General features: G+C 43.4%; 34 protein-coding genes and 1 pseudogene (1 of these 35 running past the window's edge). 9 read left to right on the forward strand and 26 right to left on the reverse strand.

The window, feature by feature from the left end:
* Positions 1-572, reverse strand: partial view of a ribosome biogenesis GTP-binding protein YihA/YsxC gene (yihA, locus tag BLU80_RS11005; RefSeq protein WP_091398048.1) — the 5' portion only. It extends 73 nt beyond the left edge of the window; only the first 572 of its 645 coding nucleotides appear in the window; it begins with the start codon at positions 570-572; its stop codon lies off the left edge, out of view.
* A gap of 248 nt (positions 573-820) precedes the next feature.
* Between yihA and BLU80_RS11010 the strand changes: the two genes are divergently transcribed.
* The 3 genes from BLU80_RS11010 (at position 821) to BLU80_RS11020 (ending at position 2698) form a co-directional block, all read left to right on the forward strand.
* Entirely contained in the window at positions 821-1858 is a 1038-nt protein-coding gene (locus BLU80_RS11010) for a WD40/YVTN/BNR-like repeat-containing protein (protein ID WP_091398051.1), read from the forward strand.
* 78 nt (positions 1859-1936) lie between these two features.
* A complete protein-coding gene (locus BLU80_RS11015; RefSeq protein WP_091398054.1) occupies positions 1937-2209 on the forward strand; it encodes a hypothetical protein in 273 nt (90 codons plus the stop codon).
* A gap of 48 nt (positions 2210-2257) precedes the next feature.
* On the forward strand, positions 2258-2698 hold the full coding sequence (locus tag BLU80_RS11020; protein WP_091398057.1) for a hypothetical protein: 441 nt from the start codon (positions 2258-2260) through the stop codon (positions 2696-2698).
* Positions 2699-2837: 139 nt separating this feature from the next.
* On the opposite strand, the gene BLU80_RS11025 is transcribed toward BLU80_RS11020, so the two are convergent.
* The 15 genes from BLU80_RS11025 to BLU80_RS11095 form a co-directional block, all read right to left on the reverse strand.
* Positions 2838-3413 carry a hypothetical protein gene (locus BLU80_RS11025; protein WP_091398060.1) on the reverse strand — a complete coding sequence of 192 codons (576 nt, stop codon included), beginning with the start codon at positions 3411-3413 and terminating at the stop codon, positions 2838-2840.
* Positions 3414-3796: 383 nt separating this feature from the next.
* A complete protein-coding gene (locus BLU80_RS11030) occupies positions 3797-4303 on the reverse strand; it encodes a hypothetical protein (protein WP_091398063.1) in 507 nt (168 codons plus the stop codon).
* Positions 4304-4549: 246 nt separating this feature from the next.
* Positions 4550-5716, reverse strand: a complete 1167-nt coding sequence (locus BLU80_RS11035; protein ID WP_091398157.1) for an alpha/beta hydrolase — start codon at positions 5714-5716, stop codon at positions 4550-4552.
* A gap of 129 nt (positions 5717-5845) precedes the next feature.
* Entirely contained in the window at positions 5846-7243 is a 1398-nt protein-coding gene (locus BLU80_RS11040) for an MFS transporter (RefSeq protein WP_244518877.1), read from the reverse strand.
* A gap of 76 nt (positions 7244-7319) precedes the next feature.
* Positions 7320-9131 carry an alpha-amylase family protein gene (locus BLU80_RS11045; protein WP_211481818.1) on the reverse strand — a complete coding sequence of 604 codons (1812 nt, stop codon included), beginning with the start codon at positions 9129-9131 and terminating at the stop codon, positions 7320-7322.
* On the reverse strand, positions 9131-10999 hold the full coding sequence (locus BLU80_RS11050) for a glycoside hydrolase family 13 protein (RefSeq protein ID WP_091398066.1): 1869 nt from the start codon (positions 10997-10999) through the stop codon (positions 9131-9133). Before BLU80_RS11050 ends, BLU80_RS11045 begins: the two co-directional genes overlap by 1 nt.
* A 29-nt stretch (positions 11000-11028) precedes the next feature.
* Entirely contained in the window at positions 11029-13509 is a 2481-nt protein-coding gene (locus BLU80_RS11055; RefSeq protein ID WP_244518879.1) for a glycoside hydrolase family 31 protein, read from the reverse strand.
* Positions 13510-13634: 125 nt separating this feature from the next.
* On the reverse strand, positions 13635-14669 hold the full coding sequence (locus tag BLU80_RS11060) for a SusE domain-containing protein (protein WP_170831212.1): 1035 nt from the start codon (positions 14667-14669) through the stop codon (positions 13635-13637).
* Positions 14670-14700: 31 nt separating this feature from the next.
* Positions 14701-16296 (reverse strand): RagB/SusD family nutrient uptake outer membrane protein, encoded by a 1596-nt coding sequence (locus BLU80_RS11065; protein WP_091398074.1) that lies wholly within the window; start codon positions 16294-16296, stop codon positions 14701-14703.
* Between the two features lie 56 nt (positions 16297-16352).
* A complete protein-coding gene (locus tag BLU80_RS11070; protein WP_211481819.1) occupies positions 16353-19316 on the reverse strand; it encodes a SusC/RagA family TonB-linked outer membrane protein in 2964 nt (987 codons plus the stop codon).
* A 302-nt stretch (positions 19317-19618) separates the two neighbouring features.
* Positions 19619-20632, reverse strand: coding sequence for a LacI family DNA-binding transcriptional regulator (locus tag BLU80_RS11075; protein ID WP_091398078.1), 1014 nt, complete (start codon positions 20630-20632; stop codon positions 19619-19621).
* A 407-nt stretch (positions 20633-21039) separates the two neighbouring features.
* Entirely contained in the window at positions 21040-21681 is a 642-nt protein-coding gene (locus BLU80_RS11080; protein WP_091398082.1) for a hypothetical protein, read from the reverse strand.
* A gap of 28 nt (positions 21682-21709) precedes the next feature.
* Complete coding sequence (locus BLU80_RS11085; RefSeq protein ID WP_091398085.1) at positions 21710-23953, reverse strand: TonB-dependent receptor; 2244 nt, start codon at positions 23951-23953, stop codon at positions 21710-21712.
* Positions 23954-24063: 110 nt separating this feature from the next.
* Positions 24064-24354, reverse strand: a complete 291-nt coding sequence (locus BLU80_RS11090) for a winged helix-turn-helix domain-containing protein (protein WP_091398088.1) — start codon at positions 24352-24354, stop codon at positions 24064-24066.
* The gene (locus BLU80_RS11095) at positions 24347-24937 is read right to left on the reverse strand and encodes a hypothetical protein (RefSeq protein WP_091398091.1); all 591 of its coding nucleotides are present in this window, start codon (positions 24935-24937) and stop codon (positions 24347-24349) included. The genes BLU80_RS11090 and BLU80_RS11095 overlap by 8 nt, the downstream gene beginning before the upstream one ends.
* A 360-nt stretch (positions 24938-25297) precedes the next feature.
* Here BLU80_RS11095 and BLU80_RS11100 point away from each other — a divergent pair, with 360 nt between their 5' ends.
* Positions 25298-26401, forward strand: a complete 1104-nt coding sequence (locus tag BLU80_RS11100; RefSeq protein WP_091398095.1) for a PD-(D/E)XK nuclease family transposase — start codon at positions 25298-25300, stop codon at positions 26399-26401.
* Positions 26402-26492: 91 nt separating this feature from the next.
* Here the strand turns inward: BLU80_RS11100 and BLU80_RS11105 are convergent, their stop codons facing one another.
* From BLU80_RS11105 to BLU80_RS11145, 9 genes are all read right to left on the reverse strand, one after another.
* Positions 26493-27158, reverse strand: coding sequence for an ABC transporter ATP-binding protein (locus BLU80_RS11105; RefSeq protein ID WP_091398097.1), 666 nt, complete (start codon positions 27156-27158; stop codon positions 26493-26495).
* A 61-nt stretch (positions 27159-27219) separates the two neighbouring features.
* Positions 27220-29610, reverse strand: coding sequence for an ABC transporter permease (locus BLU80_RS11110; protein ID WP_091398100.1), 2391 nt, complete (start codon positions 29608-29610; stop codon positions 27220-27222).
* Between the two features lie 40 nt (positions 29611-29650).
* Positions 29651-32023 (reverse strand): ABC transporter permease, encoded by a 2373-nt coding sequence (locus tag BLU80_RS11115; protein ID WP_091398103.1) that lies wholly within the window; start codon positions 32021-32023, stop codon positions 29651-29653.
* Between the two features lie 22 nt (positions 32024-32045).
* The gene (locus tag BLU80_RS11120) at positions 32046-34406 is read right to left on the reverse strand and encodes an ABC transporter permease (protein ID WP_091398106.1); all 2361 of its coding nucleotides are present in this window, start codon (positions 34404-34406) and stop codon (positions 32046-32048) included.
* A gap of 52 nt (positions 34407-34458) precedes the next feature.
* Entirely contained in the window at positions 34459-35178 is a 720-nt protein-coding gene (locus tag BLU80_RS11125; protein WP_091398109.1) for an ABC transporter ATP-binding protein, read from the reverse strand.
* Positions 35179-35225: 47 nt separating this feature from the next.
* Positions 35226-36158 (reverse strand): DUF4097 family beta strand repeat-containing protein, encoded by a 933-nt coding sequence (locus tag BLU80_RS11130; RefSeq protein WP_091398112.1) that lies wholly within the window; start codon positions 36156-36158, stop codon positions 35226-35228.
* Between the two features lie 58 nt (positions 36159-36216).
* Entirely contained in the window at positions 36217-38583 is a 2367-nt protein-coding gene (locus BLU80_RS11135; protein ID WP_091398115.1) for an ABC transporter permease, read from the reverse strand.
* Positions 38584-38636: 53 nt separating this feature from the next.
* Complete coding sequence (locus BLU80_RS11140; protein ID WP_091398118.1) at positions 38637-39887, reverse strand: efflux RND transporter periplasmic adaptor subunit; 1251 nt, start codon at positions 39885-39887, stop codon at positions 38637-38639.
* Between the two features lie 38 nt (positions 39888-39925).
* On the reverse strand, positions 39926-41404 hold the full coding sequence (locus BLU80_RS11145) for a TolC family protein (RefSeq protein WP_091398121.1): 1479 nt from the start codon (positions 41402-41404) through the stop codon (positions 39926-39928).
* 251 nt (positions 41405-41655) lie between these two features.
* Here BLU80_RS11145 and BLU80_RS11150 point away from each other — a divergent pair, with 251 nt between their 5' ends.
* Together BLU80_RS11150 and BLU80_RS11155 are read left to right on the forward strand one after the other, a co-directional pair.
* The gene (locus BLU80_RS11150; RefSeq protein ID WP_091398124.1) at positions 41656-42996 is read left to right on the forward strand and encodes a sigma-54-dependent transcriptional regulator; all 1341 of its coding nucleotides are present in this window, start codon (positions 41656-41658) and stop codon (positions 42994-42996) included.
* A 157-nt stretch (positions 42997-43153) separates the two neighbouring features.
* Positions 43154-44395, forward strand: a complete 1242-nt coding sequence (locus tag BLU80_RS11155; RefSeq protein ID WP_170831213.1) for a sensor histidine kinase — start codon at positions 43154-43156, stop codon at positions 44393-44395.
* A gap of 42 nt (positions 44396-44437) precedes the next feature.
* Here BLU80_RS11155 and BLU80_RS11160 read toward each other — a convergent pair whose 3' ends face one another.
* Complete coding sequence (locus BLU80_RS11160; protein WP_091398130.1) at positions 44438-45058, reverse strand: DUF502 domain-containing protein; 621 nt, start codon at positions 45056-45058, stop codon at positions 44438-44440.
* A gap of 111 nt (positions 45059-45169) precedes the next feature.
* Here BLU80_RS11160 and BLU80_RS11165 point away from each other — a divergent pair, with 111 nt between their 5' ends.
* The 3 genes and pseudogenes from BLU80_RS11165 to BLU80_RS11175 form a co-directional block, all read left to right on the forward strand.
* Complete coding sequence (locus tag BLU80_RS11165) at positions 45170-45883, forward strand: SDR family NAD(P)-dependent oxidoreductase (protein ID WP_091398132.1); 714 nt, start codon at positions 45170-45172, stop codon at positions 45881-45883.
* A gap of 95 nt (positions 45884-45978) precedes the next feature.
* Positions 45979-46962 (forward strand): 2-hydroxyacid dehydrogenase, encoded by a 984-nt coding sequence (locus BLU80_RS11170; protein WP_091398134.1) that lies wholly within the window; start codon positions 45979-45981, stop codon positions 46960-46962.
* 85 nt (positions 46963-47047) lie between these two features.
* Positions 47048-47310 (forward strand): annotated as a pseudogene (locus BLU80_RS11175) (hypothetical protein); the annotation flags it as partial.

The following is a 47310-nucleotide window of genomic DNA, read 5'->3' on the forward strand; positions in this document are numbered from 1 at the left end:
GCTTTTTTAGTAGCACTGGTTACGATCACCTGAGGCAGGAACTGCCAGCTGGTCTTTAACTCTTCCAAAAAGAGCTCAACGTTGCGTTTCACCACACCGGGTTTTTCTTTATCCGATTTGGTATACACCAGGGTAAAAGGAATCTGCCAGTGTCCTAACGCCATAACGAACTCCAGATCAATAGCCTGGGGCTTATGTCTTGCATCAATCAACACAAACAGATGCATCAGGTTTTGCCGGCCCGAGATATACTCTTCAATCATTTTAGACCAGGCCTTTCTGGACTTTTGAGCCACTTTAGCATAACCGTAACCCGGCAAATCCACCAGATACCAGTTAAACTTAGGTCCTTTTTCCTTTTGGCTGCTCTCAATGGCAAAATGATTGATCATCTGCGTTTTGCCAGGTGTGGCAGAAGTCTTGGCCAGGGACTGCCGCTGACAAAGCATATTGATTAATGAGGACTTGCCTACATTGCTTCTGCCTATAAAGGCGTATTCCGGACGATCCGGTGCCGGACATTTTTGCCAGGTCGGGCTGGAAATCAGATAGGACGCGTTTTTTATTACCATGGGGCAAAGATAACATATCCGGCCCAAAGGGCAGAAAAACAGCGGGCACCCCTGTCAACTTCTCTGTGATTTATTATCCCGTTTTTAAGGTGGGAAAGCAGGCTGCATTGTTTATACCGCACTACGCGTCCCTTGGTAAGCCTTTGACTCCCTTAGTATCCTCTGAAAAAACCAATCCCCTATCTGATAATTTTGCTAATTTTATTGTTTATCCGGTTATTTAGTGCAGCACGTACAGCAATTTAAAAATGAAAAGACCACCCGATATGCGACCTTTTTTCTTACTTACCCTCCTTTCGCTACTGAGCCTGGAGATTACCGCGGCCCAAAGCGCGGAGGTAGCCCATATACACATTCTTGACAGTGGCCGGTCCACCAATTTAAGGGGACTCAGTTCCCGGGACGGATCAGAAATATGGGTAAGCGGTTCCAACGGCTGGGTAGGACATACTAAGGACGGCGGGAGCTCCTGGAACTGGCTGCAACCTCAAGGTTATCAGCAACGGGATTTTAGAGACGTCCAGGCCCTTGGCAATGGCTCGGCAGTTATTATGGGTATCGACACACCGGCTGTGCTACTCAAAACTACCAGTGGCGGCACTGCCTGGAAGCAGGTATATTTTAATAATACGCCCGGTATGTTTTTAGATGCCATGGATTTTTCAGACAATCAAAACGGGATTGTGGTGGGTGACCCGGTTGGCGGACAGATATTTTTAGCGCGAACCCAGGACGGGGCTGAAAGCTGGCAGGCATTTACGCCTGTTTTTAAAGATTCTGTTCTCAGTGGGGAAGCTTTTTTTGCTGCCAGCGGCAGCAATATCCACCTGGAGGACGGCGGTTATTTTCTACTGCCCAGCGGAGGAGCCGTCTCCAGATTCTGGAATAGCAGCCGTCAGCGCGCACCCGTATTACTGCCGCTGCAACAGGGTATTTTATCCGCCGGCCCCAACGGCATGGATGTGCAGGGTAACATCATCGCTATTGCAGGAGGAGATTATACAAAGCCAGGACAGGGTGACAGTTGTTTTGCGCTGTCTTTTAACGGTGGTAGAACCTGGGAGCCGCAGCATGCCTTACCGGGTTATGGAAGTGCGGTTGCGATTATTAATAAGCATACGCTGATTGCCTGCGGACTCACCGGCGTATGGATCAGCTATACGAGCGGTAAATCCTGGCAGACCCTGGATAACACGCCTTTTAATGCGCTGCTTTATATTAAAAAACAAAACCGGTTGTTACTGGCAGGCCCTCATGGCAAAATCGGTGTCCTGGAGAACTTTTAAGTGCTAATAAGCCCGGGATGTTTCAGATGTCAGGAATTTATGTAATTTCGGAGTAGTCAAACCCAAACGCTTAAGGTTATGCAATCCTTTATCATTAATATTCCGGATGAAAAAGTAGACTTTTTTCTGGAACTGGCTGAAATGCTGGATTTTGAAGTCCTGGAAATCGAAGAGGACGAATTTACCGTGGAAGACGATACGCCGGCCGAGGAGCCTCAGCCTAAACGTCCGGATACTACATTCCGTAAAAATGCCAAAAAGGATAAAAACAATCAGGAGGATTCCTTCAGTGACGATCCGTTTTTGGACTGGGACGCAGAAAGGCAAAATGCCAAAAAGAATAAATACTGAAAATCATTACCTTTCCAGTTTTCAACTATTGATTTAAACGCAGCACCCATGATCAACCATTCGAAAAATAAAAGACCGGCATTTTTGATAGCCGGCATGACTTTGTTTGCAGGCCTCACCTTTTACAGTTGCACGAAGGATGACACATCTACAGCGGACAATTATCAACTGGAAGGCACCTGGCAGCTATACAAGACACAATCAGGGGCGCTGCCCGACTCTACCTACGAACTCAGTTCGGATAACGAAATTATTTTTGCACCTAAATATTATTGGCGTTACCATAACGGAGCACTTCTTGATTCGGGCACCTACTTTCTGACCAGCAGCGAACTCAGTGACTCAGGTTTTTATGCCCAGATCAATGACGAAAATCAAACTTTCAGCACGCTGATTTTAAAGGGAGACACCCTGTTTTTAAGTGGCCGGGGTATTATTATGAATACGGAAACTTTTATAAAAACATCCGACAACAGCACCCAGCCTTAAAATAGACGACACTTGCGGTAACGCTGTTTTACACATTCATAAAATCAAATCGCCACCATTTTAATACTTAAATGATGGCGATTTTTTTAATTCTAAACACTAAACTCTAAACTCTATTTCAAATTTCGGTATCCTGAACTTACCGGCTGCGCTGGGTTCTGCTGGTGGTAGTTCTGCTTGCGCCCCTGCTGTCCTGTTTAATGGTACGATTGGTTTGCTTAATCGCCTTTTTTTCCTCTTTTTTAACGATCGTAGTATTACGGCGGTCGTTATTATTACCATTACCAGGTCTGTTATTACCATAATGGTTACCATTATTACGCATGGCTTTATAGGCATTATTATCTCTTAACATAGGCTGAGGACTATGCCCTTTATACTTACCATAATGTTCAATATCATATTTGTTATTCTGATAAGGATTTTTACGGTTTACAACCACCTTATAGGAATTATAGATATTGTAGTTACGATAGTAACCTGGTAAGGTACTGGCAAAATGCCATCTGTTGTTCAACAGGTAGATGTATTGCGCAGTCACCACATTGTAGTAGGCATTGATATCAGGAAGATAATAATAATCTACATAATCATATCCGGCAGGTCCCCACTCTGGCTGGCTTCCTATATTAATGCTGATATTGATCTGTGCTTTAGACTGACCGGTAAAAAATACACCGGCAAGAACACTCATTATAACGATAATCTTTTTCATAACTTAAAATTTAACGGGTTAAATAATTTAAATACCCTATGCTAATTTTATCCTTTTGTGCTTTTGCTTCAAATCTTTTTACTGAACCGTCGCACATATATAAGATGGCCAATTGTATTTGAAGTTAATTCTGAAAGGTTAGTTTTAGGTAAAATCGACCAATCTTTCGGTAATCTGGTTAAATCAACCTGTCTGGCCCCTTATCAAAATAAAATTTAATTGATTATCAATAAATTAAGAACTTTCACCTGTGGATCGGTCTGGCGCTCACATAAAAACCATCACCCTTGTTTTTATCTTTAGAACAGACCTTGCTGATAATTTACGGGAAGGTGATGGTTTTTAAAATTTCTGTTTAAAATGCATCCCCATACGGGCAGACATTAATGGCCGGCTTTGTCAGACTTATTCTGCCCCTGCCTGCTATTTGTTTTTTTCTCAGATGGCTCCTTGGTTTTCTTGTTGCTTTTGCCGCTTTTAGAATTTCCCTGGTTTTTTATATTCTTATAGTCCTGATTATCCCTTAGCATTTGCTGACCGGTCTGCCCTTTATATTTACCATAATTTTGAATATCCTGTTTATTGTTCTGGTAAGGCTTTTCCCGGTTAACGACTACCTTATAGGCGTTATACACATTGTAGTTTTTATACCGGCTGGGTAATTTTTTTGCAAAATGCCATTTATTATTGAGTAAATAAATATACTGCGCCGTAGAAATATTGTAATACGCATTGATGTCCGGCAGGTAATAATAATCCACATGATTATAGCCTGAAGGCCCCCACTCCGGCTGACTACCGATATTTACGTTTACATTCACCTGCGCCTTCACATGACCGGCTAAAAGTACTGCAGCAAAAAGGCTGAGCATTACCAAAACTTTTTTCATAATTTTAATTTTAAGGGTGTTTTATATCCCTGTTGTCGTTGTTTAATCCCACAAAGATAGATGGGTTATCCGTGTCAAAGGAACAAGCAGCGTGCTAGGTTTGGCAAAAATCGACCAGGCCTTTAGTTTTAAAGACCAATGCGTTTTATTTGTCTATTGCCAGGCAGCATTAATAGACAACCATACATCAAATGTTTAATGGCGGCAGGATTTAACCGGTATAGAGAGCAGCACTTCCTGCAAAATTTATTGAAACAGCAAAGGGGCAAACCGGGTCAGATAAATACGCCAGTTTGACCACATGTGCCACCGGTCGCTCTCAAAATAGGTATATTTAATATGCAGGCTATCCAGTCTATTTCTGTAGTCGGACACTTCTTTATACAAAAAATCGTCTTTGCCGATTCCTATCCAATAGTTTTTAAAGCCGGATTTTTGCAGTGTCAGTAACTTCTGGTTCAAATGGCCATAGATATCTCCAGCCGTGTCCGTTCTTGGCAGAATTGCCGGAGAGAAAAGACCGATGTAATCAAACGTTCCTGGATTATTGGCAGATATATACAGGCTGTGAAAACCACCCATGGATAGTCCGGCAATGGCCCGGTGTGCTTGATCATTGATCGTTCTGTAATGTGCCTGGACATATTTTTGAATATCTGAGAAGGAGGCCTCAAAAACGCCGTCCATAGTATGTGGGAGCGCAAAGTCGATGGGCTCTAAGTTATCTGGGGTAAAGCCCGGTGCCGCCTTTTTTGCGGCATTCCCATTGGGCATCACCACAATCATCGGTTTTGCCTTGCCGGCGGCAATCAGATTATCCAAAATCTCGGCTGCCCTGCCAAGGGTCAGCCAGGCCGTTTCGTCTCCGCCCATTCCGTGCAATAAATATAGCACCGGATAGCGCTGCCTGCTATCCGCATAACCGGCAGGCGTGTAGACGGCCATCCTTCTTTCAGCATTTAACCCTGGAGATGGATACCAGGGGTACTCTACTGTTCCGTGGGGTACGTTTTGTACCTTATACCCCTCGGCGCGGTCTCCATCGATATAAAAAACGCTAAACTGTGCCCCTACATCGCGCAACACATACACATTTGCCGGATCTACCATCGTTACGCCGTCCACCGTTAACTGATACATATATAAATCTGATGGAATATTGTCTGACGTATACTGCCATACGCCGTCCGCTCCCTTTGTCAAAGCAGCAGACTTGCCCTGGGCCAGCCAGTCGCCTTTCACCAGCACTTCCTTAGCGCCGGGCGCTTTAATGCGGATGGTCACCTGATGACCTTTAATGACAGGGGAGACTACCGGTAAAGTCTGATTACCGAGGTTTTGTTGCGCTTTGGCTGTAAATTGCAGGCAAATGCATACACATAATAATAAGGCTGAAAAACGGCTGGTTTTCATAATAATCATTTAGAGAAACAATCCGGTTACTTTTAAAGGCTGCCATAAAATCCTATCGAACACCCTTTTCAAAGTTAATCATTTGTTGTTAACTTCTCTAAATTTACAACCCCGGACATGGCAAAATCACTAACGCTTTTCAGTTGTTAGGGGTGCGGGGTGCTCACGAACTTTCACTTTCATCATAGCCACCGCACCGAATACCATAAAGGCACCGGCCATCACCAGGGAATAAATAGCATTGCTATGGTAAAAGTATTTAAGGATGAGGCCGCCCAGCAGTCCATTCACAATTTGCGGAATGGTAATAAAGAAATTAAAAATCCCCATATATACGCCCATTTTTCTGGCAGGCAGAGAAGAGGCCAAAATAGCATAAGGCATAGCCAGGATACTTCCCCATGCCATCCCGATGCCAACCATCGGGGCTAATAACCAGTATTTGCTCTGAATAAAATATATGGATATCAGACTGATACCTCCGATTAATAATGAACCGGCATGCGTCGCTTTTTTGCCCAGCTTTTTGGCAATGGAGGGCAACAGCAAAGCATACACAGCCGATACACCGTTATAAACGCCAAATAGCACTCCGACCCAGTTTCCGGCATCTGCATAGGCCGCAGAAGCGGTATCAGCGGATGGAAGATGATAAATATGTTCCGCTACGGCGGGGGTCGTAAAAACCCACATGGAAAATAAGGCAAACCAGGAAAAAAACTGCACCCATCCCAGCTGGCGCATGGTCAGCGGCATTTTTCGGATATCCCTGATGATTGTTTTTATGCTGCCTTCACTTTTAATCACTTCATCCACGACGTCCAGCTCTTTGATTTCATTTTGCTCATACAGCTTTGCCTGCTCGGGACTATATTCCTTGGTGGTAAATATGGTCCATAGGATGGCTGCCACCAGCACCGCCGCCCCGATATAAAAGGTAATGATGACGTTTAAGGGCACTTCGCCCGCAGCCGCCGTAGCCTGTACATGAAACACTTCAGCCAGTAAATAAGGCATGACGGAGCCAAGAATCGCTCCTGCCCCGATCAGAAAAGTCTGAATGGAAAAGCCAAGGCTCGCCTGACTATCCGGCAACTTGTCTGCGACAAGCGCCCTGAAAGGCTCCATGGCCACATTAATGGAAGCGTCGGTAAGCATCAGCATACTTGCGCCCACAATGATCGGCGGTAATAAATAAGCCAGAAAAGAGGCATTGGGCATCACCATCAAGGCAAGGGCCGTGAGTAAAGCACCGACCAGGAAGTATGGCTTTCTTCTACCGAACCTGGTCCAGGTTTTATCACTGAAATGACCGATTAAGGGCTGTATAATCATGCCCGTTAAAGGAGCCGCTAACCAGAACAAAGACAAATGATCCACTTCCGCCCCAAAAGTCTGTAAAATCCTGGAAGCATTTCCATTTTGTAAAGCAAACGCAAACTGAATCCCGAAAAAGCCGACACTCATGTTGAAGATGCTCTTAATGGATAACTTTGGCTTTGTCATTTGTATCTTTGATGTAGTCATGTCCTGTTGTTTTCTGAACCAAATTACTATAAACCCTTTAAATAAATGTATCATCCGGCCTTAAACAATGGCGCGCTTAACGAATTCGCCAAACCTGAAACCCGCCGGCCGGAAGTTCAATCTCAATGGTGTTCCCATCTAAGGCAAAGCTATCGTCATTTGTATTGGAGAGCAGCGGCCTTAAGGCCTTCGCAGCACCCAAAGACACAGAGTCCGGCAAGTTGAGTGCTGCATGCAAACTTGATTTATGGTTGAAATTTGCCGCAAAAAACAGGGTCTCCTGTTGATTATAGCGCAGATAGGCAAAACCTAGTTTACCCAGACCGGGGCTCTTAATTACTGAGAGTTTTCCATCATGCATGACGGAGTGGCGGGAGATCATCCTGAATAAACTCTGATAAAAAGCCCTTAGACTGCGCTGCCTGTCATCTAAATGCCCCCCGTCAAATTTTCCTTCATTCACCCAATGCTGATAAACAGGAATTCCCCAGTAATCAAAAAGAGTGGTTCTGCCATCGGCTCCGCCGAAGCCCTCAGCCTCATTGGCGCTGACGCCTAACTCCTGTCCGAAATATAACAGAACCGGCCCCGGGCCGACGGTTGCAGCCACACCCATGGCCGCTTCACCCCAGAAAGCATCTCCTGCAAAACTATTTGAGGCGATACGTTCTTCATCATGATTTTCAAGAAAGTTGAGCATATGGCCGGCAAATGGACGCTGTTGATTCAGCACCTGCGTTATTTGCGCCGTATTTGCGCCGCTGTCATTTTTTATGATGGGTTTTAGTGCATCATATAAACCTACTTTATTATACAGATAATCAAAGGTACCCGGTTTGGTAAAGGCGGCATATTTTTGAGGATCATACGCTTCAGCAATAAAAATAACATCCGGGTATTTGGCTTTCACCTGTGCTATAACAAAAGACCAGAATGGCAAAGGAACCATTTCTGCCATATCACATCTAAACCCATCCACTCGCTGTCCGGCCCAATAGAAAAGAATATCTCTCATCTTTGTCCATACGGGAGGCATCGGATTAAAATGAGAGGAATCCCCGTGGAATAAGTCAATACCATAGTTCAGTTTAACTGTCTCATACCAGTCATCAATAGAAGGGTCCGGCCTGAGCACGTTATTACCCGTCACCTTTGCAGGCACCTCAGCAAACCTTCCGTCCTTTAGGGCAGAAGTAAACTCCGGCCCTCCGGCGTCCACACCGGCAGGCACTTTAAAGGCCGTACCGGGCAAATAGTAAAAATCATTATTAGCACTGAAATTCAGTGATTTATCATCTTTTGCTCCAAAATCAACGATGCCAGCCGGTTTTTTATCGGAATGGTAACTCCGGGCCACATGATTGGGAATAAAGTCCATAATGACTTTTAAACCATGCTTATGTGTTCTGGCAATAAGGGAATCAAACTCCAGGAGGCGGTGATCAACATTTGATGCCAGATCCGGATCTACATCATAATAATCCTTTACCGCATAGGGGGAACCGGCTCTTCCTTTGACCACGTCAGGATCATCGGGCTGAATACCATACCTGCTGTAATCAGTCATGGTAGCGTGTTCCAGCACACCCGTATACCAGATATGCGTTACCCCCAACGCTTTGATACTATCCAGTGCCCTGCCGGTAATATCATTAAACTTACCTACGCCATTTTGTTCAATAGATCCGTAAAAATGATTGGTCAGGTTCTGGTTACCAAATAATCGTACGAATACCTGATATATAACAGGTTTAGTGGTACTGATCGCGGCTGCGGCCCGCTCACTATTTTGTTGCTTCCCCTTGTTTTGACAGCTACCTAACATCAAAACGGCCATTGCCGCCAAACAAGCCTTTTTAAGCCCTTTACAGACAAGAGATTTATTCATTATTTCTTTAATTGCAAGATAGTTATGCCATTTGCAGGAAGTGTAATTTCCTTAATATCTGACAACTCTTGCCCTGTCAATACATTTATTGCACTATGATAGCCTGCTACACTTTCCTTGTACCGGTCGGTAGTCAGCTTCTTCTCACTGTCATTTTTATTAATAATAACCATTACACTTTCTGCAGCCATATACCGAAAGTACACATAGATTTTATCTTCCGGTACATATTGCATTAATTTTCCTGTCTGCAGTGCATGACTGGTCTTTCTGAATTGAGCCAACGTCCGGACAAAGTTAAAGGCCTTATTCTCCATCACAGTCCGGCCGGCCGCATGAAACTTGTCAGTGGTATCTTTATTCCAGCCGCCCGGAAAGTCTTCTCTGACCAGCCCGTCCGGATTTGAAAAGTTCTTCATCAGGATTTCCGTTCCGTAATAGATCTGAGGCACACCCCGCATGGTCAGCAAAATCCCCATTCCTTGCTGAAATTTATTAAAATCCTCTCCTACCATGGAGTAAAAACGGCTCATGTCATGATTATCCAGGAAAACTTCATTTTGTTCAGGATGTTTGTATAAAAAATCCAGGGACAAAACGGCATACAACTTATTGGATCCATCGACCCAGCCTTCCTTATCATTCAAAAATCCGTAAATCGCATCTTTTAAGGCCGCATCCGTTACGCCAGGCAAATGGGTATCGAGTCCTCTGTTCACGGTATTGCCGCCGGTAAAAAAAGCCTGTTCAGCAGGTGTCGTCACCAGCGTTTCCCCAAATATGGATAGATGCGGAAATTGTCTTAAAACCGCCTTCGCCCAGTCCGCCATAAATTCCGGGTCGTTGTAAGGGTACGTATCCAGGCGCAGGCCATCAATTCCCGCATATTCTATCCACCAAATATGATTCTGTGTCAGATATTTATCGACAAAAGGATTATTCTGGTTTAAATCCGGCATGGTTGGAACAAACCAACCGTCCAGCATTACTTTTTTATCCGTTTCTGACCGGTGTACATCCATCAACGGCTGATCACGGTAACTGCTGTTGGTATAGGAAGGCCACTGATGCACCCAGTCCTTCATGGGCAGGTCCTGCATGATCCAGCCTTCAGAACCGATATGATTGTGTACCACATCCTTAATCACCTTAAGCCCCATGCTGTGTGCTTTTTCCACATAAGCTTTATAAAGTTCATTGGTGCCGAACCGTGGATCAATTTTATAGATATCCGTAGCGGCATACCCGTGATAGGAGGCGCTGGACATATCATTTTCGATCATGGGGGTTGCCCAGACAGCAGTGGCGCCCAAATCCTTAATATAATCCAGATGATTCATCAGCCCCTGTATATCTCCACCATGACGCTCATACATGGAATCTCTGTTTAGGGACTGATCCTTCATACCAGCTACTTTGTCGTTGGAAGGATCTGCGTTGGAAAAACGGTCCGGCATCACCAGATAAATTAAATCCTTATTTGTTACGCCTTGGTTGCGGCCCGGATCTGAACTCGGCTCAGCCAACTCATACGCATAAACCAGGTCTTTGGCCCCTTTTTTTGTAAAACGTAAATCAAACTTTCCAGGCCTGGTTCCTTTGTCAATGATCAGGTCAATAAACAGATAATTCGGGTTTTCCACCTGATGCACCTTTATTAAATGCACCCCGGGATAACTGAAATTTACGGTTCTTGCGGCAATATCCTTTCCATGCACCAGTAATTGCAAGGAAGAGTCTGCCATATCCACCCACCAGGACATAGGCCTTACACGTTCCAGCGGCTTTAACTGCGCTCTTGCAACATTCATCTTACAAACGCAAGTACCTATTATAAATACCAGTAAAATCTTAAAAGAACCCCTCATCTGATTACGATTTGAATAATAATGTATACTTATTGAATGCTGATTACAATTTCGTCGTCACTGTTTTTAATAACATGACTCAGCACATCCTCCCCTTCCAGCGGATTGGCCACCCCCTGAGGATCGAATTTTGAAATGGGCGTTAACAGCGCTACAAAATCTTTTTTAAAGCTTACCTCGTGCCCGCCGATGGAGAAATGTTCCTGTTGTCCAAAACCATGCATGACCAGTTTAATATTTTTAAATAGGGAAGCCCTGTTTCCGGTTTTCTTTTTAAGTATAATCCGGTTATTTGCGGGATCATACACAAAGTCTCTTTGATAATAATCGCCTGACTGATAGTTATATGATTTTCCGTCATCCTCATAATAACTGTAGGTATTATCTGTATGGCCCTTATAAATATTTAATACCAGGGTATCTTTGGGCAATTGCTGCGTAGACTGTACCAGCGACTGCATGGGTATAAAGCTACTGCCTTTTACATAGACAGGCAATTTATTATAAGCCAGTTTGATAATTTTCTCCTCATTGCCATTTTGCACAGCTCCGGTATACAGGTCATACCAGATCCCCTTGGGGAAATAGGCTTCACCGAACTGCTCTTTACTCTCAAAAGGCAGCACCAGCATATCAGGCCCGAATAAATATTCATTTTGATAACGGGTATCATAGATCTTGTTATCAAAGCTATAATCGATAGCCAGGCTACGCATCACCGGCAGCCCGTTTTGCGTGGCATTATAAAAATTTGAATAGATATAAGGCATTAACCGGTATCTCAGGCCGATAAAATTGCGGGCGATTTCAGTAACTTCTTCTCCAAAGGTCCAGGGTTCCGCTGATTTCGTATTGACCGCGGTGTGCCCTCTGAAATACGGCGTAAATGCACCAATCTGTATCCATCTGGCATATAAAGGTATACTTGGGTTGCCGGTAAAGCCGCCGATATCCATTCCGGTAAAGGCAACTCCACTCAGGCCCAGGCTATTTAATAAGCGAACCCCGGCAATCATATGATCATCCTCGGCACGGTTATCCCCCGTCCAGATAGCCGTATATCTTTGCAGCCCGGCATATCCTGCACGTGTCAGAATAAAGGGCCTTTCATTAAAACTCTTTTTAGCACCTTCATAGCTGGCTCTGGCCATCTGAAGAGCATACACATTATGGGCACCAATGGTCGTAGCCCCCTGACCGTCATAATCAAATAATACATTAAATGGCATCTTATTGCCCCAGCTGGCAATCTCATTCATGTCATTCCAGATACCGTCCACTCCGGTGTTAGCCAGGAATTTCACCTTTTCTTCCCACCAGTCTCTGCCTTTCTCACTGGTAAAATCAGGGAAATTACACCAGCCCGGCCATACCTCAGCTGTAAAAGGCTGACCATCGGGGTATTTAATGAAGACATCCTTTTGTGTACCGTCCTCATAGGCAGGATATCCGTTTTCAACTTTAATACCCGGATCAACAATAACCGTTGTTTTAAAGCCCATGGCTTCCAGTTCCTTATTCATTTCTGCGGGTTGAGGAAATCTTTTCTTATCCCAGGTAAACAGCTTATATTTTTCCATATAATGGATATCCAGCGTAATACCGTCGGCCGGAATTTTCTTTTCTCTGAGGGTTTTGGCAATCCTGATAACCTCTGTATCGGGATAATAACTGTAACGATTTTGCTGATACCCTAAACTCCAAAGCGGCGGTAAAGCCATGCGTCCGGTAAGCGCCGTATAATCCGTAATAATATCCGCTACTGTTTTACGGTAAATGAAATAATAATTCATCTCACCGCCGTCAGCGCCGAAAGAGGAAAAGCGGTTATTGCTGGCCCCAAAATTAAAATCAGACTTAAAAGTATTATCCATGAATATTCCATAGCAAAGCTGATCATGTAAACCGATATAAAATGGAATGCTGGAATAGATCGGATCTTCATTTGCACCGTATCCGTAAGAATCATTGTTCCAGTTCACATAACCGGTGCCCTTTCTATCCAGATTACCCGTCTTCTCACCCAGGCCAATAAATCTTTCTTCCGGCTGTAATTTTTTATAGGTAGTCACCTGTTCTCCAATCCAGCTGGTACCCATGCTGGCAATATCTTCATTAATCAATTTGCCATCCTTGCTGTAAAATGCTACGGCAAAAGGGTCTTTATTAATCTTTACCTCTACGCTATCCGTGGAAAACACGATCTGATCACCGGACTGCTCCCAGGCGGTTTTCACCGACTGCGGCTTTTCTACAACCGCATAGGAAAAGTCCTTACCTAACACTTTTTTGTCCATCCTTACACGAATCACCGTTGGAGAATAGGCCAGGATCTCAACATAACTGTTTGTTGTTTTAATGGCAATCCCATGCTCCACTTGTTTCACTTTTTCCACTTTCCCGGGCGTCAACAGCCCATAAGGCGCGGGTATAGCATGTGGTACTTGTTCTTTTTTCAAGGATGAGATGTTTTGTGCTTCGGTAGTGACTACCATACTGTTTTGGCCCATAGCGGACGAGATTAAACTTAATGAAATTATAGCTGTACTTAAAATACGCATGAATGAAAAATAAATATAAACCCCTGGCATGGCACTAGATATAGGCATCAGACCAGGCCAGGGGAGATTTTAAATTATTGTAAGGTCATTGTAACAACAGGCTCATCAGGCACTCTTAAATCCAAGGTAATCAGATAGGTTCCTGCTGTGGTAATCGTATAATTATCGCCGCCATATTTGGCTCCTGCACCCAGGTTCAGGGTCCAATCGTGATTGGCTCTGAATTTAAGGCCGCCTGCAACCAGATTAACGGTCTTAGTTAACACCTGATTTTCTTTATCAAAATCAAACATCACTTCATCGGCATCATCCCAGCCGCCTATGGCGTCACCAATCATACCCCAGTTTTCTCGGGTATAAGACCAACTCAGCGCTTTTGTGTCAGCGGTAACCAAATAGTATCCGGCTGTATCAATCATCAGGTTGTCCCCCGTGGTGGAGAGTAACCCTTTACCTCCGGTTCCATAGTTGGTACCATCCCAGTTAGGAGCTGCAGTAATTTTAAAATAATTGGTATCAGCCTCTACATTAATATACCCTTTGTAAGAGGTATTACTGTTGATTGAATATAATTTGGCAATCGTCTCACTGGTCGGATCCCACCCCTGATAGTCTCCGGGCATATACAGATTCGGATAAGTAATTACCCGTTTGGCCAGATAAGGCGTCACATTTACCGTCAACACATTGGAATAAACAAACAGACTGTCTGCCACTTGTGCCAGGACTCTTATTTGTACATCATTTGCCTCATCAGAAGGATATTTAGCCCCCAGCAGCAGGGTGTTTAAATCTTCTACTGTATAAGAGATACTGGTTGCGGTGCCAATCCCGATTGAAGATATTTTACTGAAGGCGGAATCTTTAAAGCTCACCTGTAAATAATAATCAATGGCGGCAGCATAACCAAAATCCGGTTTTGACCAGCTAAGTGTTACTGCCTGGTCTGCCGCATTTTCTTCATTTAACACAAGAGTCTGTGCACTGGCCGTCAGTTCAGTAGCCGCGTCGGAACTAGCAATTACCATGGTCTGATCCTTCTTACAGGAAGCGACCGACAGCATCAGCACAGCTGCCAAAATGTATAAAAAATTTAATCGAATTTTCATTGTTGTAATTTTATCTAGGTGATTGATACTATTAACTTCCATATCCCGGATTCTGTGTCAGGTTTTCCGGATTTGCAGACAGGTCAGATGCTGGGATCGGGAACAGGTTGTATTTATCCGCAACGCTGGTTCCATCTTTTAAGCCACCTTTCCATGGCCATACATAAGAGCTTCCGGTAAATTTCCCAAAACGAATCAAATCCGTTCTTCTGAAGGCTTCATAATACAATTCACGGGCTCTTTCATCCAGGATAAAGTTCAGATCAATATTAGTCACATCTCCGCTTGCATCGCCATAGGCTCTTTCACGTAATAAATTTATGTAACTGATAGCTGTTGTCTTATCACCGCCAGTGCCGCCACGCAATACGGCTTCAGCATAAATCAGATACTGTTCCGCCAGACGGAACAGCGGAAAGTCAGTAGATACATAAGTACCTGCGTTAGCCGGCAAGGTTCCGTCAGAATTGGTATTTCTGAATTTAATCACTTTTATACCCTGTGCGAAAGTGGTTGTGTTGGTAATATCATAATCCGTACCCAGCAGCAGCGCAGCTCTCTTGTCCTTTGAAGTGGTATAATCATCTCCGAAAAGTTTAGGGAACGGAGAACGTGCTCTGATGCCACCCCAGCCGCCTGATGGCACGCCATAAGAAGTCGGACCGGCTCCTGTACTACCGTCGATGCAGGCATTTACCAGAAAAGTAGTACCACCATAGTTCTGGGTCTTATTACCATCATAATTAATAGACAGAATGGTCTCAGGGTTATTTAGATTATTATCTGCTAAAAACAGGTAATTATAGTTCTTATCCAGGCTGTAACCGGAATTAATGACTTTTTCAGAATAAGTAATGGCATCTGTATAATGGTCGGTACCTGTATACACCTCCGCATTCAGATACAATCTGGCCAGTAATGCCCAGTCAGCAGCCTGGTCGGCTCTGCCGTATTCATTTTGTCCGGGTGCTACCAGATCAGGTTCAATTGCCTTTAATTCACTTTCAACATAATTGAATAAATCAGCTCTTTTAATCTGTTGCGGCGCTACTTTACCAATGGTGCTGTTCTCATCGGTGAAAGGAGGATTGCCAAATAAATCCATCAACACCCAGTACTGATACGCACGGATAAAACGGGATTCAGCTCTGAAGTGTTTTAAATCTTCCTGATCGGCTTCAGAAAAAGTAGAAGGTGTGGTGGCTGTCGCTCTTAAAAAAGCGTTCGCTACTGTAATCTGATAAATACAGCGGTTATACAACCCGTTTAATAAAGTGTTGCTGGAAGTCCAGCTGATTTCGTTCAGATCTGGAATGCCGGGATCTCCCCATGCACAGAGGGCTTCATCTGTTGGCAGTTCCTGTGCGTTCCAATACAGCCTCAAAAAATCTGATGTCCCGGCGTCAATTCCAGCCAGATCTGAACTACCGGAGCCTGTGCTACCGGTTAATGCAAATGCACCGTACACTTTAGCCAGCGCTTCTTTAGTTCCCCCAATGGTGCTGTATACATCAGCATCACTAGTCGTATTAATGGGCGTGCGATCCAGTTTTTTGCTGCATGAAAATAAAGTCATGCCCAAAACCACCGCCCAAATTATATGTATCTTTTGAAAATAATGTTTCATTGCAATATTTTTTATAACGGCTATTCTTAGCAGAAAGCCATTGAATTAAGATCAGGTTAAAAGTTAAGATTCAGGCCAACGGTGTAAACCCTTGGATTCGGATAAATATTTTTATCAATACCGCCATAAATTTCAGGATCTAACCCGTCATATTTTGTAACGCAGAACACGTTTTGAACATGGCCGCTCAGGCTTAAATTGGATGATTTCAGTCCAAAAACTTCTCCTACATTATAGGTAATACCAATATTGTCCATTTTGAGGAAAGAGGCATTCTGAACGTAATAATCAGACTGTTGCTGTTTATTTATAAAGTTAGTATACAGGACATCCCTTACGCCATTGGCCAGGTATTGGTTAACACCCATGTTATAGGCAATTCCCTGATTAGAGGCCACATTATTATACATATAATTACCGATGTTGGCTCTGAGTGTCGTGCTGAAACTCCATTTTTTATAGGTCAGATTTGTACTGAAACCCATAATCCATTTAGGCCATGGAGATTTATAATAATACTGATCATCATATGGAGAGATCTGACCATCACCGTTTAAATCCGCATAAGCGCCTTCAATAGGTTTGCCGTTAGCATCATATACCTGTTTGTATACCAAGAACGTATTGGGTTGTTGATGCAGATTCAGGATCTGGATGGTCTGACCAGTTGCACCTTCAATATCTCCGGTCACCTGACCTTTATAGGAAGAATCCGGATAAGCCAGTAGTTTAGTAATCTCACTGTTATTATAAGAAGCGTTCAGGTTAACGGTCCATTCCAAATCACTCGTTCTGACTGGAACAAAACCCAGATTTAGTTCAACCCCTTTACTGTTCATCGAACCGATATTGGTCAGCAGCTGATTGGTAAAGTTGGTACCGGCAGCGATATCTACTGTTGCCAGCAAATCTGTGGTGTGCTTATTATAGAAATCCAGACTACCGTAGATTCTTTGATTCAGGAAGCCAAAATCCAGTCCGATGTTAGCAGACGCCGTACTTTCCCATTTCAGGGACTCATCATAACTGGATGGAGTGTACATAGAATAGAAATCATCCCCGAATTGATATTCAGAAGTATTATCACTCAGATAATAGCTGGGAATATATTTATAATTATCTATCCCACCCTGGTTACCGGTCTTACCGTAACTGGCTCTAAATTTCAGGGAAGATAATCCGCGTGCATTTTTAAACAATGATTCTTGTTTTAAGTCCCAGCCCAAAGCTACAGAAGGAAACCATCCCCATCTTGTTGCAGGAGCAAACTTGGAAGATCCGTCTCTACGAATAGAAGCCGTCAACGTATATTTTTCATCATAGGTATAAATCAAACGGCCCACATAAGAAATCAAGGTTGACTGATCCAGCGTGTAAGGATATTTTTGTTCCGTATTCGGGATTTCTCTGCCCAGGTAATCAAAAGAAGCATAGTTATCATTGACACTTCTGTTATCATAATATCCGTATAAGACCATTGCATTGATGTTGCTTTTAATAGAAGCAATATCCTTCTTATAATTCAGCATATACTCCGCAAAATAATTATTGAAGTCACTGCTGTACTGATTATTTAATCCTTTATATACTTCGTCCCCTTGAATATTATAGGTATTTCTGGAAGTACTGTCTTCTTTAGTGGTACCCGTAGTATTACCTACATCAAACCCTAAATTAGCACTGATATGTAAATCAGGCAGAAAATGCAAACTATAATCCAGATTAATGTTACCAAATCCGCGGTTATAATGACTTACGTCTCTGCGTTGATTCAGTAGGCTCACCGGGTTAAAAGCAGCCAGCGGATTCGGGGTACTTGCGTCACGCATCCATTCAAAATAACCACCCATGAGCGTATTGGACTCATCATAAACGGACTGCGTAGGATCAAATGCCACAGCAGCGCCGATGGCTCCCTGATTGGCATTTCTATTTCTGGTCAGGCTTCCGTTTAAATTTAAGGTCACCTTTAAATGGTTATCCAAAAATGACGGGTTTAAGGTTAATGACCCGGTCGTTCTTTGCATATTATCAGTTTTCAGTATACCATCCTGGTTCAGATAGCCTACCGATAAGCGGTACGGGATCTTGCCGAGTCCACCGGAAACGCTCAGATTGTTATTGGTTGTAAGTGCAGTCTGATAAATTTCCTTTTGCCAGTTGGTATTGGCGGACCCTAGGAGGTCTTTATAATCCGCGGTGAAATAAGCATTGGAATTAATATAATCTCTAAACTCGTCGCCGGTCAATACATCCACATAACCCTTAACCTTGCTGACAGAAAACTGCGTATTAAAATTAATTTTGGTCTGGCCGGCGATTCCTTTCTTGGTGGTAATCAAAATAACCCCACCTGAGGCTCTGGAACCATATATCGCAGCAGATGCCGCATCTTTTAAAATAGTCACGGACTCGATATCATTAGGGTTCACATAGCCGTCAAAAGGAGCTCCATCAACCACCTGCAAAGGATCCTGACTGGCACTTAAGGAAGAAAGTCCGCGGATTCTAATGGTAGCACCACTGCCCGGATGTCCGCCATTTGAGGTAATGGAAATACCGGGCGCTTTACCTGCAATCATCTGATCAAAACTCGTGATAGCTCCCTTTTGAAAATCCTTAGTGGAAATGGTGGAGATGGCACCGGTAACATCTTTTTTATTGACGGAGCCATACCCGATTACCACCACTTCACTTAATTTAGAGGTACTGTCCTTTATTAAGACTACATGTATTGGAGCCTCTCCGTTGATAGGCACCACCTGGGAAATATATCCAATAAAAGAAAAAGAGAGGCTGGAAGCTGTGGGCTTCACCTGAAGAGAAAAAGCACCCTTATCGTCCGTAATCGTTCCAATACTGGTCTGGGGTACGGAAACGGATACGCCGGCAAGTGGCTCCTGGTCCTGACTTAAAACGACCCCGGAGATGGTTTTACCTCCCTGAGCTGCCGCCCATCCGCAAAAGACGACCGACAAGAAGAGTCCCAGTAAAAAAGGGAGTTTTTTAGATTTCATCATTTCATTGAAGGTTTTAAAATATTTTAATGTTTTGTTAATGAATGTATTTTTCAGGGTTCTTTATAGCTTAGAGAACGTTCCCGATAACAATTCGGAAACGTTCCCGATAACATTACAGCGGCTAAACTAAAAGGAATTTAAATAACAACCAAATTTTTATTAACTTTTTTTAAGGTTTTTATAACACATGGCGTTAGCATTTTGGCAAAAACTTAAACAAAAATGAAGGCAAAGCCTCCTGGATAAGGACAGGTAACAATTTGATAACCAACAACCGTTTGGATGTCCGTTTAGAATTATTATTACAAAAATTTACTGGAGGAGCGATGGATAATTTCTGAGCGTAAAATTTGCTCTTTATCTGGTAACTGGAGTCCGTTTAAGACTCCGAAAATGAGTTTTGCCGCTTCCCTGCCCAAAGCCTCGGCAGGTTGGGTGATGGTAGAAAGCGAAGGTTGTAATAGATCCGCAATACTTAAATTAGAAAAACTGATAATTTTTATATCCTTGGGGATATTGATTTTCAAATCATTGCAAACCCGGTAAGCCGCGGTAGCCAGACGTTCCACACTTGCAAATAATGCCTCGGGCTGGTACATCGCAATCGCTTTTTTTATGGCATCATAAGATTCATCAAAATCATTGGAGCAGTCAACAATCAAATTTTTATCGACTGGTTTTTTGCATTTCTTATGGGCTTCCAGGTAGCCCTGTAAACGAGCATTACCAATAGAAACACTTTTATCGATAACCAGAAAAGCAACTTTTTCCAATCCCTTTTTCAAAAAATATTCCGTGGCTTTAAAACTACTCTCATAGTCATCTGTTACCACCTTTGGCACATCAATATCATCATAGATACGGTCAAAAAAAACAAGCGGTATCTGACTATCTTTCAACTTATTAATATAATGATGATCCGTTCCCTCACCAGATACAGACATAATGATTCCTTCCACCCGGCCATTGAACAAATCCTCCACGATACTCACCTCCTTTTCATAACTACTATCCGTAACATATACCAGGGTATGGTACCCATTAGCCTGTGCCACTTTTTCGATACCCTTTACGGCCAGAGAGAAAAAATTATTGGCCAGTTCAGGCATAATCACAGCCAGGGTCCGGCTTTTGGAACCTCTTAGGTTGCTCGCATAAATATTTGGGTAATAACCTAGTTCCTTGGCTTTATCCAGTATAAACTGTTTGGTCTGGGGATTAATATCATTCTTATCCCTAAAGGCCCTGGATACGGTCGAGGTGGACAGATTCAGTGCCTGGGCCAGCTCCTTTATGTTGATAAATGACTTAGACATATGGATAAGATATACTACGCAAAGTAATTACTTTTCTTTAGGATAACCATTTATTTTTTAAACCCACCTGACAAACTTTCTACAACATCCTTACGGCGCAAATAGCGCGGACAAGTAAAAACCTGAACACAGACCAGTGCTCAGGTTTTTAACAGAAAGCAAAGATGCCCCCTTTAAACACATCAAAATATGGTAAAAACCCAATCAGACAAACAATATCCTAAAAGCTCTGCCTGCCGGCAATCCACTGCAAAACAATAGCTGCCGTTGAAACAATTCTGCAAAACAAAGAGTCGTCCATCGCAAGTACAACAATAACCCTGTGGCAGCAAAAAGCATTGGCAGATTATCTAGCCCGAAACAAGAGCGTCCGGTAAAAATCTACCGGACGCTCTTATTTAATAATGCTACTTCTCACACTGTTTGAGCATCGCCTCCGCATCTTCTTTCCCCCATTTAGGTTTAAAATCTTTTGTACTATCCTGCGTAGCATACAAATCTACTGCCTTTTGGAAAAGCGTTTTAGCGGCAGCCGGGCCACCTCCAAAACTTTCTGGTGTATGAAAAACAGTCTGGCCTTTCATAAAGTAAATCCTTGGATTGGTAGAATCCTGGGCTACAGCCTGCCCATAATATTTTTCAAGTAAAGGTCCTTCTTCCATAAACCGCGCAGCCGGATTCACCGTCATTTTTAAAACCTCATTATAATAATGCAAAGTGCTTAGTTCAGAATTTGGCTGAATAGCTTCTGCACTTGAAAGTAAGGAATCCACCTGTGCGGCTATGGCATCTTTATCCACATTCTGATCATTCATTGCACCATGCAATTTGGCAAGAGCCGCATAATAGTAAGGAACCCATAAAGTTTTTTCTGCCTGTCCGATTCTGGTAAAGGCAGCAGCAACACTATTATAATCCTGCATGCTTTTCGCATTTTTAAGCAATTCCAGATTTGTTTTCATGGTTGGCGCATATCTGGCAGATTGTGCTACCAGGTTTGTAGTTGCGAGTAATACTGCAACACAGCTGATCAAAATTATCTTTTTCATTTTGTCTGATTTTTTATGATTAAATAAATTAAAGGTTTTCGTTGATGATTTCCTGCGACCGGTCTCTTCCGAAATTAAAGAACACTCCAATAAAATATTGCCTTTTACTCATGGGCCAAACAGGTTGTTTATAGGATCCGTCATAGGAGTAATTATAGGTATAGAGCTGCTGCAGTCCCAATATATTTTTAACCGTTGCCACAAACATGACTGTCATCTTTTTATGCGTCTTACCGAAATCAGGAAGATAGTCGATGCTAAAATCCAGATTATTGTAGGGTGATGATTTGCCTTGTTTATCCAGCTGATAGGTATGGTTTTCTAAGTCAGGTTTAAAGTAATAATAAGGTCTGCCGGTAGCAAAACTACAGGAGAAATTCACCTGAGTTTTTATATTAGGAATAAACTGTTGCAGCACGGCTGAAAAAGTATGGGGTGTTATAAAATCCGGCTCAAGCTGCGTCGGATAATTTAAGAACTGGCGCTTTGTATGTATATAAGAATAGCTGATCCAGTATTTAAAGGGAAAGGTTTTCTGATCTTTCCAAAACAGATCAAATCCTTCCGCATGTCCTTTGCCTCCATTATCATAGGGATAATCATTCACCTGGGTGGCAGGCACAAACCTCACCAGATCCGCATACTTTTTATAATAAGCTTCCAGGCGAAGAATCTGACTGGTGGTGCTTTTCTGATAATTTAATATATACTGATCCGATCTGGTAAAACTCAGATTTTGATTATACATCAAATAATTATCCTCCGGCTTTTGATAAAAAATCCCATAGGCTGCAGATAGCTGTTCATTGGGCCCTATTCTGTAGGCCGTAGATATTCTTGGAGCCACCTTAGTCTCATTCATAAGAGAGGACCTTTCTGCTCTGACACCTGTTTTTAGCATAAAATCATTGGTGAAATACAGATCATTCTCCGCAAATACAGCACCATAATTATCTTTGAATGTTATATTTCGATCATTATAATCTCCGTCAGTATGTGCGTAGTCATATTCGCCACCGAAGCGAATGGCTGCGAGGTTCCTGAATTTCTTTTCCAGAACCAGCCTGGATTGTAAATGTGATTCGGTGTTTAAATAAGTAAAAATTTTATTATTCATCCAGTAATAGCTGGAGGAAAAACTTTGAACTTCATGATTGCCATCTAAAATACTTCTGTTAATGTGATCATGGTTTATGCTGAAACTATTGGACCAGATCAATTTCCAGCGGTTTCCCAGATTCTCCGTCCAGTTTACATTATTATACCAGTTATTATTGGCTACATTAATCTTATCTTTTAAACTCAAAATATCTATATCCGTCCAGCTATATCCAACATCATTATGGCTGAACTCCGTATAATATTTAATCATTCCTCCCCTGGTCTTCCTGTGATAATAAAAATTAGCCGTATGGTACTCTGGCGTTCTGGTAATATCAAAATAGGTATTTAAAACCTGCATTTCGGGCCATACATTAATATAATTATAACTGACTCCATAGGCTGACTTTTTATCCTTTGCCAGCTGTTGTGTTCTCAGATTGACATAGGCAATGGGAGAAATATCAATTTCATATTCTGACTTTTCAGGAAGATCATTGCTGTTCATCAGCAGCACTGAAGACATGGCATTACCATATAATGCGGAATATCCCCCTGTGGCAAACATGGTTCCACTAAATAATCTCGGATCAAACCTTCCTCTTTGCATAATCTGGGGGCCACCCGCATAATAAGGGTTTTGAATAACGGCTCCATCCATATACTGCGCGGTTTCTCCTGCCGTTCCTCCATGTACAAATAAGCCGGAGGATTCCCCATTTTGTTGTGTCCCGGGCAAAAGGCGCATAGCCGAAGAAATATCCGCATTCGTGGAAGTGGTCAGAATATCCAAGGAGGATAATACCACCCCTTTTTTATTGTCTCCTGCAGAAAATGAACCTGCCGTAATCGTAACAGCACTCAGTTCATTAAAGGCCTCTTTCAGATTTATATTTAATGTCAAGGTTGAACCTGTTAACTGAACCACTTTTTCGACTGTCTCATAGCCCGTCAAGCTGTATACCAGTGTATCCGACCCCTGATCTGGTGTCGTAAAATGGTAATTCCCCAAACTATCCGTTATGGAACCGTCATATCCGTTTTTTACGGCAACGCTGACGCCGATTAGCGGGCGCATTTTATTGTCTTTGACCTGTCCCTCGATGGTCGTTTGTGCATGCAGGTGCCCCGCTAGTAACCCTACCAGAATGGTAAGTATATAAGGTTTCATTGTATTTGGTTGAAATTGTATGTTCCGTAAAATTCAGAAGTTTTTGGGAAATTTTCCCGGTTTTTGAGGTAAACGGTCGCCACCTTTCGGTAAGCCAAAATAGTTTGTTGTTATTTTTTAGGTCTCAAATAATCCTTCAGGGCTTCCACATAGTTATCAAAGGCCTTCAGACCCACTTTTGTAATCTTGCATGTTGTTAAGGGGTATTTACCTTTAAAGGTTTTCTCCACTTCAATATAACCTGCATCCGCCAGTTTTTGCACCTGAACACTCAGGTTACCGGCCGTAGCGCCTGTCTTTTCCTTTAGCTCCTTAAACTCAGCCTCTCCAGCCCCTACCAGTAGGCTGACAATCGCCAGTCTGAGTTCAGAATGCAATAATGAATCCAGTTCCTTAAACATGGGCCTCTCCTTTTGCTTTTTTCCAAAGGATATAACCTGGTAGTAAATAACCCAAAAACATTAATAAACTTGTGAGTAATAGCTGGCTATTATTCATTGGCAGCAGCGCGGAGATGACCGCCCCTAACCAAAAGATAATCGCGCCTGCATATAACGACCAGAATTTATAAATTCCACCGGTAATAAACATCCCCATGCCCAGCAGTAAATAAATAAACGGAGGGGCAAATAAATGATAATGTGCACATAGGAACATTAATACAAAATAGCTGATGGCATAGCCAATCCAGACTTTTCCGTTAATAGCATCCAATCTGGTAAATTTTCTGGTCTTAGGCGCTATTTTCCAAAAATACATCGCCGTTGCGATTATTCCCACACTTATACCGATACCCCAGATCCAGCCATCCCTACCCTCATGCCCTAAGGCATGCGTCGCAAAGGAGGTTAGACAGATAATTATAATCAGAAGTCCCCAGAATAAAAATGCAAACCCGTTATTATAAAAGCGGTTCCGGGTATCTGCGAGCATTTTTTCTATGATTTGCAGACTTTCAGTTGGAGAAATTGCTTTGTCTTCCATTTTATTTTGATTTTGTTTTACAATACAAAACTAAACTAGTTTATTTTATAAAGCAAATTATTTTTTAAAACAAATGTTCATTGCAATTATATTACGAGGTATCAATAAGTAAAAAAAGCAGTTTGGATGGGTTTAAATATGACCGTCATTCGAAAGTTTAAAAAATTATCCACCAAAACTTTTAAAATAATTTACTAATATAATTGTCATTTAAAAATAATATTCTTATCTTTACATTATAAGTTATTTATCAGTTATTATGCCAGCATAATAATCAAATTATTGATTACTATGTTTTTGATGAAGATTTGTCTTGTCATCCGATTGCCAAAGATTGTTTACTATTTAAATTGAAAAACTATGAAAAAGTACATTATTTCGCCGCAGTGTCTTAACCTGGTACGGGAAGTCTGCGAACCTTACGGCCCCTCTAAAAGGGATAAAAATGTAAATAAAATTCCCCCAGACGACAATGGGGCCGAATCTTTTCAGGAATACTTTTTAAAAACAGGCGAGGAAACAGTTTTTATCAACCCTTTAGGAGATGTAGGATTTAAAATTTTGTTTGGCAATAGCGGAGAGCCAAGTACTACATCCAATAATAAGGATAAGTCAATTGTCAAAAAAGGGGATTTATTAAAGGAGACGCTGAATTCCTTTTTTGACCAAAGAATTCCGGCTATCACAAAAGTTCTTTTTAAAAATGCAGAAACCCCCGGTAAGACTATTCACGAAAGGAAAGTAATTTATGATTTATTATTTTCAGATGGAAGTGAAAGAGAATTTATCGTTGAAATGCAGAATCAGAAAATCTCATTTCTGCTTAACCGAATGCATAATTACATGGCAAGAGCGCACTCATTAGCAATGAATAAAGGAACATCTTTTGATCACAACCAAGCAGCCCTTGTCGGGGTGTTGATTGCCAACTGTATCGTTCACCAGGATCCACGAATACCCTGTATTTCCATGACTGAATATGGAGATATGGAAACAGGTGTCGTTACAATGCATCTGTCAAAAATTATGACAGTGGAACTATCTAAATTCAATAAACGGTTGGATCAGTTGAATGACAAAAAAGATGTATTTTTGTTTTTGCTGAGAAACTTGGGACGACTAAAGAAGGTCCCGCCTCAGCTTGATAACGATTTGTTTAGACCATTATTTGAATACGCTGAAATTGCAAACCTAAAAAAGGAGGACTTTATGCTATTTGACAAAGACAGAACCTGGGAAAGGAAAAGGCAACTGGAGTTGGAAACTGCAGTCCAGGATGCCAAAGAACAAGTGACTGAACAAGTAACTGAGCAAGTAACGCAACAAGTAACACTAAAGAACACCATTTCCTTTGTTACGTCCTTAATCTTAGAGGCTTCTATGAATGAACAGCAAATTGCCAAGGTTACCGGCGTTTCGGTCGCCTTTGTGCAAAATGTAAAGCAAGGATTATCGCTGATTTAAACTTATTTTTTTAAAGGGAGACTGGAAGGCCATCTAGAAATCCTTCCAGTCTTTTTTATATAGTTACATCTACAGCTTACAGGTTAACAAATCAATTTTCAATCCTGGCATCCAGCAAATTAATGATCCGGTGCCCATAGGCGGCATTCTTTTCCGAATGCGTCACCTGGATGATCGTTACACCATCTTCTTTATTCAGCCTGGTAAAAATATCCATAATCTCCTCCCCCTGCTTTGAATTCAGATTACCTGTCGGTTCATCCGCCAGGATAATATCAGGATTTGCCACCAGGGCACGGGCAATGCCTACCAGCTGTTGTTGCCCGCCGGAGAGTTGCGCAGGAAACAGATCCTTTTTACCTACCATCTGAAACCGGTCCAGCATATCAGCCACTATCGCCTTTCGCTCAGCTGATTTCATATTCTGATACAATAAAGGCGTTTCTATATTTTCATAAACCGTCAGCTCATCAATTAAATGATAAGCCTGGAAGACAAATCCGATATGATCCTTATGCAGCGACTGTTTGGCCTTCTCCTTCAGTCCGCCCACATCTTCTCCGTCAAATAAATACTGCCCTTCATCATAATCGTCCAACATACCGATTACATTTAAAAGGGTGGATTTTCCGGACCCGGACGGCCCCATAATAGATACGAAATCCCCTTTATCTATTTTTAAATTAATATCTTTTAATAAAAAGGTCTGGTTGCCACCGGCTTTCACCCATTTAGACAAATTTGCTAATTCAATCATTTCAATAAATATTTGAAGCTACTAAATTTTAATTGCTGTTGTTTTGAAATTCAATTCTATTTTACTCTGTTTTTATACTATTTACAGGATTTGCCCTGGACGCCTTCACAGACTGATAGGAGACGGTAATAAGGGCAATCAATAAGCCTGATAATGCGGCCAGCGCCACGACCAGCCAGCTGATATGAATGCGGTATTCAAAATTCGAAAGCCATTCCCGCATTAAATAGACCGCGATAGGAATACCGATAATAATGGATAGTACCACCAACCTTAAAAAATGCAGGCTCAGCATCCTGCTAATGGAAAAATTGCTGGCCCCGAGCACCTTTCTGATGCCAATCTCCTTTGTTTTCTGTTCTGCCATAAATGCAGACAGCCCAAATAACCCCAGACAGGATACAAAGATAGCCAGGCAGGAAAATAAAAGCACTGTTCTTTGCATGACCCGGTCTGCATTATACAGGGTAGCCAGATGCGAATCCAAAAAGGAATAGTCAAAAGCGACCGAAGGTACATCTTTGCCAAAGGCAGACTGAATTTTATCCATGGTTCCGGCCAGTTGATCTGTATTTATCTTCACCATTAAAGCATTAAAGGACTCAGGTGCATCATTTGCCGCATAGTAAATATAAGGCTCAATCGGGCTTTTTAAAGAAAGGTAGTTAAAATTATCCACCACTCCGACGATATAGGCATTCTCGCCCAGATCCACATCGACCTTACGCCCTATGGCCTGTTCAGGTGTCCATCCCATAAAATCCACTACTTTTTTATTGGCCAGTACATAAACGGCAGAATCCGTTTTCGCCAGTTGCTTAGGCAGCGATTGGCCAGCCAGCAGGTGCAGTCCCAGGGCAGGCACCACCTCAGCATCTGCATGACAGGTATATAAGGTCAGATCTGACTTTGCATCAGCTTTATGCAGTGAACGCTGGCTTGCACCAAAGCCGGGCGGTGATTGCAAAAAAGCCACATTACGAACGTTGGGCATCTGACTGATTTCATTGGTAAACCCTACCAGATTCTGAGCCTTCGCGACACCGCTTATATTAATCATCAGTACGCCATCGGGCTTGAATCCTAAATTCTTATTGCCCACAAAACGCATCTGCTGATAAATGATGACAATAGCAATAATTAAGACGATGGAGCAACTGAACTGTACCACCACCAGCGCTTTTCTAAGAACTCTGTCTAATCCGCCTGCATGAAAGCGCTTTTGCATGAGCTGCAGGGCTGAACTCCCGGATAACAATAATGCAGGATAACTACCCGCCAGTAAGGTCACCAGCACCCAGATTACCATTAAAAACAATAAAGTAGGTAACCCAAACAGATCAGTCATTGCTAAATGACTGCCACTAATTGAGTTAAATAAAAAAAGGCTGCCAAATGAAAGCAAAAAGCCGGTTACAACCGATAAAAATGCCAGCAGAGCTGTATCGGCATAGAAGCGGAGTACCATTTGTTTTCTGGTGGCTCCGAGGGTTTTGTTGATACCCACCTCCCGGGCTCTTTTCTCTGACTTGGCCGTTGCCAGATTCATATAATTAATGCAGGCAATCAGGATAATCAATAAGCCTAATAGGCCAATCTGGCGCACCGTCTTTATATCCCCTATCCGGCTTATGTAGGTATCCATTACCTGAGCGGAATGCAGATGTATTTCACTAAGCGGCTGTAAGCTAAGGCTGAACCACCTATCGGAGGGATCCTTAATATATTTGGCCGTCAGTGCCTGAACTTTCTGATTAACTATCTTTATATCTGAACCAGGCTTTAGCAGGCAAAAAGTTTCATAACTGGCATTGCTCCAGTAAATACTGCGGCTCATGCGGCTGGATTTAAAATTCGCGATCATGGCGGGGTCAATACTGCTGTTATCCGGTAAATCCTTATAGACACCGCGCACCACCAGGGTGGGGCCGTTATCCACTATAATGGTCTTTCCCAGCGGGCTAGCCTCACCAAATAACCGCCTGGATTCAGATTCATTAATAACCGCAGCGTTATCCTCCTGCAAAGGATTTTTACCCTCACCGGCGGTAAACTGAAAATCAAATATCTTAAAAAGCTCCGGATCAGACCAGTAAAGCAAATCCTCCTTGAAATTTTCCTGCCCGACTCTTAATGAAGCAGGCGTTCCAAATCCGTTTTTCAGCATCCTTGCCGCATAACTGATCTCAGGGATATCCTGCATCATGGCAGGCGCGACTGCATTGGGCACACTCCCCCAGGTTTCATCTGACTTCTGGTGAGGAATGAGATTTACCCGGTAGATATGATCCTTATTGGCATAACCACTATCAAAACTCCTCTCTTTTCCTATAAATAAAAACAGGGGTATACAAACCGCTATTGCTACCGAAAGTCCAAGCAGATTCAATAAACTAAAGAGTTTACTGCTCTTAAAATTACGCCATGCGATTTTCAAATAATATGTAATCATAATCAACCCTTTAAAATATTAAACGATCAGATTCAAAAAATCACTCCGTTTTGAGACTGTTGACCGGACTAGTACTGGCCACCTTCCATGCCTTCCCGCATATGGTGGCTAAAGCTATTACCAAGGAAATACAAAAAGCTTCCACAAACCATAAAACAGAGATATGGATACGATAATCAAATTTTGACAACCACACATGTGCCAGATAAATAGCAACAGGAGTGGACACAATAAAGGAAATGAAAAGCATGGACAGAAATCCCTTGGATAATAACAGAAAAAGACGCTTGGCAGAGGCGCCTAAAACTTTTCTTATACCAATTTCCTTCATTCGCATTTCTGCCATATACGTCATCAACCCGAATAACCCTAAACAGGATATAAAGATGGCCAGACCGGCAGCAAATACAGCAATCTGCCGGTAGCGCTCTGACTGTTCAAACTTCTTTTGAAAAGCCTGGTCCGCAAAGTTGTAGCTAAACGGGAATCCCGGATTATACTGGTCAAAGACTTTTTTGATGGTACTTAAATTCTCCTGAACCGGATGAGCAGGGTTTAACCGGTAATGGATGACATCAAACCAGGATCTCGGGCCCTCAATCATCATGGGCCTGATATTTTCAAAAGGACCGTCAATCACAAAATCCTTAATAACTCCAACGACATGCCATTCAGCCCTGTTATCCTTAACAATCGTACCAATTTCCTGTTTGAGATGCATCGCTTTTACGGCAGACTCCGTAAGTATCATGGCCGTACTGTCCGCAGGATACTTATAAATATCGATATCCCGCCCCTTTATTAACTTCATCCCCAAAGTTTTGACCATATCCGCATCTGAACTGAAACGTAAGAATTGAATATTTGATGCATCAGCAGAAGACCCCGTCCAGCTCATGCCCCAGCCATTACTCTGAGACAAGGAGACAGGAGACATATTTTTGGACACCGAACTTACCGCACCGCTTTGAAGTAATGCATTTCTGAGGGGAAGATAATTCTGATCCAGATGACCGGAAAACCAGCTAAACATCAAACCATCCTTTTCATATCCCAGGCTACGGCTTCTGGCATAATTGATGTTTTCTACAATCATAATGGTCCCTACAATCAGTACCATTGAAATTGTAAACTGAACGACAAATAACACAGAGCGCAGGTTCAGTTTTGCGGACATTCTTTTAAACTTCCCTCCCAGGACTTTAATCGGACTAAAGGAGGATAAATACAGTGCCGGATAACTGCCCGCCATTAAAGTTGTTGCTAGGATCAATATACCTAAGGCCAGTGCCAGTTTTAAGTTAAATACCGGCCTGAGATCCATGTCTACCAAATGATTGAAAAACGGTAAAATAAGTAAAGCCAGCGCCCCTGCAATGATAAATGCGGCCAAGGTAAGCAGCAGCCCTTCTGTCAGAAACTGGATCATCAGTTTTTTTCGGGACGCTCCAAGGGCCTTTTTCACGCCTACCTCACGTGCCCTTTGTTCACTTTGAGCCGTTGTAAGGTTCATAAAATTAAAACAAGCCAGCAGCAGCATAAAAATGCCAATGACGATCATGGACTTTACCAGTACAATCCGTCCTGTTACAAATTCACCGTTTTGTTGCGTATCATATAAATAATTTCTGGAAAAAGGCTCGGCCAGGATTTTATAAGCAGTATTGGGATTTGTGGAATGCCGGCCGACAAAACCCTCAATTTTCCGATTGAAGCCGGCTAGCGGTGTACCCTTAGCCACCTTTATGAAAGTCTGTACATTATTATTAAACCAGTTGGAATCCACAAATCCAAGTTTTGCGCCGTATTTCCAACTGAGGATATAATTGCTTTTAAACATGGTATTTGCCGGAAAATCCTTCAGCACCCCTGTCACTTTCAGAACGTCAACGCTATCAATTTTTATGGACCTGCCAACTGCCTCTGCAGCTTTATCCCCGAATAATGTTTTGGCAAACTGCTGCGTAATCACAATGCCGTTTCCATTATCCCAATCCATAGTCGGGCCGCCCTCGACAAAAGAAAATCCGAACATTTTAAAAAAGTCAGGATCGGCAAAACTACCTTGATCCGCCTCCAGTATTTTGTCATTGGCCGTAAATAAAAATTTCCAGTTATTATCATAACGTGTCATGGCTGAGACCTCAGGCACCTCCTGAATCATCGTAGGTCCCAATATCTTAGGCACCCATTTCCAGGTTTGCATTTCGCCGCTGACAACACCTTTGCAACGCAGGATATACAACTGGCTTTCATCCTTATAAAACCGGTCATACCGCGTCATATTATACACCCAGAGTCCGATCAGCATCGCTCCTGCCATCCCAATGGCAAGGCCGGTGATATTAAGGACGGAAAAGAGTTTATTCCTTCTGAAGTTTCTGAGTGCGGGTTTTATATATAAATTAAACATAGCGTATCGGCTTTAACTGCATTTATTCCGTTTTCAGGCTTTGGACAGGATTCACCCTGGCTGCTTTCATCGCCTGAAAACTAACTGTTATAAAAGCAATCACCATCGCCATCATGACCGTTAATAAAAACCACCACCACTGTATCTCAACACTATAAGCAGAGGAGGATAACCACCGACGCATAATATAATAAGCCAGCGGGGCGCCCATCAAAAAAGAAATCAGAATCAGCTTTACGAATCCTTTTGAAAGAAGCCCTATAATACCCAGCGCACTGGCACCGAGTACTTTCCTTACCCCGATTTCTTTGGTTCTGGTTTCTGCCATAAAGGTAATCAGACCGAAAAGTCCCAGGCAGGATATAAAAATTGTCAGGCCTGCAAAAAGCATGGACAGCTGGCCCAGTTTTTTATTCTCCTTAAATTTCTGGGCATACACTTCATCGGCAAAATGGTATTCAAAAGGATAATCGACGCTGTATTTGTCAAATATCGTTTTTATCCTCGCTAAATTATCATCGATGGAATGCCTGGGGTTTAACCGGTAGTGAACAACATTAAAATGTGCATAAGGCCCTTCGATCATCATGGGTTTAATCTTCTCAAAAGGTTGATCTATTACAAAATCACTGACCACACCCACCACTGTAAACTTCGTATCCCCATCCACGACATTTACACCGATCGGATTTTTAAGTCCCATCGCCGATACGGCAGAAGCCGTTAGGATCATAGCCGAACTGTCTGCAGGATATTTATAGATGTCAATATCCCGCCCGCTGATTAAATGCATACCCATGGTTTTCACCATATCCGCATCTGTGCTATATCTTTCAAAATCTATTTTTTCGATTTCATTATGTGAACCCGGCCAACTGACGCCCCATGAATCACTGGAACGGTTGGTAATAGGAGACATATTTTTAGAGACCGAAGTAACGGCTCCTGACTGCAGCAATTCGTTTCTGAGCACCGGATAGCTTTTGCGCAGGTTCGCATTCAGTGCAGAATATAGCAGTTCGTTTTGATCATATCCCGTGTCGCGGTTTTGCACATAACGCGTATCCTGGGTAATCATAATAGTCGAAAGTATAAGAATAATGGCCACTGTAAACTGAGCCACCACCAATACGGATCTGGCACTGAGTTTACCGCGGACTTTGGTCAGCCTGCCTTTGAGCACCTTAACCGGCGCAAAAGAGGACAGGTAAAAAGCAGGATAACTACCGGCTAAGAGCCCTGTCACCACCATAAGCCCGATCGCCAGTACCCAGCCCGTCCAGCCAAAATGCCAGGAAAGCTTCATCTCTACCAAATTGCCAAAGGCAGGCAATACCAGCAGAACGATCCCTACCGCAATAACAAAGGCCAGTAAAGCAAGTAATACACTTTCTACCAGAAATTGAGTGATTAATTTTGATTTAGTCGCTCCGATTACTTTTTTCACGCCTACTTCCTTTGCCCGGCGCTCACTTTGCGCTGTACTTAGGTTCATGAAATTGATGCAGGCAATCAGCAACAGTAAAAGGCCTATGATGGCCAGACACCTGACCACGACAATTTTTCCGGAATCAAAATGTCCGTTGTGCTGCTCATTATATAAATAATTATCTTTAAACGGTGTCGCAAACAAAGTTATCGTCCAGTCCGGACGGTGCTCCCTGGTCACGTTCTTAACCGCATTATTAAAGACCGATAAGGAGGCACCCTTTTTTAATTTTATAAAAGTCTCCACCGAATTATTGCCCCAACTGCTATCTACCGCACCAAAGCGGTTGGCATACCCCCAGCTCAACAGATAATCAGACTTTAAAACCGTATTTTCAGGCATATCCTTGATCACCGCTGCAATCTTTAAGTATTGTGCCGTATCCAGTTTAATGGTTTGTCCCACCACATCCGTCGTCCCATATAAAGATTTAGCCAGCGACTGAGACAAAATAATAGCCGTTCCGTTATTCCAGTCATCAGAGATACTGCCGCTGAGCAGGGGAAAACTGAACATCTTAAAAAAGCCGCTATCTACCAGAGAGCCCTCATTATTTTGTATTTTATGTTCACCCTGGGTAAATAAAAAGGATACCCCCGAGCTAACCCGGGTCCAATCCTCAATTTCCGGACGCAGATCAGCCAGCGTCGATCCCAAAATCTTGGGTGTCCATTTCCAGGCCTGCATGTCTCCATTTACTCTATCCAGATTGGCCATCACATACAACTGGTCTTCATCTTTATGAAACCTGTCATAGCCAAGCATATGTTGCAATAAAATAGCAATCAGCAGGGCGCCCGCCATACCAATAGCCAGCCCGAAAATATTCAGGCCGGAAAAAAGTTTATTGCGTTTTAAACTACGCCAGGCGGTTTTCAGATAATTTTTAATCATGACATCTGCTTTTTAGATACACAAATAGAGGCATAGAGAATGGAAGTAGTCGTCAGGCATTCTCTTTCAGATCGGTATCCGGAATATAATCCAGCTCCCTTAATATGTTTTCCGTGATTTTTTCTCCATCCAGCATCCGGATAATGCGGTGACTGAACTTGGCATCATGTTCACTGTGTGTCACCATGATAATGGTGGTACCGGCTTCATTGAGCGAAGTGAGCATATCCATGACCTCATTACCATTATGTGAGTCCAGATTACCGGTCGGCTCATCCGCTAGTATCAGCTTTGGCTTATTCACAACAGCTCTTGCAACCGCTACACGCTGCTGCTGCCCACCGGACAGCTGTTGGGGAAAATGATTCTTACGGTGCATAATCTGCATTTTTTCCAGGGTTTCCTCCACCATCACCTTTCTGTCAGCCGGCCTGATATTATTATAAATCAGGGGTAATTCCACATTTTCATAAACGGTTAACTCATCAATCAGATTAAAGCTCTGGAATACGAAGCCAATGTTCTTTTTACGCAGCATGGCTCTTTTCTGTTCATTAAAATGGGCGATTTCCTGACCGTTAAAAATAAAACTGCCTCCATCGCAATCATCCAGCAGCCCCAGTATATTTAAAAGCGTCGACTTACCACATCCGGAAGGACCCATAATCGCCACAAATTCTCCTTGTCTTACTTCAAAGGACATCTTATTAATGGCAACGGTCTCAATAAGATCCGTTCTGTATATTTTTTCTAGATCTGTAATTTTAATCATGATCCTGTATTTTAAATGATTTTTACAATAGTATTATTTAAGCACCCTTATGGCCTGCTGATTTTAATGTCTCCGCTGACGGTTTCCACACTAAGCGTCTGTCCGCCACCATTTAACTGAGCCACAATCTTTCTTTTGCTTTTAGTATCATACTTTACGTCCGCGACACGGTCCAGGTCGATGTCTCCGCTGACGGTTGCAGCTCTAAACGTAATACCGCTATTGCCTGCAATCGTTAACTGAATATCGCCCGATGTTGACCGGAGTTTTACCTCATCTGCCAGTGCCCTGGTCTTAACGGCAATATCACCGCTGGTCGTCACTGCGCTTTGTAGCCTCGTCATGGCCTGCGCCTTAATATCACCGGAGGTGGAGGTGGCAGCAAAGCTGCCTTTCACGTCACGGGCTTCCACATCCCCGGAAACGGAAGAAGCTTTTACATTGCCCGTGATATCACTAAGATCAATATCTCCGCTGGTGGTAGCTATACTGGCGCCCCCTGCCCCTTTCAGTTCAATATCTCCGCTGACAGACTGTAGCTGGCTTAGCGCACTTTTAGGCATATGTAAGATAAATTTCATATTCAGCCCCTGATTATTAGGAATGCGGCTGGTTTTATGCTCCACTTTTACCCGTAGCGTACCACCGGACAGCTCATCCGTAATCCTGTAATATCTATCCAACCTGGTTTTTATTTCTGCGGCGGACAGCGGTTTATTATTCGGGCCTTTGACCAGCACTTCCAGAGTCGCAGAACCCGAGGCGTCTCCGTAAACCTCAATATCTGAGCTAACCGTAGCCACATCCAGCGTTTTTATCTGGCTGGAAACATACTGCTTTTTAAACAAGGATTTGTAATTATCCTTTTGCAGGACTGTACTAACTAAAGAGGTTCCGTCCTCTGAGGGATGGTTCTCCTGAATACAGGACGCTCCCAGCATAAAAGTAATCAGGGCAATGGCCAATATATTTTTTCTCATTTTATTAATTTTATCAGGATATAAGCTAACTAAAAATATTTTTATAAGACACCCGTTTTTATTCCGATTTGATGGCCCTTACGGGATTTAGTCTCCCTGCCTTAAAGGCCTGCGAGCTGACAGTAATAAAAGCGATCATCAACATTAAAATCGCCGTCACCAAAAATACATACCACTGAACACTTATCCGGTAATCAAAATCCATCAGGTAGTGATTCATCAGATAATAAGCCACGGGAAATGCAATCACGCAGGACAGCAACACCATCAGAATAAAGTCTCTGGTCAGCATTTTTACAACGGAACCAACAGAGGCGCCAAGCACCTTCCGGATGCCGATCTCCCGGGTTCTTTGTTCCGCCATAAAGGCCGACAACCCGAATAGACCCAGACAGGAGATTATAATTGCCAGACCGCCAAAAATAACGGCCAGGGCGCCTGTAAAACGCTGTTGCTTAAACTGATTTTCAAAGGCCTGATCCATAAAATGATAATCAAAGGCCTGACTGCCGTCAAATCCGGCAAACACAGACTTTAAGGTAGCCAGTGTGCCGGAGAGGTCTTTCCCGTCCTTTAAACGGATAAATATCATGCTGGCCTGCTCAGGGGCATTAAAAAATACCAGCGGAGCCGGTTTACTGGCAGCCACGTTATTGTATAGAAAATCCCTGGTAATCCCTACAATCCTTAAATACTGTGAAGAATCATCACTATAATAGATCTGACCACCCACATGACCGGACTTACCCATTAGTTTTGCCAGGCTTTCATTGATGATGACCGCGTTGGAGTCGGCCCTGGGATCCTGATTAAATGCCCGCCCGGAGCTAAGCTGGATCCCCAATGTTTTCAAATAATCATCATCCGTTCTGACGTACGTAATCAACACCTTGTCTTCACTGCTACTACCTTCCCAGCGAAGACCGCTCCCATTGTTATACATGGCTAAAGGCGTATTTGATCCCAAAGAAAGATCCGCTACCTTACCGGTCTGCAAAACGGCCGCTTTAAGCGATGGAAAGGAGGCCATTAATTTTTGAGAAGCACTTACATACAGCACATTATTTTTATTATAACCCAAGTCCCGGTCATGCATATGCCGGATTTGCTGATAGATGACAAAGATGGACACCATAATAATGGCAGATACTGAAAACTGTAAGACCACCAGAACCTTTCTGACCCATCCGGCACCGCCTGCTTTCAGGCTATGCCCTTTAAGTGCCGCAATCGGATTGAAGGAAGATAGGTAAAAAGCCGGATACAGACCCGCAATAAGGCCACTGACAAGACCCAGGCCCAGCAAAAACGCCATATGCCAGGGATTGAATAAATCCGGGTGTAAATGAAGGCCGATCAGGCCATTAAATAATGGCAGCGCCACGGCGATCAGTAGCAGGGCCAATAGCAATGCCAGAAAAGACATTACAACGGCCTCCAGGAGTAAGCGCAGCACCAGCTGTCTTCTGCTGGAGCCTAAAACCTTACGCAGCCCGATCTCCCGGGACCTCTTCTCACTTCTGGCCGTAGAGAGGTTCATAAAGTTGATGCAGGCAATTAAAAGAATAATCAGGGCAATTAAACTAAACATTTTTACCATGGTAATCCTGCCACCGGGCGCTTCCTTGGTACCGCTAAGATTGCCATGTAAGGCGATACGGTCCATGGGATACATAAAAAAAGTATTTTTCGAATCCGGGTTATGACTTTTCGCCAGACCAGAGAGCTGCTGATTGACCTGACCCTCAGTCACACCGCTTTTTATCTTTACCCAGGCTCCGGTGGTGTTCGTATCCCAGGCATCCCAATCCTTATGTGCATTATAATACACCGAATAGGGCAATAAAATATTGACCGAAGCAAACTCCATATTATCTGCTGGATCCTTAAATACTCCTTTAATCTGATAAGGCTGCTGATCGATTAGTAAAGTCTTGCCCAAAGCCTCCGTACTGCCAAAATAAGCAGTGGCCACCTTGGCCGATATCGCAATCCCGTCCGGACTATTTAAGGCGGCAGCTGCACTGCCTGCCAGCATCTCATAACTGAACATTTGCAGAAACTCCGGATCCGTATAAGCGCCCTGCTCCGCAAAGTTCCGGTCACCCAGGGTTACATTAACGCCGTTGTCTGAGTAACGTACCACTGTTTCCACGCCCGGATACTTATTTTGTAATTCATCACGGATGGCAAAAGGCGTCACCGGAAAGGTATAGGTATCCTTACCATAGACCTGCGCATTTTCCATCCGGAAAATCCGGTCCCGGTCTTTTACCGTATGATTAAAGGTTGTATAATACTCTACCCATAGTAAGATGATGCCCGCACAGGCAATGCCTATGGCCAGCCCCAGGATATTAAGCACACTAAAAACCTTACTTCTTTTAAAATTCCGCCAGGTTGTTACTAAAAACCGTTTGAACATATCTGCTTTTTTTTATGTTATTACAGGTTTCACCCTAAACTATATCCGCCCTGCTAATTAATCACCAGGGTTTCATTGTCTCCAAAATTATCATAACTGCTGGTCACCACCTTATCCCCCGGCTGCAGTCCTTTTAATACTTCATAATAATCCGGGTTCTGCCCTCCGATCTGGATATCTACTTTAAAGGCAGTGGAACCGTCTTTGCTGAGTTTGTAGATCCAGTTACCCCCTGTTTTCTGGAAAAAGCCGCCTCTTGGAACCAGCAGTGCTTTCCTGTCGTCACTCAAAGTCAGCATAATCTGCAGGCTCTGTCCTCTATGAATCACCTTTGGAGTTTTACCGTCAAAGGACATGTCTACCTGGAATCTCCCATTGGCTACAGAAGGATATACTTTTTTAACGCTCAGATGTAAGGTATCATTGCCGACAACCGCTGTACCGGTAAGTCCGGGAAAAACATTATTGATATAATGCTCATCCACATCCACCCTTACCTTATAATCACTGATGACATCAATTTGTCCGAGCCTTTCCCCTTTATTTTTATTTTGTCCCACTTCCGCGTCCAGGGAAGTCAATTGTCCGTCCACCGGTGCGCGTACGATCAGGTCGCCCACTTTTTGCTGCATCAGGGAGAAGGCTTTGTTAGCCCCGGAATAGAGTTTATTTTGCTGAGACAACTGCTGTACCTTATCCACAGAATCCTGCTGCAATAGGGTTTTCTGCAATTCCAGCTTTTTCACCAGGTAGTCATAGCTGATTTTCGCCTGTTCATACTCCTGACTGCCGATGGCCTTCTGGCTATATAATTTTTTATCCAGTTCATAGACTCTCTTAGCTTCCTGTAGAGTGCTTTGTACATCGGCCAGCTGATTTAAGTTGCTCACAGAGGTCTGCCGGGCACCATTTTGCGCAATCTGCACCTGCATGAGGGTGTTGTATACATTATTTTGCTGTTCCACCAGGCTCATCATCAGATCCGGATTGGACAGACGCAAAATAGGTTCTCCTTTTTTCATCATGGCACCATCCTCTACATACCTTTCCTCTACCCGGCCGCCTTCCATGGCATCCAGATAGATGGTAGCGATAGGCATCACCACGCCATTGACCGGAATATAATTTTTAAATTGCCCCTCCGTCACCTCGCTGATGGTAATTCTCTCTTTATCCACATTAAGTCTGGATCCGCCGCTGGCATAATATATACTGCCGGCAATCAGGGCCGCTAAGGCCACGATACCTGCAATGGTCAGTATCTTCTTACGGGTCCAGGTTTTCTGTTCTATTGCTCTATCCACTGTGTAAAATTTAAAATGAGTTGATCGTTATTTGCGGGTTATAAAGAGAGTGTGCCCTCATAATAACTCAATATTTTTGTTTTAAAAAGGTAGTTATATTTAGCCGCCACGAGGCTTATTTCTGCCTGACTTAATTTATTTTTAGCGATCAGATAATCGGCTGAATTAATCGCGCCTGCGTTAAATTTCACTTCAGAGATTCTGAAGTATTCTTTATAAGCGGTTACCAGCTCCTGTTGTTTTAACCAGGCTTCCTGGGCTGTCTGTTGGTCAAAGTATGCTTTGCCGATGGCGTTTTTAAGAGCGGTCCTGGCCGTACTTAACTGGTCTTTGGCCAGCGCTGCCTGCAACGCTGCCACTTTCACATCCGTTCTTGATTGCAACTTATTAAAAATGGGAATATTAAGCGTTAGATTTACATTGGTGCCGTAATTATTCTTTATCTGATTCCAATAAGGGATATCCCGGTAACTCATGGCATTGCTGCTGGAATATACCGGCAGTTTATCGGCTCCCATCATCACATAATCTCCTGTTTCAGCAGTTACCAGATCCCCTGTTACGCTTCTTGTAGCCGCGCTGGAAAATGCGGTACCGATGCCTGCGTTCAGCGATAAGGATGGATAATAGTCCGCCTTTTCTACGGCTACATTTTTAATAGCGCTCTGGTATTTAAGGTCCGCTGCCTTCACGGTTGGCAAAAAGGACAGGGCTTTTGTATAGATACCATCAATAGACGTCTGCTGCCCGGCGTTATTGTCTTTACCAGCGGCCGGATCCTTTAAAACGACATTCATATTGAGTGGTTGGTTCATCAGTTCAAAAAGCGTGATCTTGGCCGATTTAATAACGTTTTGCTGACTGGTAATAGCCAGTTCACCGGAACTGAGCTGACCTTTCATATCATAAAAATCATCCGGATTCGCGGCCCCGCTTTGATTTAAAGTATCCAGCCGGTTATATTGTACCTGCGTAGTCAGTAGCTGCTGATAATAATTATTGAGGATTTCCTGTTGATTAAGTACTTCCAGATAGGCGGCAATCACCTGTATGGTAATGGCATCTTTTTGTTGCTGCGCATCCAGTTCACCTGCCTGCTTATCTAGTTTGCTTTTTCTGATATAGTTACGGATTTTAAATCCGTTGAACAGGCTAAGAGAAGCACTCAGGCTGTAGTCCGCGGAAGTAAAGCTTTGGCTGATATAACTATTATCCGAAGGGTTAATGGATCTGCCGCTGTTCAGACCGTGTCCGATATACCCGCTGACAGCTGGCAGCTGCTCCATCTTCGCCTGGTTTAAGTAAACGCCGGCAATCGCCGCCTGGGTACTGGAGGTTTTAATGTCCATGTTATTTTCCAGCGCCTCCCTGACGCACGCTTCCAGGCTCAGATACTGAGTCTGACTGCTGTCCGTTTGTGTGATCAAGGATCCCTGCCCGGCCACCTGTGCGTGAGCCGGGAAACATCCCGCCCCAAGACATCCAAATAAAAATCCTATATAAACCAGTTTTTTCATTCAACTATTTTCCAAGTAGGCTATAAAGGCTGTGCCATTCCTGTTAGCATTAGCAATCTGTTCATTATATATATTATTATTTTAAAAGATGTTCGATTTTGATACACTTACTGTACGCAATCAATACAGGGGGCCTCCCTGCGATCCCTTCCGACATAAAACCATGCGCCCGTCTGATACATCAGCGGTTAGGGATTTTTAAAAAATATTCGTTCCTTTATCCAAATATATCTGTCAAAATACCTTTTCATATGGCCTTAAAAAATGCCACTATTGCTATTGTCGATGACGATCCGGATGTGCTCACTGCTGTGCGTTTACTACTGAAAACCGAAGTAAAACAAGTCCTGACAGAGAAAAATCCGGAGAACCTGCTTTCTTTATTAAAAGAAAACCAGGTTGATCTGTTATTTCTGGACATGAACTTCAAATCCAAAGTCAATACCGGTAACGAGGGTCTTTTCTGGCTGCAAAAAGTAAGAAAGCTCTATCCCGGTTTACCGGTGGTGATGATTACCGCCTATGCGGATATTGACCTGGCAGTAAATTCTTTAAAATTAGGCGCTCAGGACTTTATGGTAAAGCCCTGGCAAAATCAGAAGCTGTTGGAAACAGTAAAATCCAACTATCAGAAAAACAGCCAGGACAGGGCCCCTTTTGACGGCCCCGCCGGTATTATCGGGCAGAGTCCGGCCATGAAAGATGTATTTCGTAAAATTGAAAAAATTGCGCCCACCGATGCCAATATCTTAATCCTGGGAGAGAACGGAACCGGAAAAGACCTCATCGCGCGAACCATCCATGATCAGTCCCTGCGTCGCACGCACCCCTATGTCAAAGTAGACGTAGGTGCGCTTACCGAGAGTCTGTTTGAAAGTGAGCTTTTCGGGCATAAAAAAGGCGCCTTTACCGATGCCAGAGAGGACCGCCAGGGGCGGTTTCAGGCGGCCAACAAAGGCACTTTATTCTTAGATGAAATCGGCAACATCACCCTGGCCCAACAATCCAGATTACTTACGGCACTTCAAAACAGATATATTACGCCCTTAGGTACCAATGACAAGGTCCATGTGGATATCCGCCTGATTTGTGCGACCAATCTGCCTTTAAGCTCCCTTGCTGATGAATCCAGGTTCAGAAGAGATCTGATTTACCGCATTAATACCGTAGAGATCACCATCCCGCCCCTTAGAGAAAGAGGTGAAGATATTGAGCGCATTGCCGAACATTACGCCAGGCTCTACGCCCAGAAATACGGTAAACCTACCCTGGACTTTTCCAGGGAAGCCAGAAAAAAACTCAGCAAATACAGCTATCCCGGCAATGTCAGAGAACTTCAATACGCCATTGAGCGGGCTATTATTATGACAGAAAATGAAGCCATTGAGGCCGAAGATATCCTGTTCTCCCCCATTGAACATGTGGAAGAACCGCTGGCAGCCAGAGATAAGGCCGTCAATTTAAGTCAGGTGGAAAAAAATGCCATCTTAAATGCCATTAGCAAACATGAAGGCAATATCTCCAAGGCAGCCAAGGAGCTGGGCATTACCAGAGCTGCCTTATATCGCAGAATCAGTAAATATGACATTTAGCCTGTCGGCTGCCCGGTTATCCGGCAGGCTATTTCCTTCTTATAATTCATAGTCCACCATGGTAAAAAGCAGTCTTAGAATTATCATACAGCTTTTGTTAATCAGCCTGTCAGCCGGGGCTGTTGTATGGTGCTATTTAAAGTCATTGCCGCTTGGCATGAGTATCGCGGTATTTTTATTGGTGGTGCTCATCTACAGGATGTTGAGTTTATTCAAAGATATCCTGAATGACTTTAATGATTTTGTGGAGGCGCTTAAATACCGGGACTTCTCCCAGCATTTTTCCATCCTCCGGGCCCCCAGACATCTTCGTTTTTTCAGAAGGGGATTTAATGATATTGTCGGAGGTTTTAAGCAGCTTAGCCAGGAAAAGGAATTACAGTATCAGTACCTGCAAAACGTACTGGAACTGGTGGACACGGCTATATTAGCCTTTGAACCCGGCACGGGAGATATTTACTGGATTAACAGCCAGATGAAAAACTTACTGAGTGTTCCGGCCATTAAGAATTTAAAACGCCTGGAAAGACTGCTGCCCGCCTTAAACGAAGCTTTTTACACCATCAGTCCGGGGAGTCAGCAAATCATTAAGGTGGACATCGTGGACAGGCCGCATAAACTGCTGCTTACCACCAATAATTTTGTCACGGGCGGCAAGCAAATGAAACTGATTGCCCTGCAAAATGTGGAGGAAGCCCTGGATGTAACCGAAACAGAGGCCTGGAATAAACTGCTGCGCGTATTAACCCATGAGATTATGAACTCTATTGCGCCGATTTCATCGCTGGCCAATACCCTGCAGGACAGATTAAGTCTGGTGGACAGCCGTCTGCCCATTCATGCCGTCGACTTAAAAGATCTCCAGGATGGCATGCAGACGATCCGTTCCCGTAGTGATGGCCTCATGCGGTTTTCCACCTCTTATCGCAATCTGAATAAAATCGGGCAGATTCATCTGAGCCAGTTTTACATCAGAGACTTATTTGAGAACCTGGCCGCCCTGATGCAGCCGGGCATGACCAGTAAACAGATCATGCTGGATGTTATACTCAAAAATCCCAATCTTAAAATAGAGGCTGATCAACAGTTGCTGGAACAGGTGCTGATTAATCTGCTGCTCAATGCCATCGACGCCGTAAAGGAAAGCCCCGAGAAAAAAGTGATGATCTCCGGGGAGAAAAATCAACAGGGGCAAATCATCCTGAAAGTCAAAGACAGCGGCAAAGGCATGGATGAACAGATCATGGAACGAATTTTCATCCCCTTTTTCTCTACCAAGAAAACAGGCAGCGGTATTGGCTTAAGTCTTTGTAAACAAATCATGCTTTTACACAGAGGCAATATCCAGGTAAAATCCGTCCCGGATAAAGGCACCACTTTCAGACTGCAATTTCCCTGACGACTACTCTTTCATTTACCCTGCCGGGTATTCTACACAGCATTATTCTGCTTTATCCATTTCCGTCACTCCTCCGGAAATCACAAATTTCATGGCCTCGGCCGAAGATATGCTATCACTGACCATCCGGATATTGGCTTTAGGCACAAAAAAGGTCATCCCGGAAATCGCGTAGGAAAAAGGGACATAGACGACGACATGATCTACCAGGTCGAACTGACTGGCGTCATTTTGCGTAATAAAGCCCATCCTCCACACATCGGTACTGTCTACATTCACCAGGACCGGTTTATCAAATTTCTTTTTACTGCCTGAAAAAGCCTTCAGAAAATCCTTAACGGAAGAATAGATCAGTTTAACCCCCGGTGTCCTTTCCAGGGTGGCCCCCAATAGATCAATTAAATGACTGATCACAAAAGAAGAAGAAGCCCAGCCAATGAGAATCATAATAATGACCATCATCAGGATGCCAAGACCCGGTATATGACGAGTCGATTCTTCTCCGGGGACTACGGAACCGAATAAATTAGGCAGTATACTGTCCACCGCACTAAACAGCCAGAATACAAAATAGATGGTCACCGCAATAGGGGCAATAACAATGACACCCTGGAAGAAATATTGTACAATCCGTTTCGCTAAAGTCTTTTTCTGTTCGTCCATAACTTGTTTTTTCTGTTCCCGTAACCTGTTTTTTCTGTCCCAGTAACTTGTTTTCTGGTTCCCAAAAATAAAAACTACTTTTGAAGTTTAAGGTATTAAAAATTTTATTATATGCAAATCGTTGTCACAGGTGCCACCCGAGGTATCGGCAAAGCCGTAGCTGCCATCTTTGCAAAGGACCGTACAGCGCACCATTTTTTTCTTTGTGCCAGAAAAACAGAAGAGCTGGATGCACTTAAGTCCTTACTCATGCAAACGGGTGAAGGCACGGCTCATCAGGTCACCACCGTCCGCTGTGATTTTTTAAAAAACGAGGATATTCAACATTTTGCCGACGCTGTTCTGGCCACCGGCCTACCGGTAGACATCCTGGTGAACAACGCCGGTATCTATCAGCCCGGCAGCTGTTACAATGAACCGGAGGGCCAGTTAGAAAAAATGTTACAGGTGAACCTGATGAGTGCCTATCATCTGACCAGAGCCCTGGTTCCTGCTATGATTCAGGCAAAAAAAGGTCATATTTTTAATTTGTGTTCCATTGCCAGCATCCAGGCCTATGCCAATGGCGGCAGCTATAGTATCAGTAAATTCGCATTATCCGGCTTTACCCGTAATTTAAGGGAAGAATTAAAACCCCTCGGCATCAAAGTAACCGGTATTTATCCGGGCGCCACCCTTTCCAGCAGCTGGGACGGACTGGATATAGATCCCGGCAGAATCATGGAAGTAGATGACGTGGCCAAAATGATATATGCCGCCGCATATCTTTCCCCGCAAGCGGTAGTAGAAGATATTATCCTAAGGCCGCAATTAGGCGACCTGTAAATAATAAACACTTTTAAAGCCTTCACCGGTCTGTTTTTGGAATCGCATCATCATCACCGCATAAAATCAAGGGCAGCCGCCTCTAACTTCATCCTATGAAAGTATTTGCAACAAAGGTTATCCCGGAACTAGCCAAGGAACTTTTCGCCAATCAGCAGGTCATCCTGGATGAGTGGACAGGCGCTCAGCCGATTTCAAAAGAGCAGCTGACCGGTACACTGATCCAGGGCGGTTATGACGGATTACTGGTAGCCGGGGTAAAAATCGACGCCGACATCATTGACGCGGTCAAGGCTACGGTTAAAGTAATTTCCCTACTATCCGTAGGTTTTGACAATATAGATCTAGAGGCCGCCACCCGGGCCGGCATTCCGGTCAGCAATACACCGGATGTGCTCAATGACGCCACCGCCCAAACCGCTTTTCTACTCATGCAAAATGTCGCAAGGAAAGCCTTTTATAATTACCGGCGTATTATGGATGGTGATTGGAAATCCGAGAGTTTTGTCAAAAATCTGGGTCAGGACCTCCAGGGTAAAACCCTGGGCATTTTCGGGATGGGCAGTATCGGCACCGTTATGGCAAAGCTATGCAAGGCAGCCTTTAACATGGATATTATCTATCATAACAGGCGTCCCAATAAAGCAGCCGAAACTCAGACAGCAGCCCGCTACGTATCCTTTGAAACCCTGTTACGACAAAGTGATATTCTTTCCATCCACGCTGCCCTGACCCCTGAAACCACCCGGATATTCAATGCGGAAGCCTTTGAAAAAATGAAAAGCTCCGCCATCATCATTAACACAGCCAGAGGAAAAGTAATAGATGAACCGGCACTCATAACAGCCCTGGAACAAAAGCAGATCTGGGGAGCCGGGCTGGACGTGACAGATCCGGAGCCGATGGCACCGGACAACCCGTTATTAAAGATGGAGAACGTCGCCGTACTGCCTCATATCGGATCAGCCACTGTCCATACGCGTAATGCGATGGGGCAATTAGCCGCAGAAAATATGCTGCTGGGCCTGTCCGGCAACAGGTTAAAAACGATTGTCAACAAGGAAGTTTATGACCGCTAGCCTATTTAGAGTCTGCTGAACAACTGCCAAATTATATGTAAATTGAGGTTTCAGTGGATTTTTCATTAAAAAAGTGCAAGGTTTTATGCGTGGAAGTTATAAAAAGCGTGCACCATCTCCGGTTTATAGCAGTCCCAACCAGCTAAGTTTCGAGGGTTTTGAGACCCCATTCGAGCAGCAGCTGGACTTGAATAACCGGTGGGTTTTCCTTGCCAGGAATATTCCCTGGGACCGGATCGTTGGTGTATACGATAAAGTATTCAGCTCTGCGGAAGGGAGAAAACCTCTCAGTGGGCGACTCGTCCTTGGCAGTCTAATGATCAAACACCTCTGTAAGTTATCAGACAG

Source organism: Arachidicoccus rhizosphaerae, from assembly GCF_900107765.1.
Classification (GTDB): domain Bacteria; phylum Bacteroidota; class Bacteroidia; order Chitinophagales; family Chitinophagaceae; genus Arachidicoccus; species Arachidicoccus rhizosphaerae.

Excerpts from the sequence above, each read along its gene's own strand:
- BLU80_RS11010 (WP_091398051.1), top strand. The coding sequence starts at position 821 with ATGAAAAGACCACCCGATATGCGACCTTTTTTCTTACTTACCCTCCTT.
- BLU80_RS11015 (WP_091398054.1), top strand. The coding sequence starts at position 1,937 with ATGCAATCCTTTATCATTAATATTCCGGATGAAAAAGTAGACTTTTTT.
- BLU80_RS11020 (WP_091398057.1), top strand. The coding sequence starts at position 2,258 with ATGATCAACCATTCGAAAAATAAAAGACCGGCATTTTTGATAGCCGGC.
- BLU80_RS11025 (WP_091398060.1), bottom strand. The coding sequence starts at position 3,413 with ATGAAAAAGATTATCGTTATAATGAGTGTTCTTGCCGGTGTATTTTTT.
- BLU80_RS11030 (WP_091398063.1), bottom strand. The coding sequence starts at position 4,303 with ATGAAAAAAGTTTTGGTAATGCTCAGCCTTTTTGCTGCAGTACTTTTA.
- BLU80_RS11035 (WP_091398157.1), bottom strand. The coding sequence starts at position 5,716 with ATGAAAACCAGCCGTTTTTCAGCCTTATTATTATGTGTATGCATTTGC.
- BLU80_RS11040 (WP_244518877.1), bottom strand. The coding sequence starts at position 7,243 with ATGACTACATCAAAGATACAAATGACAAAGCCAAAGTTATCCATTAAG.
- BLU80_RS11045 (WP_211481818.1), bottom strand. The coding sequence starts at position 9,131 with ATGAATAAATCTCTTGTCTGTAAAGGGCTTAAAAAGGCTTGTTTGGCG.
- BLU80_RS11050 (WP_091398066.1), bottom strand. The coding sequence starts at position 10,999 with ATGAGGGGTTCTTTTAAGATTTTACTGGTATTTATAATAGGTACTTGC.
- BLU80_RS11055 (WP_244518879.1), bottom strand. The coding sequence starts at position 13,509 with ATGGGCCAAAACAGTATGGTAGTCACTACCGAAGCACAAAACATCTCA.
- BLU80_RS11060 (WP_170831212.1), bottom strand. The coding sequence starts at position 14,669 with ATGAAAATTCGATTAAATTTTTTATACATTTTGGCAGCTGTGCTGATG.
- BLU80_RS11065 (WP_091398074.1), bottom strand. The coding sequence starts at position 16,296 with ATGAAACATTATTTTCAAAAGATACATATAATTTGGGCGGTGGTTTTG.
- BLU80_RS11070 (WP_211481819.1), bottom strand. The coding sequence starts at position 19,316 with ATGATGAAATCTAAAAAACTCCCTTTTTTACTGGGACTCTTCTTGTCG.
- BLU80_RS11075 (WP_091398078.1), bottom strand. The coding sequence starts at position 20,632 with ATGTCTAAGTCATTTATCAACATAAAGGAGCTGGCCCAGGCACTGAAT.
- BLU80_RS11080 (WP_091398082.1), bottom strand. The coding sequence starts at position 21,681 with ATGAAAAAGATAATTTTGATCAGCTGTGTTGCAGTATTACTCGCAACT.
- BLU80_RS11085 (WP_091398085.1), bottom strand. The coding sequence starts at position 23,953 with ATGAAACCTTATATACTTACCATTCTGGTAGGGTTACTAGCGGGGCAC.
- BLU80_RS11090 (WP_091398088.1), bottom strand. The coding sequence starts at position 24,354 with ATGTTTAAGGAACTGGATTCATTATTGCATTCTGAACTCAGACTGGCG.
- BLU80_RS11095 (WP_091398091.1), bottom strand. The coding sequence starts at position 24,937 with ATGGAAGACAAAGCAATTTCTCCAACTGAAAGTCTGCAAATCATAGAA.
- BLU80_RS11100 (WP_091398095.1), top strand. The coding sequence starts at position 25,298 with ATGAAAAAGTACATTATTTCGCCGCAGTGTCTTAACCTGGTACGGGAA.
- BLU80_RS11105 (WP_091398097.1), bottom strand. The coding sequence starts at position 27,158 with ATGATTGAATTAGCAAATTTGTCTAAATGGGTGAAAGCCGGTGGCAAC.
- BLU80_RS11110 (WP_091398100.1), bottom strand. The coding sequence starts at position 29,610 with ATGATTACATATTATTTGAAAATCGCATGGCGTAATTTTAAGAGCAGT.
- BLU80_RS11115 (WP_091398103.1), bottom strand. The coding sequence starts at position 32,023 with ATGTTTAATTTATATATAAAACCCGCACTCAGAAACTTCAGAAGGAAT.
- BLU80_RS11120 (WP_091398106.1), bottom strand. The coding sequence starts at position 34,406 with ATGATTAAAAATTATCTGAAAACCGCCTGGCGTAGTTTAAAACGCAAT.
- BLU80_RS11125 (WP_091398109.1), bottom strand. The coding sequence starts at position 35,178 with ATGATTAAAATTACAGATCTAGAAAAAATATACAGAACGGATCTTATT.
- BLU80_RS11130 (WP_091398112.1), bottom strand. The coding sequence starts at position 36,158 with ATGAGAAAAAATATATTGGCCATTGCCCTGATTACTTTTATGCTGGGA.
- BLU80_RS11135 (WP_091398115.1), bottom strand. The coding sequence starts at position 38,583 with ATGTTCAAACGGTTTTTAGTAACAACCTGGCGGAATTTTAAAAGAAGT.
- BLU80_RS11145 (WP_091398121.1), bottom strand. The coding sequence starts at position 41,404 with ATGAAAAAACTGGTTTATATAGGATTTTTATTTGGATGTCTTGGGGCG.
- BLU80_RS11150 (WP_091398124.1), top strand. The coding sequence starts at position 41,656 with ATGGCCTTAAAAAATGCCACTATTGCTATTGTCGATGACGATCCGGAT.
- BLU80_RS11155 (WP_170831213.1), top strand. The coding sequence starts at position 43,154 with ATGAGTATCGCGGTATTTTTATTGGTGGTGCTCATCTACAGGATGTTG.
- BLU80_RS11160 (WP_091398130.1), bottom strand. The coding sequence starts at position 45,058 with ATGGACGAACAGAAAAAGACTTTAGCGAAACGGATTGTACAATATTTC.
- BLU80_RS11165 (WP_091398132.1), top strand. The coding sequence starts at position 45,170 with ATGCAAATCGTTGTCACAGGTGCCACCCGAGGTATCGGCAAAGCCGTA.
- BLU80_RS11170 (WP_091398134.1), top strand. The coding sequence starts at position 45,979 with ATGAAAGTATTTGCAACAAAGGTTATCCCGGAACTAGCCAAGGAACTT.